56 protein-coding genes, 2 tRNA genes and 1 other RNA gene (2 of these 59 only partly in view) are annotated in these 56008 nt (G+C 56.8%); 48 read left to right on the top strand and 11 right to left on the bottom strand.

Annotation, left to right across the window (positions count from 1 at the left end):
• The 8 genes from EA797_RS06290 to EA797_RS06255 form a co-directional block, all read left to right on the top strand.
• Positions 1 to 636, top strand: partial view of a protein-glutamate methylesterase/protein-glutamine glutaminase gene (locus tag EA797_RS06290; protein ID WP_122164269.1) — the 3' portion only. It extends 477 nt beyond the left edge of the window; 636 of the gene's 1113 nt are visible here — the last part of the coding sequence; its start codon lies beyond the left edge, outside the window; the stop codon is at positions 634 to 636.
• The gene (locus EA797_RS06285) at positions 636 to 1376 is read left to right on the top strand and encodes a flagellar motor protein (RefSeq protein ID WP_122164268.1); all 741 of its coding nucleotides are present in this window, start codon (positions 636 to 638) and stop codon (positions 1374 to 1376) included. Before EA797_RS06290 ends, EA797_RS06285 begins: the two co-directional genes overlap by 1 nt.
• Positions 1377 to 1516: 140 nt before the next feature.
• Entirely contained in the window at positions 1517 to 2344 is an 828-nt protein-coding gene (gene motD, locus EA797_RS06280; RefSeq protein ID WP_122164267.1) for a flagellar motor protein MotD, read from the top strand.
• Positions 2345 to 2433: 89 nt separating this feature from the next.
• The gene (locus tag EA797_RS06275) at positions 2434 to 3222 is read left to right on the top strand and encodes a ParA family protein (RefSeq protein WP_122164266.1); all 789 of its coding nucleotides are present in this window, start codon (positions 2434 to 2436) and stop codon (positions 3220 to 3222) included.
• A gap of 85 nt (positions 3223 to 3307) precedes the next feature.
• Entirely contained in the window at positions 3308 to 4168 is an 861-nt protein-coding gene (locus EA797_RS06270; RefSeq protein WP_122164265.1) for a CheW domain-containing protein, read from the top strand.
• Positions 4169 to 4253: 85 nt separating this feature from the next.
• Positions 4254 to 4733 carry a chemotaxis protein CheW gene (locus EA797_RS06265; RefSeq protein WP_122164264.1) on the top strand — a complete coding sequence of 160 codons (480 nt, stop codon included), beginning with the start codon at positions 4254 to 4256 and terminating at the stop codon, positions 4731 to 4733.
• A 3-nt stretch (positions 4734 to 4736) separates the two neighbouring features.
• Entirely contained in the window at positions 4737 to 5150 is a 414-nt protein-coding gene (locus EA797_RS06260) for a DUF2802 domain-containing protein (RefSeq protein ID WP_122164263.1), read from the top strand.
• Positions 5151 to 5297: 147 nt separating this feature from the next.
• A complete protein-coding gene (locus tag EA797_RS06255) occupies positions 5298 to 5738 on the top strand; it encodes a rhodanese-like domain-containing protein (protein ID WP_122164262.1) in 441 nt (146 codons plus the stop codon).
• Here EA797_RS06255 and EA797_RS06250 read toward each other — a convergent pair.
• Both EA797_RS06250 and fliK read right to left on the bottom strand, forming a co-directional pair.
• Complete coding sequence (locus EA797_RS06250; RefSeq protein ID WP_122164261.1) at positions 5719 to 6048, bottom strand: EscU/YscU/HrcU family type III secretion system export apparatus switch protein; 330 nt, start codon at positions 6046 to 6048, stop codon at positions 5719 to 5721. The two genes, EA797_RS06255 and EA797_RS06250, sit on opposite strands and share 20 nt — an antisense overlap.
• Positions 6045 to 7568 (bottom strand): flagellar hook-length control protein FliK, encoded by a 1524-nt coding sequence (gene fliK / locus EA797_RS06245; protein WP_122164260.1) that lies wholly within the window; start codon positions 7566 to 7568, stop codon positions 6045 to 6047. Before fliK ends, EA797_RS06250 begins: the two co-directional genes overlap by 4 nt.
• Positions 7569 to 7698: 130 nt before the next feature.
• On the opposite strand from fliK, the gene ccmA reads away from it, so the two are divergent.
• The 15 genes from ccmA (at position 7699) to EA797_RS06170 (ending at position 20787) form a co-directional block, all read left to right on the top strand.
• Positions 7699 to 8334: a cytochrome c biogenesis heme-transporting ATPase CcmA gene (gene ccmA / locus EA797_RS06240; protein WP_122164259.1), complete on the top strand. Its 636-nt coding sequence runs from the start codon at positions 7699 to 7701 to the stop codon at positions 8332 to 8334.
• The gene (gene ccmB, locus EA797_RS06235) at positions 8331 to 9002 is read left to right on the top strand and encodes a heme exporter protein CcmB (RefSeq protein WP_122164258.1); all 672 of its coding nucleotides are present in this window, start codon (positions 8331 to 8333) and stop codon (positions 9000 to 9002) included. Before ccmA ends, ccmB begins: the two co-directional genes overlap by 4 nt.
• A gap of 154 nt (positions 9003 to 9156) precedes the next feature.
• Positions 9157 to 9912: a heme ABC transporter permease gene (locus tag EA797_RS06230; protein ID WP_122164257.1), complete on the top strand. Its 756-nt coding sequence runs from the start codon at positions 9157 to 9159 to the stop codon at positions 9910 to 9912.
• Positions 9909 to 10085, top strand: a complete 177-nt coding sequence (gene ccmD / locus EA797_RS06225; RefSeq protein WP_122164256.1) for a heme exporter protein CcmD — start codon at positions 9909 to 9911, stop codon at positions 10083 to 10085. Before EA797_RS06230 ends, ccmD begins: the two co-directional genes overlap by 4 nt.
• Positions 10082 to 10549, top strand: coding sequence for a cytochrome c maturation protein CcmE (ccmE, locus tag EA797_RS06220; RefSeq protein WP_122164255.1), 468 nt, complete (start codon positions 10082 to 10084; stop codon positions 10547 to 10549). Before ccmD ends, ccmE begins: the two co-directional genes overlap by 4 nt.
• Positions 10546 to 12519, top strand: a complete 1974-nt coding sequence (locus EA797_RS06215) for a heme lyase CcmF/NrfE family subunit (protein WP_122164254.1) — start codon at positions 10546 to 10548, stop codon at positions 12517 to 12519. The genes ccmE and EA797_RS06215 overlap by 4 nt, the downstream gene beginning before the upstream one ends.
• 1 nt (position 12520) lies before the next feature.
• On the top strand, positions 12521 to 13051 hold the full coding sequence (locus tag EA797_RS06210) for a DsbE family thiol:disulfide interchange protein (RefSeq protein WP_122164253.1): 531 nt from the start codon (positions 12521 to 12523) through the stop codon (positions 13049 to 13051).
• Positions 13048 to 13521 (top strand): cytochrome c-type biogenesis protein, encoded by a 474-nt coding sequence (locus EA797_RS06205; protein WP_122164252.1) that lies wholly within the window; start codon positions 13048 to 13050, stop codon positions 13519 to 13521. Before EA797_RS06210 ends, EA797_RS06205 begins: the two co-directional genes overlap by 4 nt.
• Complete coding sequence (gene ccmI, locus EA797_RS06200; protein ID WP_122164251.1) at positions 13518 to 14747, top strand: c-type cytochrome biogenesis protein CcmI; 1230 nt, start codon at positions 13518 to 13520, stop codon at positions 14745 to 14747. The genes EA797_RS06205 and ccmI overlap by 4 nt, the downstream gene beginning before the upstream one ends.
• 15 nt (positions 14748 to 14762) lie before the next feature.
• Complete coding sequence (locus EA797_RS21970) at positions 14763 to 15188, top strand: hypothetical protein (protein ID WP_122164250.1); 426 nt, start codon at positions 14763 to 14765, stop codon at positions 15186 to 15188.
• Between the two features lie 124 nt (positions 15189 to 15312).
• Positions 15313 to 15609 (top strand): flagellar protein FliT, encoded by a 297-nt coding sequence (gene fliT / locus EA797_RS06190; protein WP_122164249.1) that lies wholly within the window; start codon positions 15313 to 15315, stop codon positions 15607 to 15609.
• Between the two features lie 267 nt (positions 15610 to 15876).
• Positions 15877 to 17349, top strand: a complete 1473-nt coding sequence (locus EA797_RS06185; RefSeq protein ID WP_122164248.1) for a sigma-54 dependent transcriptional regulator — start codon at positions 15877 to 15879, stop codon at positions 17347 to 17349.
• Positions 17350 to 17519: 170 nt separating this feature from the next.
• Positions 17520 to 18668 carry a sensor histidine kinase gene (locus EA797_RS06180; RefSeq protein WP_279635032.1) on the top strand — a complete coding sequence of 383 codons (1149 nt, stop codon included), beginning with the start codon at positions 17520 to 17522 and terminating at the stop codon, positions 18666 to 18668.
• A gap of 3 nt (positions 18669 to 18671) precedes the next feature.
• The gene (locus tag EA797_RS06175) at positions 18672 to 20042 is read left to right on the top strand and encodes a sigma-54-dependent transcriptional regulator (RefSeq protein WP_122164246.1); all 1371 of its coding nucleotides are present in this window, start codon (positions 18672 to 18674) and stop codon (positions 20040 to 20042) included.
• Between the two features lie 82 nt (positions 20043 to 20124).
• Positions 20125 to 20787 carry a thiopurine S-methyltransferase gene (locus EA797_RS06170; RefSeq protein WP_122164245.1) on the top strand — a complete coding sequence of 221 codons (663 nt, stop codon included), beginning with the start codon at positions 20125 to 20127 and terminating at the stop codon, positions 20785 to 20787.
• Positions 20788 to 20889: 102 nt separating this feature from the next.
• Here the strand turns inward: EA797_RS06170 and EA797_RS06165 are convergent, their stop codons facing one another.
• The 4 genes from EA797_RS06165 to EA797_RS06150 form a co-directional block, all read right to left on the bottom strand.
• On the bottom strand, positions 20890 to 21534 hold the full coding sequence (locus EA797_RS06165) for a DUF2959 domain-containing protein (protein ID WP_122164713.1): 645 nt from the start codon (positions 21532 to 21534) through the stop codon (positions 20890 to 20892).
• A 113-nt stretch (positions 21535 to 21647) separates the two neighbouring features.
• A complete protein-coding gene (htpX, locus tag EA797_RS06160) occupies positions 21648 to 22520 on the bottom strand; it encodes a protease HtpX (RefSeq protein WP_122164244.1) in 873 nt (290 codons plus the stop codon).
• 120 nt (positions 22521 to 22640) lie between these two features.
• Positions 22641 to 23075, bottom strand: a complete 435-nt coding sequence (locus EA797_RS06155) for a hypothetical protein (RefSeq protein WP_122164243.1) — start codon at positions 23073 to 23075, stop codon at positions 22641 to 22643.
• Positions 23076 to 23080: 5 nt separating this feature from the next.
• Positions 23081 to 24292: a pyridoxal phosphate-dependent aminotransferase gene (locus EA797_RS06150; protein WP_122164242.1), complete on the bottom strand. Its 1212-nt coding sequence runs from the start codon at positions 24290 to 24292 to the stop codon at positions 23081 to 23083.
• 192 nt (positions 24293 to 24484) lie between these two features.
• On the opposite strand from EA797_RS06150, the gene msrB reads away from it, so the two are divergent.
• From msrB to EA797_RS06135, 3 genes are read left to right on the top strand one after another with little or no spacing between them, the layout of a single operon-like run.
• Positions 24485 to 24886 carry a peptide-methionine (R)-S-oxide reductase MsrB gene (gene msrB / locus EA797_RS06145; RefSeq protein WP_122164241.1) on the top strand — a complete coding sequence of 134 codons (402 nt, stop codon included), beginning with the start codon at positions 24485 to 24487 and terminating at the stop codon, positions 24884 to 24886.
• A gap of 32 nt (positions 24887 to 24918) precedes the next feature.
• Entirely contained in the window at positions 24919 to 25401 is a 483-nt protein-coding gene (locus EA797_RS06140; RefSeq protein WP_122164240.1) for a glutathione peroxidase, read from the top strand.
• A 54-nt stretch (positions 25402 to 25455) separates the two neighbouring features.
• Positions 25456 to 26334, top strand: coding sequence for an ATP-binding protein (locus EA797_RS06135; protein WP_122164239.1), 879 nt, complete (start codon positions 25456 to 25458; stop codon positions 26332 to 26334).
• A 153-nt stretch (positions 26335 to 26487) separates the two neighbouring features.
• Here EA797_RS06135 and EA797_RS06130 read toward each other — a convergent pair whose 3' ends face one another.
• Entirely contained in the window at positions 26488 to 27171 is a 684-nt protein-coding gene (locus EA797_RS06130; protein ID WP_122164238.1) for a glutathione S-transferase family protein, read from the bottom strand.
• Between the two features lie 78 nt (positions 27172 to 27249).
• The gene (locus tag EA797_RS06125) at positions 27250 to 28017 is read right to left on the bottom strand and encodes a hypothetical protein (protein ID WP_122164237.1); all 768 of its coding nucleotides are present in this window, start codon (positions 28015 to 28017) and stop codon (positions 27250 to 27252) included.
• 213 nt (positions 28018 to 28230) lie between these two features.
• Between EA797_RS06125 and EA797_RS06120 the strand changes: the two genes are divergently transcribed.
• The 3 genes from EA797_RS06120 (at position 28231) to EA797_RS06110 (ending at position 29932) form a co-directional block, all read left to right on the top strand.
• Positions 28231 to 28306 (top strand) — tRNA-Glu (locus EA797_RS06120).
• Between the two features lie 16 nt (positions 28307 to 28322).
• A tRNA-Gly gene (locus EA797_RS06115) sits at positions 28323 to 28398 on the top strand.
• 586 nt (positions 28399 to 28984) lie between these two features.
• Positions 28985 to 29932, top strand: a complete 948-nt coding sequence (locus EA797_RS06110) for a ZIP family metal transporter (RefSeq protein WP_122164236.1) — start codon at positions 28985 to 28987, stop codon at positions 29930 to 29932.
• Positions 29933 to 30153: 221 nt separating this feature from the next.
• Here EA797_RS06110 and EA797_RS06105 read toward each other — a convergent pair whose 3' ends face one another.
• Entirely contained in the window at positions 30154 to 31140 is a 987-nt protein-coding gene (locus tag EA797_RS06105) for an NAD(P)/FAD-dependent oxidoreductase (protein ID WP_122164235.1), read from the bottom strand.
• 304 nt (positions 31141 to 31444) lie between these two features.
• On the opposite strand from EA797_RS06105, the gene ffs reads away from it, so the two are divergent.
• The 3 genes from ffs to efp all read left to right on the top strand — a co-directional run bounded on the left by ffs (position 31445) and on the right by efp (position 33493).
• Positions 31445 to 31541: signal recognition particle sRNA small type (gene ffs, locus EA797_RS06100), an RNA gene on the top strand.
• Positions 31542 to 31743: 202 nt separating this feature from the next.
• Entirely contained in the window at positions 31744 to 32883 is a 1140-nt protein-coding gene (gene earP / locus EA797_RS06095) for an elongation factor P maturation arginine rhamnosyltransferase EarP (RefSeq protein WP_122164234.1), read from the top strand.
• A gap of 43 nt (positions 32884 to 32926) precedes the next feature.
• On the top strand, positions 32927 to 33493 hold the full coding sequence (gene efp / locus EA797_RS06090; protein ID WP_122164233.1) for an elongation factor P: 567 nt from the start codon (positions 32927 to 32929) through the stop codon (positions 33491 to 33493).
• Between the two features lie 115 nt (positions 33494 to 33608).
• Here efp and EA797_RS06085 read toward each other — a convergent pair whose 3' ends face one another.
• Together EA797_RS06085 and EA797_RS06080 are read right to left on the bottom strand one after the other, a co-directional pair.
• Positions 33609 to 35057 (bottom strand): SLC13 family permease, encoded by a 1449-nt coding sequence (locus EA797_RS06085; protein WP_122164232.1) that lies wholly within the window; start codon positions 35055 to 35057, stop codon positions 33609 to 33611.
• A gap of 292 nt (positions 35058 to 35349) precedes the next feature.
• A complete protein-coding gene (locus tag EA797_RS06080; RefSeq protein WP_122164231.1) occupies positions 35350 to 36699 on the bottom strand; it encodes a class II 3-deoxy-7-phosphoheptulonate synthase in 1350 nt (449 codons plus the stop codon).
• A gap of 88 nt (positions 36700 to 36787) precedes the next feature.
• Between EA797_RS06080 and EA797_RS06075 the strand changes: the two genes are divergently transcribed.
• The 16 genes from EA797_RS06075 to EA797_RS06000 form a co-directional block, all read left to right on the top strand.
• Positions 36788 to 37564 (top strand): spermidine synthase, encoded by a 777-nt coding sequence (locus tag EA797_RS06075; RefSeq protein WP_167468769.1) that lies wholly within the window; start codon positions 36788 to 36790, stop codon positions 37562 to 37564.
• Positions 37565 to 37954: 390 nt separating this feature from the next.
• Entirely contained in the window at positions 37955 to 39619 is a 1665-nt protein-coding gene (locus EA797_RS06070; protein WP_122164229.1) for a DEAD/DEAH box helicase, read from the top strand.
• A 337-nt stretch (positions 39620 to 39956) separates the two neighbouring features.
• Positions 39957 to 40241 carry an integration host factor subunit beta gene (ihfB, locus tag EA797_RS06065; protein ID WP_045164450.1) on the top strand — a complete coding sequence of 95 codons (285 nt, stop codon included), beginning with the start codon at positions 39957 to 39959 and terminating at the stop codon, positions 40239 to 40241.
• Positions 40242 to 40583: 342 nt separating this feature from the next.
• Positions 40584 to 42029, top strand: a complete 1446-nt coding sequence (locus EA797_RS06060) for a mannose-1-phosphate guanylyltransferase/mannose-6-phosphate isomerase (RefSeq protein ID WP_256046567.1) — start codon at positions 40584 to 40586, stop codon at positions 42027 to 42029.
• Between the two features lie 67 nt (positions 42030 to 42096).
• Positions 42097 to 43455, top strand: a complete 1359-nt coding sequence (locus tag EA797_RS06055) for a phosphohexomutase domain-containing protein (RefSeq protein WP_122164228.1) — start codon at positions 42097 to 42099, stop codon at positions 43453 to 43455.
• Complete coding sequence (locus EA797_RS06050; RefSeq protein ID WP_122164227.1) at positions 43452 to 44246, top strand: ABC transporter permease; 795 nt, start codon at positions 43452 to 43454, stop codon at positions 44244 to 44246. Before EA797_RS06055 ends, EA797_RS06050 begins: the two co-directional genes overlap by 4 nt.
• The gene (locus EA797_RS06045; protein WP_122164226.1) at positions 44246 to 45481 is read left to right on the top strand and encodes an ABC transporter ATP-binding protein; all 1236 of its coding nucleotides are present in this window, start codon (positions 44246 to 44248) and stop codon (positions 45479 to 45481) included. Before EA797_RS06050 ends, EA797_RS06045 begins: the two co-directional genes overlap by 1 nt.
• Before the next feature lie 17 nt (positions 45482 to 45498).
• Positions 45499 to 46380 (top strand): FkbM family methyltransferase, encoded by an 882-nt coding sequence (locus EA797_RS06040; protein ID WP_122164225.1) that lies wholly within the window; start codon positions 45499 to 45501, stop codon positions 46378 to 46380.
• Complete coding sequence (locus tag EA797_RS06035) at positions 46377 to 48596, top strand: FkbM family methyltransferase (protein WP_122164224.1); 2220 nt, start codon at positions 46377 to 46379, stop codon at positions 48594 to 48596. The genes EA797_RS06040 and EA797_RS06035 overlap by 4 nt, the downstream gene beginning before the upstream one ends.
• A 51-nt stretch (positions 48597 to 48647) precedes the next feature.
• Complete coding sequence (locus EA797_RS06030; RefSeq protein WP_122164223.1) at positions 48648 to 49859, top strand: glycosyltransferase family 2 protein; 1212 nt, start codon at positions 48648 to 48650, stop codon at positions 49857 to 49859.
• Positions 49860 to 49863: 4 nt separating this feature from the next.
• Positions 49864 to 50940, top strand: coding sequence for a glycosyltransferase (locus tag EA797_RS06025; protein ID WP_147456809.1), 1077 nt, complete (start codon positions 49864 to 49866; stop codon positions 50938 to 50940).
• A gap of 73 nt (positions 50941 to 51013) precedes the next feature.
• Entirely contained in the window at positions 51014 to 51982 is a 969-nt protein-coding gene (locus EA797_RS06020) for a GDP-L-fucose synthase family protein (RefSeq protein WP_122164221.1), read from the top strand.
• Entirely contained in the window at positions 51979 to 53013 is a 1035-nt protein-coding gene (gmd, locus tag EA797_RS06015) for a GDP-mannose 4,6-dehydratase (RefSeq protein ID WP_122164220.1), read from the top strand. Before EA797_RS06020 ends, gmd begins: the two co-directional genes overlap by 4 nt.
• A complete protein-coding gene (locus EA797_RS06010; protein ID WP_122164219.1) occupies positions 53013 to 53909 on the top strand; it encodes a GDP-mannose 4,6-dehydratase in 897 nt (298 codons plus the stop codon). The genes gmd and EA797_RS06010 overlap by 1 nt, the downstream gene beginning before the upstream one ends.
• 3 nt (positions 53910 to 53912) lie before the next feature.
• Positions 53913 to 55058, top strand: coding sequence for a glycosyltransferase family 4 protein (locus EA797_RS06005; protein WP_122164218.1), 1146 nt, complete (start codon positions 53913 to 53915; stop codon positions 55056 to 55058).
• A protein-coding gene (locus tag EA797_RS06000; protein ID WP_122164217.1) for a glycosyltransferase crosses the window boundary here: on the top strand, positions 55055 to 56008 show its 5' portion. Its footprint extends 156 nt past the window's final position; 954 of the gene's 1110 nt are visible here — the first part of the coding sequence; it begins with the start codon at positions 55055 to 55057; its stop codon lies off the right edge, out of view. The genes EA797_RS06005 and EA797_RS06000 overlap by 4 nt, the downstream gene beginning before the upstream one ends.

The following is a 56008-nucleotide window of genomic DNA, read 5'->3' as shown; positions in this document are numbered from 1 at the left end:
GCGCCAGCGGTCACGCCTGCTGCTCGACCCGCCGCACCGGCGCACCCGGCGTCTACTGCGGTTCCTCGTCGGAAAGCGTACCGGCTGGTTGCCATCGGCACGTCAACCGGCGGCCCAGTTGCCCTTCAACGTGTATTGACGCAGCTGCCCGGCAATTTTCCGGCGCCGATCGTGCTGATTCAGCACATGCCGGCGGCATTTACCAAAGCATTTGCCGAGCGCCTCGATAAGTTGTGCAAGATCAGCGTCAAGGAGGCAGAGGACGGCGACATGCTACGCCCCGGCCTTGCGCTGCTGGCCCCTGGCGGTAAGCAGATGATGGTTGACGGGCGTGGCACCGTTCGCATCTTGCCAGGTGATGAACGACTCAACTATCGGCCATGCGTAGACGTCACCTTCGGCTCAGCTGCCAAGGCATTCGGCGACAAAGTACTCGCCGTCGTGTTGACCGGCATGGGCGCCGATGGGCGTGAAGGGGCGCGTATGCTCAAGCAGAGCGGCAGCCAGGTGTGGGCGCAGGACGAAGCCAGCTGCGTGATTTACGGCATGCCGATGGCCGTCGTAAAAGCGAACCTCAGCGACGCCGTGTACAGCCTTGATGATATCGGTCGGCACCTGAGTGAGGCTTGTAGCTGATGGATGTGCTCAGCCTTATCGGGCTGGTTCTAGCGTTCGTAGCCATCGTAGGAGGTAACTTTCTCGAGGGCGGGCATGTTTCCGCGTTACTGAATGGTCCGGCAGCGCTGATCGTCCTCGGCGGTACGCTCGGCGCCGTGCTTCTGCAGACGCCGATGGCCGTTTTCATGCGTGCGATGTCAATCGTGAGCTGGATTCTTTTCCCCCCACGCATCGATATGGCTCGCGGCATCAGCCTGGTCACGGGGTGGAGTGCAACGGCGCGCAAGGAGGGGTTGCTCGGGCTGGAGCCAATCGCCGAAACCGAACCTGATCCCTACGCGCGCAAAGGCCTGCAACTGCTTGTAGACGGTGCGGAGCCTGAGGTGATTCGCAGCATTCTCGAGGTAGACCTGTACACCCAGGAAACCCGTGATCTGCGTGCGGCAAAAGTGTTCGAGAGCATGGGTGGTTATTCGCCTACCGTCGGCATCATCGGTGCCGTGATGGGCCTTATACATGTGATGGGCAACCTGGCCGATCCCAGCCAGCTGGGAAGTGGCATTGCTGTTGCATTCGTTGCCACTATCTACGGGGTGGCCTTTGCCAACTTGCTGGTACTGCCGATGGGCAACAAGCTCAAAAGCGTTGTGCAGAAGCATACGGCCTACCGTGAAATGCTGCTCGAAGGCGTCCTCTCGATTGCCGAAGGTGAAAACCCTCGCTCGATCGAAATGAAGCTCCAGGGCTTCATCGATTAACTGACGGAAAGCCAACGGCACCATTGCCGCTGCGGTCCTGGGAACGAACATGGCAAAGGCTTCATTCACCACTAATGTCCGTCCAGGAACCGTCACTCTGGCTTGGCTGATTTGCGCGCTAAGCGCGTGGAGTGCCTGATATGGCTCGCCGTAGAGCTCACGAAGAGCCAGAGAATCACGAGCGGTGGCTGGTTTCCTACGCGGATTTCATCACCTTGCTGTTTGCTTTTTTCGTGGTGATGTATTCGATTTCATCGCTCAACGAAGGCAAATACAAGATTCTGTCCGACTCGCTGGTGGGCGTATTCAGCCAGGTTGACCGCGCCGTGAAGCCGATTCCAATCGGTGACGAGCGACCTCGGACGACGCAGCCAGACATGTCCGAGGTCGACGAGCCGCAGTCCTCCTCGGAGCTTATCGATCCGCTGCAAAGCATCATGCAGAGCATGCAGAACGCTTTTGCCGACCTTATCGACTCTAAGCAGATCACTGTAAGAGGCAATGAGCTTTGGGTCGAAATCGAACTCAACTCGAGCTTGCTCTTTCCCAGCGGCGATGCATTGCCTAACAACCATGCATTCGATCTGTTGGAGAAAGTCGCCGGAATTCTGGCACCGTTCGACAACCCGATCCATGTGGAAGGCTTTACCGACAACCTACCAATCAGGACCGACAAGTTTCCGACCAACTGGGAGCTGTCAGCGGCTCGCGCCGGAAGCGTGGTGCGCATGCTGGCAGCCGATGGGGTCGACCCGTCCCGTATGGCTGCTGTGGGCTATGGCGAGTTCCAGCCCATTGCCGATAACGCAACTGCTGAGGGAAGGGCACGCAATCGGCGGGTCATACTGGTCATCTCCCGCAACCTGGATGTGCGCCGTAGCGTCAGCGGCGTTGGTAGCGGAAATGCTCGGGCTGCAGACGGTACGATGCAATCTGGCACACAACGTGCTCTCCCTTCTATTCGTTAGACATCATTGGTGGTGTCGTCAATTCTCCGTCGTCGGCTCTGCCGGCACGGCCGTTGCCGGTCTGGATCAATCCGGATGGAAAGAGAGTTATGAGAGTCTGGGCTGTTGCCAATCAAAAAGGCGGGGTGGGTAAGACCACCACCTCCATTGCGCTTGCGGGTCTGCTGGCCGACGCTGGCAAACGTGTCGTTGCGCTTGATCTCGATCCCCATGGCTCGATGACGAGCTATTTCGGGCATGATCCAGATAACATCGAGCACAGCGTCTTCGACCTGTTCCAGCATCAGGGCGTGGTGCCAGAGGGTCTGCCGTGGCAATTGCTGTTGCCAACCAGCCATGAGCGCCTCTCCTTGTTGCCTTCCAGTACGATCCTGGCGACGCTGGAGCGCCAATCGCCTGGCCAGAACGGGCTGGGCCTGGTCGTTGCCAAGAGTCTCTCTCAGCTCTGGGAAGATTTCGATTACGCAATCATCGACAGCCCGCCATTGCTGGGCGTGTTGATGGTCAACGCACTGGCGGCCAGCCAGCAGTTGGTCATCCCTGTGCAAACCGAATTTCTGGCGATGAAGGGCCTGGAGCGGATGGTCAGCACTCTGACCATGATCAACCGCTCACGCAGGCAGGCGTTGCCTTACACCATCGTACCGACCATGTTCGACCGTCGTACGCAGGCGTCGATGAATACCCTCAAGGTATTGCGCAATGGCTACCAGGAGCATCTCTGGCAAGCGTTCATCCCCATCGACACGCGGCTGCGCGATGCCAGCCGCGCTGGTGTCACACCGTCTCAGCATGACCCGAACAGCCGGGGTGTGTTGGCTTACCGCGCCTTGCTGAAAACATTACTGGCTGCACAAGCCTCGCCGCAGGTGGCGTGATGACGACGTACGGACATCTTCCGGGTTCAAGTTCGCCGTTGTTGCTGCCGATAGCCTATCCAGTGGGTTTGCACGAGTTGGTTTCATGAGCCGTACCGTTCTTAAAGAAAGCCGATCACAGCAGACGTTGCAGTCGTATCTCGACGCGCTTTTGCAGGATGCCGTCATTGGCCTGGCCGAATCGGTCAGTCACGACGAGTTTCAGGCAGCTGTGTTCGAAGAGCAGCAGCGTGACATTCAGCGCGTAGTCCCGTTGCGTCAGGTTGTTTTGCCTGAGGCTGAGCCTCAGCCTGCGTTTGTGCCAGAGCCTGAGCCTGAGGTGATGGCCGCTCCCGTGCTGGTCGTGCAGGAGGCTTTGCTCGATTCACCACTTGAGTTGCCACCGCTACAGGCCCTTGAGTCGGTCGAGCCGGTTGCCGAGTTGGTATCGCCGGCGCATACACCTGGCGGTCCGCCGGCTCGCTCGAGCAGTCAGCCCGAATGGGGCGAGGAGCCGTTCGAGTGCCTGTTATTCGATGTGGCGGGTCTGACTTTGGCAGTGCCTTTGGTAAGCCTGGGTTCGATCTACCCGTTGGCGGGCCATGATCTGACGCCGTTGTTTGGCCAGCCTTCCTGGTTTCTCGGGATACTGCCGAGCCAAGCTGGCAATCTGAAAGTGCTTGATACCGCCCGTTGGGTCATGGCTGAACGGTATCGCGATGACTTCCGTGATGGTCTTCAATATGTGATATCGGTCCAGGGCTATGAATGGGGGTTGGCGGTTCATCAGGTAAGCCGCTCGATTCGTTTGGATCCGAAAGAAGTGAAATGGCGCTCGCAGCGCTCGCAGCGGCCTTGGTTGGCAGGTACGGTAATCGACCATATGTGCGCGCTGGTGGACGTGGCCGCGCTTGCTGAGCTGATAGCCAGCGGTGCAACGCGCCATCTTAAAGGCGTTCCGTCATAACGAATTGAACAATCACAGGGGCACGCAAGCGCTCCGAGTAAACGATAGAATCGACCGCCATCGCGGTATATGAAGAGGTGGGGCTATGAAGATGACTTCCGCACAGGGTTCCGATGATCCGGTCCTGCAGTGGGTAACCTTCCGTCTGGACAACGAAACCTATGGCATCAACGTGATGCAGGTCCAGGAAGTGTTGCGCTATACCGAGATTGCACCGGTGCCAGGTGCACCAAGCTATGTGCTGGGCATCATCAACCTGCGTGGCAACGTGGTCACGGTCATCGATACGCGTCAGCGTTTCGGCCTTGAAACCGCACCGGTATCCGATAACACCCGGATCGTGATTATCGAGGCTGATCGCCAGGTTGTCGGCATTCTGGTCGATAGCGTGGCCGAAGTGGTTTACCTTCGCCAATCCGAGATCGAGACAGCGCCTAACGTCGGTAACGACGAGTCGGCCAAGTTCATTCAGGGCGTCTGCAACAAGAACAACGAGCTGCTGATTCTTGTCGAACTGGACAAGATGATGAGCGAAGAAGAATGGGCGGAACTTGAGAGCATCTGAGTCATGATGGCGTCGCTGGTGGCTGCGGTCACCGTTCTTGCTCTGTGCTGCCTGGCACTGCTCGGTTGCTGCATCTGGCTGTTTCGGCGCCAGCGACAGCAGGCCGAGCTGCAAGCGCGTGAGAACGCCGCCCGCGACGAACGTATAAAGGTGTTGGCCGCTCGGTTGGACACCTACCTCAAGGGCAGCGTGCGCATGGGCAAAGAGCTGCACGAACTTTCGCGTGTCGTGTCACCGTTGCCTGACAAGTTCAGCAAGCTTGAACAGCGCGATCCGAACAATTTCGTTTTTTCTCAGGCTGCCAAGCTGGTCGGTATGGGCGCCAGCGTCGACGACCTGACCCAATCCTGTGGCCTGTCTCAATCGGAAGCTGAACTGATGCGCAAACTGCATCAGGTGCGCCGCAAACCTGACTAGTACTCCGGCTTCGTAGAGCTGAGCAGCTAGCTGCTAATCACTGCCCACTGGTCGGTGCAGGGAACAATACAATCATTAATCCCTCCAATCTGGACAAGGCTTCGCTATGTCCGGCGCTTGCCTGCGCCCGTGGGCAAGGAGGATGTGATGTTGCGCATTCTGATGCTATGTCTGTTAGTGAGTCCCGCCTGGCTTAATGCGGCCGAGGCGCCCGTTGAGGTTGATGGTGCGATGACTATCAGTGTCTATCAGGCCAAGCAGCTTCATGACCTCGGCGCGGTATTCGTCGATGTACGCCCCAGACGCGAATGGGCATGGGGGCATGTAGAAGGTGCGGTGAACCTGGACCTGGCACATGAATTCTCTGGCCTGTCACGTTCCGATTGGCCTAGAAGCGTGCCCCTGGTGGTCTATTGTGACAGCGAGGTATGCCCGGCCAGCGCTGAGGCGGTTCGGCTCGCGGTGGAATGGGGATATCAGCAGGTCTTCTATTTCCGCCAAGGCTATTTCGCCTGGATGCTGGCGGATTATCCGCAGCAGAAAGCCGGTCTCAGAGAGGTCGCCACGCTTAATGCTTGGGCCCATTGAGGCGCGGTAAGTCCTGCTGATCCGGTGCTTGGCAGTCAGAGAAGCCTGCCGGACACTTGCCCTTCAGATACCAGGCAAAGGCGATGATTTCGGCGATGGTGCGATAGAGCGCCTCGGGAATCGCGTCTCCCAGTTCCAGTCGTGCCAATAGCTTGACCAGCTCTGCGTTTTCGTAGATGGGCACATCGTGTTCCCGCGCAATGGCTAGGATCGCTTCGGCAAGATCATCGTCGCCCTTGGCTGAAAGCGTTGGGGTTGTGACGCCGTCGTAGGTTAGCGCGATGGCCTGCCGTGGGGTATTGGCACTCATGCAGTTTCATCCACGAAACGTTGGTCCAGGGAGGTTCTTGGCCCTTGTGGCGGAGTACCTTGGCGACAGGCCAACTCGCCAACAGTCAGCCCTGCCGTGATCAGTCGCTGGCGCAGGTGATCGAGCTCTGCCGCAATCAAGGCCGCGGTGCGGCTGTTCTCAGCCCATATCTGGCTGGAAAGGCTGCCCTGAAGGAGCTGAGCCTGCACTTGAAGCGGCCCAAGCGGCGCGACGTCGAATGCGAGTTCAACCTTCCACAAGGTTTCGGTTTTCTCCTTGCGATGCTGCTGGGCTTCATCCTCGCGCTGAAACTTGACCTGCAGCGGGACGATATCGCGCTGGTCACGCATTGGCACCTCTATCTGCCAAGTCGTCACTTGTGTACCGTCCGGGTTGGTCTGTGTCTGGGCGAGGCTCGATAGCTGGTGAGTCTGCAGTCGGGAAACTGCCGCTGCAGCGAGCTTCAGTATCAGCTCCAGATCAGCTTCATCATCGCTACTGGCGAGCAGTCGACCCGGCAAGGGGAAGCTCTGTGCCAGTTGCCGAATGTTCGGCTGCCCCAACGCACCAAGCGCATTACGGGCGAAGGCCGGTAGCGCTTGCCCCAGGGCTGCACCTGCCTGTCCAGCTGCCATCGGCCCGGCGCCAGGCACGCCCGGTAACTGGGCGATGAGGCGCAGAAGGGCGGCTTTCATGTCAGTCGGTAGATTGTCCGCTTCGCCGCTGAGTAAACCGCCCTCCAGGAACACTCCGCTGCGCGCCAATGTCTGGGCTAGCGCCTTTGCGTCACCCAGTTTCTGCATGTCCGGGATCAGCCCTAGTAATCGCTCGGCTGCGCCGCGCAGCTGTTCTGGTAGCGCATTGCTTGATCCGAGCGCACTGAACAATCCTTCCATCGAACCCTGACGGCCGTGTTGTGAGGTCAGCTGCTGGCCCAGCAAAAGCTGATCGAGCCGACCGCTGAGCGGCATGAACGCCAGCGACTGGTCACCCTGTACACGCGCCGTTATCAGGCTGCCCGGTGCAAGCGGCATGGTGGACTCGACATTAAGCTTTTGTCCGGCAAGTGGGGAATTGAGCAAGCTGATCACGACCTTGAACAGAGTCTTTCCGTCCTGCTGAATCTGCTGGCTGGCCGTTACTTTTCCCTGCACCACACTACCGATCGGAAGCTGCGCGAGATCGATACTGCTCTGCGGCTGACGATTGCCTGGTTGCAAGGCAGCCAGCAGGCGAGTGTCCGACACTGCCGTGATGAGCATTGCCGCGCCTGGCGGCGCAGCCCTGGGGCTGCTGGTTTCCACAGTGGCCTGCCTGCCGTTGGCCAGCGTAAGGCGCAGGGTCAGCTGAAAGCTCTGAAGTGCCTCTTTGATGCTGACGACCTCAGCCTCCGCGCTTTCTCCGGCGAGCAACAACCCCTGCATCGGCTGCAACAATTTCAACGCCAGATCAGCCGCGGCCGTCACTGGGCGTGACGGCCCGGAGGCGGGAATTGCCTGGGTGCTTTTGATCTCGGTCATCTAACTTAAATGCTCTTACAACCTTTCGACATTGCGGCCTTTGGCGCTGGGGCTCGGCATGTATAATTCCGGCCGCCCGGCGTACCACGATGTAACGGCCGGGCTTCTTTCATCTTGAGGTGTCCCTAGCGTGTCCAGTCCCTTTCTAGAAGCTGTGGCGCTTTCATGCGAGCGAGACTGGCGCCTTCTGTTCGAGAGGTTAGACCTGAAGATCGCCAAAGGGGAAATGTTGCAGATCGCCGGCCCCAACGGCAGTGGCAAGACCAGCTTGCTCCGTTTGCTCTCCGGCCTCATGCAACCGACCGCGGGAAAGGTGCTGCTCAACGGGTGCGATCTTGAGAGTCAGCGCAGCGAGCTGGCTCGCAGCCTTTTATGGATAGGTCATGCAGCCGGCATCAAGGGCTTGCTCACCGCTGAAGAGAATCTCACCTGGCTGTGTGCATTGCACCAGCCTGCCTCTCGCGATGAAATCTGGAAGGCGCTGGATTTCGTCGGGTTGCGCGGCTTCGAGGACGTTCCCTGTCATACGCTGTCAGCGGGCCAACAGCGTCGCGTCGGCCTGGCCCGGCTCTATCTGTCTCCACCCCCGCTCTGGATACTCGACGAGCCATTCACCGCGCTAGATAAAAGCGGCGTCGCGCAACTCGAACGGCATCTGGCCTCGCATTGTGAGCACGGTGGCATGGTGGTGCTGACGACCCATCATTCGCTCATGGACAAACCGGCGGGTTTTCGCGAGCTCGATCTCGGGCAGCGTGCCGCATGAGCAACGTCTTCACGCTACTGCTGGCCAGAGAATCTCGTTTGCTGTTCCGCCGCCCAGCTGAGCTGGCCAACCCCTTGGTGTTCTTCGCTATCGTCATCGCACTGTTTCCGCTTGCCGTGGGCCCCGAGTCGCAATTGCTACAGACCATTTCGCCAGGGCTCATCTGGGTGGCGGCTCTTTTGGCTGTATTGCTCTCGCTAGACGGCTTGTTCCGTAGCGATTTCGAAGACGGATCGCTCGAGCAGTGGGTCGTTTCGCCGCACCCCCTGGCGCTTCTGGTACTCGCCAAGGTGCTGGCACACTGGGCCTTCTCTGGGCTGGCGCTGGTTCTGCTGGCGCCACTGTTGGGGCTCATGCTGGGAATGCCGGTAAGCGCACTGCCGGTTCTATTGATGTCGCTGCTGCTGGGTACGCCGGTTCTTAGCCTGCTAGGCGCGGTCGGGGCAGCACTGACCGTCGGACTCAAACGTGGTGGCCTGTTATTGGCGCTGCTTATTCTCCCGCTCTACATTCCGGTACTCATTTTGGGCAGCGGGGCGCTACAGGCGGCGCTGCAGGGACTGCCTGCACTGGGTTATCTGCTATGGCTTTCCAGCCTTACCGCGTTAGCCGTTACCCTGACACCCTTCGCAATAGCGGCCGGCTTGAAGATAAGCGTTGGCGAATGACGGATTGCACGATGGATTTACCCGAACGCGGAGCACGCATCGTCATTGATGGATACGCGGCTCCTACAACGACGATTTTACTGATCCCGAACAAGCGTCATGGGTCCGGTTTCGAGGCAGTATCGGCTTGCGGGCTGAATGTGAGGCAAGTTCTATGAACTGGACATGGTTCCACAAGTTGGGTTCGCCCAAGTGGTTTTACGAGATCAGCAGTCGCTGGATGCCCTGGCTGGGCTGGGCAGCGTTTTTGCTGATCAGCGTCGGAGTGGTCTGGGGGCTGGCATTCGCGCCGCAGGATTATCAGCAGGGAAACAGCTTTCGGATCATCTATATACATGTGCCGGCGGCATTTCTCGCTCAGTCGATTTACGTGATGCTGGCAGTAGCGGGGATCGTCGGGCTGGTCTGGAAAATGAAGCTGGCCGACGTCGCGTTGCAGCAGGCAGCACCCATTGGCGCCTGGATGACCTTCATTGCGCTGCTCACCGGCGCCGTGTGGGGCAAACCTACGTGGGGCGCCTGGTGGGTGTGGGACGCGCGTCTGACGTCCATGCTCATCCTGCTGTTCCTGTACTTCGGCATCATTGCCCTGGGCCAGGCCATTTCCAACCGCGACAGTGCTGCCAAAGCCTGCGCTGTGCTTTCGATCGTGGGCGTCGTCAATATTCCGATCATCAAGTATTCGGTGGAGTGGTGGAACACCTTGCATCAGCCTGCCACGTTCACTGTGACTCAAAAACCGGCAATGCCAATGGAAATGTGGTTGCCACTGTTGGTCATGGTGTTGGGCTTTTACTGCTTCTTCACGCTGGTGCTGTTGATGCGGATGCGCCTGGAGGTATTGCGTCGTGAATCGCGGAGCAGTTGGGTCAAGGCGGAAGTGAAAGCACTGGTGAGCAAAGCATCATGAATTTCTCGTCGTTCTCCGAATTTATCGCCATGGGTAACCATGGGCTGTACGTCTGGACGTCATACGGCATCAGCCTGACGGTTCTGGTTCTGAACGTGGCGCTGCCCTTGATGGCGCGTCGACGTTATCTGCAAGACGAGGCGCGTCGTATGCGCCGGGAGGATATGAAGTGAATCCTGTGCGCAAGAAGCGTCTTTTCATCATTCTGGCCATTCTGGCTGGTGTCGGCATTGCCGTTACCCTGGCTTTGTCCGCGCTTCAAGAGAACATCAACCTCTTCTACACGCCTACTCAGATCGCGGCGGGAGAGGCCCCCGAAGGTACGCGAATCCGTGCAGGTGGCCTTGTCGAGAACGGATCGGTGTCGCGCAGCAAGGACTCGTTGACCGTGTCCTTTCGGGTGACCGATAACAACGAGACCGTCACCATTCAATATCAGGGCATTCTTCCCGACCTGTTCCGCGAAGGGCAGGGGATCGTTGCGTTGGGCCGCGTCAACGCCGAAGGCGTTATGGTTGCGGACGAGGTGCTGGCTAAGCACGACGAAAACTACATGCCGCCTGAAGTAACTCAGGCGCTGGAAAAGAGCGGGATGATGAAGCACTACGAAGGCGACAAGCAGGAGTATGCGAAATGATCCCTGAGCTGGGCCATCTGGCCATGATTCTGGCGCTGTGTCTGGCGGTCGTGCAGGGCACGCTTCCTCTCATCGGTGCCTGGAGGGGCGACAGTCAGTGGATGGGGCTCGCGCAGCCGGCCGCCTGGGGACAGTTCTCCTTCCTGGCGTTCTCTTTCGCCTGCCTCACCTATGCCTTCATGGTGGACGACTTCTCGGTCGCCTACGTCGCGCAAAATTCCAACAGTGCATTGCCTTGGTACTACAAGTTCAGCGCAGTATGGGGCGCGCATGAGGGTTCATTGTTGCTCTGGGCTTTCATCCTGGCTGGGTGGACGTTTGCCGTTGCGATCTTCTCGCGTCAGCTGCCGGAGGAAATGCTTGCCCGCGTTCTGGGTGTGATGGGCCTGATCAGCATCGGATTCCTGCTCTTTTTGATCGTCACGTCCAATCCGTTCGAGCGACTGCTGCCCCAGGCACCCATGGACGGCAGGGACCTCAATCCATTGCTTCAGGACTTTGGCCTGATCGTCCATCCACCAATGCTTTACATGGGATATGTCGGGTTCTCGGTCGCTTTCGCCTTTGCTATTGCTGCGCTGCTTGGCGGCCGCCTCGATGCCGCCTGGGCGCGCTGGTCTCGCCCGTGGACGCTGGTCGCTTGGGCCTTCCTGGGAACCGGTATCGCCCTTGGCTCCTGGTGGGCCTATTACGAATTGGGCTGGGGCGGCTGGTGGTTCTGGGACCCGGTTGAGAACGCATCCTTCATGCCCTGGCTGGTCGGCACAGCCCTCATTCATTCGCTGGCTGTAACCGAGAAGCGGGGCGTATTCAAGAGCTGGACCGTGCTCCTGGCAATTGCTGCCTTCTCGCTCAGCCTGCTGGGCACCTTCCTGGTTCGCTCCGGGGTGCTCACCTCTGTTCACGCGTTCGCCACCGATCCGGAGCGCGGCGTGTTTATCCTGGCGTTCTTGTTGCTGGTTGTGGGCGGGTCGCTAACCCTGTTCGCACTGCGTGCGCCGGTGGTGAAAAGTCAGATCAGTTTCGGCCTCTGGTCGCGCGAAACCCTGTTGCTGGTGAACAACCTGCTTCTGGTCGTCGCCACCTCCATGATTCTGCTGGGTACGCTCTACCCGTTGCTGCTCGATGCCTTGTCCAACACCAAGCTTTCCGTAGGCCCGCCGTACTTCAATGCCATGTTTCTGCCGCTGGTCGGCGCGTTGATGCTGGCGGTTGGCGTGGGCGTTCTGGTTCGCTGGAAAGACACCCCGACAAAGTGGCTGCTTGGCATGCTTACTCCGGTGCTCATTTGCAGTGCCGTGCTTGGCGGGTTGGGCTCGATGATGTTTGGCGATTTTCACTGGGGTGTGTTGGCTGTATGCCTGCTGGCTGCCTGGGTGGTCTCCGCCAGCGTGCGCGACCTACTCGACAAGACCCGCCATAAGGGGTTGTTGAAAGGTATGCGAAGCCTCGCGCCAAGCTATTGGGGAATGCAGCTCGCCCATCTGGGGCTGGTGGTGTGCGCCCTGGGCGTGGTGCTGACGAGCCAGCAGAGCGACGAACGTGATCTGCGTCTGGCACCGGGAGAGTCTCTGGAGCTGGGTGGGTACAGGTTCATTTTCGATGGCGCAAAGCATTTCGATGGCCCTAATTTCACGTCTGACAAGGGCACCATTCGCGTCTTCGACGGCGACAAGCAGGTCGCGACATTGCACCCTGAGAAACGCCTCTACACCGTGCAGCAGATGCCCATGACCGAAGCGGGAATCGACGCAGGTTTTACTCGCGACCTGTATGTGGCCTTGGGTGAGCCCCTCGAGGATGGCGCCTGGGCCGTGCGGGTGCATATCAAACCTTTCGTACGTTGGATTTGGCTGGGCGCTCTGATGATGTCGCTGGGCGGTGTCCTGTCTGTCAGCGACAAGCGCTACCGCGTCAAAGTCAGAAACCGCGTTCGCGAAACGCTCGGCCTGGCACAGCAAGGAGCTTGAGATGAAAAGACTGTTGATGCTGTTGCCCTTGACGATCTTTCTGGTGGTCGCGGTGTTTCTTTACCGTGGTCTGTTCCTGGACCCTACCGAGTTGCCATCCGCGTTGATCGGCAAACCGCTGCCGTCTTTCTCGCTGCCGTCGGTAGAGGACCCGCAGCGACAGATCAGCGCTGAAGAAATCAAAGGCAAGCCGGCGCTGGTCAATGTGTGGGCGACCTGGTGTGTGGCCTGCAAGGTCGAACATCCGGTGCTCAACAAACTCGCATCGCAAGGCGTGGTTATCCATGGCGTCAACTACAAGGACGATAACGCCGCTGCTCAGAAGTGGCTCAAGGACTTCCACGATCCCTATCAGCTGAACATTCGTGATGAGCAAGGCTCCCTCGGCCTGGACCTTGGCGTATACGGCGCGCCGGAAACCTTCATCGTCGACAAGCAGGGCATCATCCGTCACAAGTATGTCGGGGTGATCGATGAGCGCGTATGGCGCGAGCAACTGGCGGCGCTGTATCAGGAACTGGTGGACGAATGAAAAGGCTGATTCAAGGCATGCTGCTGATGCTGTGCCTGGCCGGTACTGCGCACGCAGCGATCGACGCGTATGAGTTCCGGGACGAGGCTGAACGGCAGCGTTATCGCACGCTTGTCGAGGAACTCCGCTGCCCCAAATGTCAGAACCAGAATATCGCCGATTCGAATGCTCCCATTGCCATGGATCTGCGGCGCGAGATCTTCCGCATGTTGGAAGAAGGTAAGAGCAACGAGCAGATCGTCGATTACCTCGTGGACCGCTATGGCGACTTCGTACGCTACAAGCCGCCCGTCAACGCGAAGACGCTGCTGCTGTGGTACGGACCGGTTGCATTGCTGGTGCTCGGCTTCGCGGTGCTGGCGGTGATCCTCCGGCGTCGTCGTCGAGGTGCCGAGGCGCAGGCATCTAATTCTCTCTCCGAAGCCGAGCGCGCGCGCCTGGCTACGCTGCTGGATAAAAAAGACCCATGATTGATTTCTGGATAGGTGCGAGCCTGCTGTTACTGGTCGCCCTGGCGTTCCTGCTGGTTCCCGTTTTGCGCGGCCATCGCGCGCAGGCAGAAGAGGATCGGACATCGCTGAACGTTGCGCTCTACGAAGAGCGACTTGCTGAGCTGGCTGCGCAACAGGCAGCCGGAACGCTGACTCCGCAGCAATTCGAGGCTGGGCGCGCTGACGCCGCTCGAGAGCTGCTTGACGACACGGAGGGCGGCGAGACGCATCGCATCAGCAATCTAGGGCGTGCAATTCCGTTGATCGCTGCCATCCTGGTGCCGCTGCTCGGGTACGGGCTTTATATGCACTGGGGCGCGAGTGACAAGTTGGAGCTGGCGAGGGAGTTCACCGAGCAGCCGGGATCGATGGCGGAGATGATCGGCCGATTGGAGCGCGCGGTAAAAGCCCAGCCAGAGTCCACAGAGGCCTGGTACTTCCTTGCCAGGACCTACATGAATCAGGAACGTCCGGCCGATGCGGCCGGCGCATATGAGCAGGTCGTCAAGCTGGCGGGCCGCCAACCCGATATTCTGGGTCAATGGGCACAGGCGCTTTATTTTGCCGAGGACCGTCAATGGTCTGCTCAGATGCAGTCGCTTACCGACGAAGCATTGAAAGGTGATCCGCACGAGGTCACCAGTCTTGGCTTGCTGGGGATCGCCGCGTATGAGGATGAGCGTTTCGAGGAAGCGATCGGGTACTGGGAGCGGTTGGTCGCAACACTGCCGGCTGAGGATCCGTCACGCGAAGCGATTCAAGGCGGTATTGCCAGGGCTCGCGAACAGATGGGTGAGCCCAGCGTCGCCGTCCAGAGTGATAGCGGCGATGCGGCTGTAGATGCCGCTGTTGTTGCGCCAGGCATGTCCGTTGATGTGCGCTTGGATGCCAAGTTGGCAGGTGAAGTACAGCCAACTGATGCTGTATTCGTCTTCGCCCGCGCTGTATCCGGCCCTCCAATGCCTTTGGCAGTCAAGCGTCTGACTGTTGCTGACCTGCCGGCTACGGTCAATTTGAGCGATGCCGATGCAATGACTCCGCAGCTTCGCTTGTCCAACTTCGAGCAGGTCAGATTGTTCGCGCGTATTTCTCGGAGCGGGGATGCCACACGCGGTGAATGGCAGGGTCGCAGCGAGCCAGTTGCGCCAAGTGATGAGGACACGATCAAGCTGACCATTGATCAACCTGAAACGCCCAAACCCTAAGGGCCGAGGTCGCCGATGTCGGAACTGGTAAGTATAAAAGTCACTCGTTTGGTCAAAGGGAGCGGTGTCGCCGCGCTCGCACTATTGCTGGGCGCCTGCGCCGGCAACCCCTATGAGACGTCAGAGCCGACCCGCCAGCCACCGCCGCCTGTGTCCAAGCCTCGCGAGCCCGTCGCCAGTCCTCCGCCAGTGCGCACACCCCCAGCACCGCGCCCACCCGCAACTCAGAAGAGCCACCCGCGTTATGCTCCACCGCCCCATGCCGCTGCGCATTGGGACAATCGGCTGGGCGTATATGTAGTTGAGGGCAAGGACATGTTCTATCGCGAGAGGCTCTATTATCGCTGGGATGGTGACTGGTACTGTGCTGGCAGGCCGGAGGGTCCTTGGGAGCCAGTCGCGCCTCCCAGCGTTCCAACTGGTTTGCGCGATCTGCATTGATACGTAAACTTTTCTTCTGGCAAGTTAAAGGCATTCAAAAGGATGCCGATAAGACTCAGGCACAGGCCATGATCCGTTGTGGTTGCGCATGTCGGTCAAGTAATCAGTCATCCGGAGCGGATTCATGAGTGCAGCAGTCAAACGTCTTGAGGAAACCGGCAACGCATTGCGCGACGCAATGGCTCAGCAGGACTGGACGGCCATCAGCGTTCTGGATGTTCAGTGCCGTCAAGTCGTCGAAGCGGCAATGGTTGAAGCTCGAGAAGATGACTCGACAATTCGCCAGCGGCTCCAAGACCTTGTTACCCTTTACCAAGAACTGGTTGCCGCATGCCAAGCTGAAAAGCGGCGCGTGGCCGACGAGCTGATTCAGCTGAATCAATCGCAACAAGGCGCCAACATCTACAAGTTGTTCGGTTGAATCAAAGGCTCATTTTGATAGCGGTCGAACTCGCATGAGATCCTCTCTCTAGTTTGCATACGCTTCGCACTACACCCGCTACGCTTTCCTCTTCTCTATTGCTGCATGTCAACTTCGGAACACATAGCCTGACGTTCTGTCGTTGAATCACGTCATAAATTTGACTCCAGCCTTTTTTTTTTATTAACTACCGTTATCTGCCAAAAGACGCAGGCGTCTGGAAGGGCGCGCGCAGGCTTTCTTTCAGCCTTCAGAGCACAAAACAAGATGTGGCGTGAAACCAAGATTTTGTTAATCGACGACGACCATGATCGCCGCCGGGACCTGACGGTGATTCTCAACTTTCTCAGTGAAGATCATCTCTCTTGCGCCAGCAATGAATGGCAGGGCGCGGTCGAGTCGTTGGAATCAAGTCGCAGCGTGCTCGGGGTGCTGCTGGGGGATGTGGCCGCGAAAGGCGGGGCAGTTGAACTGCTCAAGCAAGTCAGCAAGTGGGATGAGAATCTCCCTCTGATGCTGATCGGCGAGCCGGTTCCGCCTGATTGGCCAGATGAAATCCGGCGGCGTGTCCTGACCAGTCTGGAGATGCCACCCAGCTATAACAAGCTGCTCGACTCGCTTCACCGTGCCCAGATCTACCGTGAGATGAACGACCAGGCGAAGGCGCGCGGTAGGCAACGCGAACCTAATCTCTTCCGCAGCCTCGTAGGCACCAGCCGTGCCGTTCAACACGTACGGCAGATGATGCAGCAGGTTGCGGATACCGAGGCGAGCGTGTTAATCCTCGGTGAATCTGGGACCGGCAAAGAAGTAGTTGCGCGTAACCTCCATTACCATTCAAAGCGCCGCGCCGGGCCTTTCGTTCCGGTCAATTGCGGAGCCATTCCCGCGGAGCTTCTGGAGAGTGAGCTCTTCGGGCATGAGAAGGGTGCGTTCACCGGCGCCATTACATCGCGCGCCGGCCGCTTCGAGCTGGCTGATGGCGGCACGCTGTTTCTCGACGAGATAGGCGACATGCCGCTGCCGATGCAGGTAAAACTGCTGCGCGTGCTGCAAGAGCGCACGTTCGAACGAGTCGGCAGCAACCGAACGCAGAATGCCGACGTACGCATCATTGCCGCAACGCATAAAGATCTCGAAAAGATGATCGTCGATGGCAGCTTCCGCGAGGATCTTTACTACCGCCTCAATGTATTTCCTATCGAAATGGCACCGCTGCGCGAGCGCATCGAGGACATCCCGCTGTTGATGAACGAACTCATCTCGCGGATGGAGCATGAGAAGCGAGGGTCGATTCGTTTCAACTCGGCCGCCATCATGTCGCTCTGCCGCCACGATTGGCCGGGTAATGTACGAGAGTTGGCCAATCTAGTTGAGCGCATGGCCATCATGCATCCTTACGGGGTGATCGGCGTGATGGAGTTACCCAAGAAGTTTCGCCACGTGGATGACGACGACGAGCAATACGCGATTGGTGTCCATGACGAGATGGAGGAGCGAGCTGCCATCAACGCGCCCATCATTGCCGCCGACGCGCACACCATGCTCCCTGCAGAAGGTCTCGATCTCAAAGATTACCTGGGTAACCTGGAGCAGGGCCTGATCCAGCAAGCGCTTGACGATGCCGGTGGCGTCGTTGCACGCGCGGCGGAGCGGTTGCGGGTGCGCCGTACTACGTTAGTGGAGAAGATGCGCAAGTACGGCATGAATCGTCGCGAGGATGACGACCTCGACGAGTAGTGCTTTCAGGCCCCGCCGTTCATCAGCGGCGGGGCCTGTTCCCTTCTAGCTCTCCCGCTGGGCATGATCCTTGCTGCTGCACATGTCACCGACCATCTTTTTGACGGATACGCGTGCTTGTGACTTCAGCGACCTGCCCATCAGACCCAATACCTCTTCCCGTCAGGGCTGTGACCGGCCGCGAGCTTGAACAGTCGCTGGCGCTGTTCGACCAGATTTCCGGGCGACTGGGCGAATCCCAATACCTACTGCAGTCTCGAGTGGCTGAGCTTGAGGGGCAGCTGGCGGAAGCCGCCGCACAGCGACTACGGGAGTTCGATGAAAAGGAACGACTGGCGAGCCGGCTGCAGAGTCTGCTCGACCTGTTGCCTGGTGGCGTGATCGTCATAGATGGCCACGGCCTGGTCCGTGAGGCGAATCCGGTCGCTCACGAACTGCTAGGCGACCCGCTTGAAGGTGCGCTCTGGCGCGAGGTCATCGCGCGAAGCTTTGCTCCACGCCGAGACGACGGTCACGAGATCTCTCTCAAGGATGGACGGCGCGTGTCGATCGCGACCCGCTCAATGAATGGCGAGCCTGGACAGCTCGTGCTCTTGACCGACCTGACCGAGACGCGAAGGTTGCAGGATCAGTTGGCTCGCCACGAACGCTTGTCCGCGCTGGGGCGCATGGTGGCTTCTCTGGCGCATCAGATCCGTACTCCGCTGTCCACGGCGATGCTCTATGCAAGCCATTTGGAGCAAGGCGGACTTTCAGCTGATCACCAGCAGAAGTTTGCGGGCCGGTTGAAGAACAGGTTGAACGAGCTGGAGCATCAGGTGCGTGACATGCTGGTCTTCGCTCGTGGGGATCTGCCGCTTGAGCACCGCCTTATGCCCGCAGAATTAATGACTGCGTTGCGTGCTGCAGCTGAGGCGCATCTGGAGCGGGTGTCGGTGCGGTGGCAATGTGATGCCCGCGTCGGCGCGCTATTGTGCAACCGGGACACGCTGGTCGGCGCATTGCTCAACCTTATAGAAAACGCGCTACAGGCTGCTGGCGAAGCCCCCCGATTGAAGGTGCATATCTACGCTCGTGCCGCTTCATTGCGTGTCTGCATCAGCGATAACGGAGCAGGGATGGATGCCATGACCTTGGCGCGGATCAAAGAACCGTTCTTCACAACCAAACCTACCGGGACGGGCCTTGGATTGAGTGTCGTCAAATCTGTAGCGAACGCGCATTCCGGCTCATTCGAATTGCGCTCACGGCCGGGTAGAGGGACCTGCGCAACCGTGCTGTTGCCGCTGCTTCCGGCACCGTCGGTAATTTCGGAGTAGATCATGACGGTGAAGGTGCTTCTGGTTGAGGATGATCGGGCTCTGCGCGAGGCCCTGGGCGATACCCTTGAGCTCGGCGGCTATCCATTCCGTGCTGTCGATTGTGCCGAGGCGGCGTTGCGTGCGCTGGACGAGGAGAATTTCGGGCTGCTGGTCAGCGATGTAAACATGCCGGGTATGGACGGCCATGCGCTACAGGGGCTGGTCCGGCAAAGGTACCCGCAGGTACCGGTACTGCTTATGACCGCGTTCGGAGCGGTCGAGCGCGCTGTCGATGCCATGCGCCAAGGTGCCGTGGACTATCTGGTCAAGCCGTTCGAGCCAAGCGTTCTGCTTGGGCTGGTTGCTCGGCATGCGTGTGGTCATATCCACGCTGCGGACATGCCTGGTCCGGTAGCGGTCGAGCCTGCGAGTCGACAGCTGCTTGCGCTGGCGACTCGGGTTGCTCAAAGCGACTCGACCGTTCTGGTCTCGGGCGAGTCTGGCACCGGAAAGGAAGTGCTGGCGCGTTTCATCCACCAGCAGTCGCCACGTGCTGCGAAACCCTTCATTGCGATCAACTGTGCGGCGATACCGGACAACATGCTCGAGGCTACCCTGTTCGGTCACGAGAAGGGCGCGTTCACGGGCGCCATCGCCACCCAGCCCGGCAAGTTCGAGTTGGCGGAGGGTGGCACGCTGCTGCTCGACGAAATTTCCGAAATGCCATTGGCGTTGCAAGCCAAGCTACTGCGAGTGCTGCAGGAGCGTGAGGTTGAGCGCGTCGGTGGTCGTAAGCCGATACCGCTGGATATTCGTGTCATTGCCACAACCAATCGGGATCTTGCAGGAGAGGTTCGCAATGGCCGCTTTCGCGAAGACCTGTTCTATCGTCTTTCCGTTTTTCCGCTCGCCTGGCCTGCGTTACGCGACCGTCCTGCGGACATAGTGCCGCTTGCTGAGCGACTTTTAGCCAATCATGCATTGAAGATGCGGCAGCCGAGCGCGAAGCTGACGGCCGCGGCTCGGCAGTGTTTGATTAGTCATGACTGGCCTGGCAACGTTCGCGAGTTGGACAATGCCATTCAGCGCGCCCTCATCCTTCAGCAGGGTGGGCTGATTCATCCAGAGGATCTCTGCCTGGCTGCTGCGACGGGTTTCGCCTCGCTTTCGACGAATACTGTGGCCGATACCACGCAACTGCCGCCTTCACCGGCATCCGATGCCGCTGGTGTTCTGGGTGAAGATCTGCGGCGGCGTGAGTTCGAGCTCATTCTGGAGACGTTGCGCGCCGAGCGCGGGCGTCGGAAAGAGACTGCCGACCGTCTGGGAATCAGTGCGCGAACGCTACGCTACAAGCTGGCCCTGATGCGCGACGCCGGTATGGATCTCTAGACGGGGATTGGTCCGAGGGCTGCCAAGCCAAAATGGTGGCTCTGATAAGCTCTCATCCAACGTAACTCATGAGGATTCGCATGTGGATGAAGCATTCTGGCAGCGTCGTTGGACGCGCAACGAAATTGGCTTTCATCTCAACGAGGTCAATCCTTATCTGCTCCGTCACTGGTCTTGCCTATGCCTGGCCCCCGGCGCACGAGTGCTCGTTCCGTTATGCGGGAAGAGCATCGACATGGCCTGGCTTGCCGATCAGGGCTTCGCGGTGCTTGGCGTGGAACTGAGCGAGCGGGCTGTAGAGGATTTCTTCGCTGAGCAAGGGCTGGTCGCGGAGGTGAGTGACCGTGGCCCTTTCACGATCTATCGTTCCGGTTCGCTTGAAGTTCTCTGCGGGGACTTTTTCGAGCTGAGCGGAGCTGACGTAGTTGACTGCCAGGCAATATACGATCGCGCAGCACTGATCGCCCTACCTGAAGAAATGCGGCAGCGATATGTCGAGCACTTGCTGCATATTCTCCCATCGCACTGTGCGGGGATGCTGGTCACGCTGGATTACCCCCAGGACCAGATGGCCGGTCCGCCGTTCTCCGTGGGTGAGGACGAGGTTCGCCGCTCATTGAGCTCGCGTTGGAAGGTCGAAATCTTGGAGCAAGCGAACGTGCTCGATGAGCGCAATTGGAAGTTTCTTCAGCGTGGCCTGACGCGTCTGGAAGAGTGCTGCTACAAGCTCGGGAGCCTCGATTAAAACGAGGCCTAGCGAGACATGATCCATGTACGCTCCGCGCCGCTTTGCGGCGCCCTGGGAGCAGCGAGCCAGGCAAACCCGGCCCGCTTCATGTTCGATAGCTTACTGGCTGCGCTGTAGCTGGCGAATGAAGACATCTGCTTCGTCTATTGCTCGCTGCATCTCTGCCAACAGCTGATCGACATTGCCTTCGAGCGTACGGTATTCGCCCTGCAGCGCGCCTATGGCGCGAGCATTGAGGTTGTGTTTGAGGAATAACACTTGGTCGCGCAAAACATCGAGTACCGGATCGATGCGCTTCTCAGCCGCCTTCATACGCTGCAGCAATAGCCGATAGTCTTTCTGGGTGCGTTCCAGGTCTTTCGCACTGGCGGCTTTCAGGCTCGCGTTACTGTATTCGCCGAGCTCCTTCTTCCATTCCTTGAACAAGGCATTGGCCACATCCTCGACCGCAGCGATCCTGTTGCGCACGTCGCGAGCACTTTGCTCACTGGCCTCGAACTCAGTGTTCAAGGCTTCGTAGCGCTCTTCAAGCTTCCCGCCTTTGACTTCAACAACGCTGCGGTAGCGCTCCAAGGCGTCCTTGAATTGCTCTTTGGCTTGCTGTTGTGAGTCGCGGGCATCCTCGACCCGGTTCACGAGAATATCGCGCTTGTGCAGCCCGACCTTTTCCATCGCGGAATAGTAGGCGCTCTGACAACCCGTCAATGTGAGCAGGGCAAGACTTAACAGCAGGACATGTCGCATGGTGAATCCCTTGATCGATGAATGCGCTTGCTTCGACAGGCACACAGCCACTATGTGCAAACTCCAGGCGAAAAAAAGGGCAGCCAGTGCTGCCCTTCGTGGAAGCCGATCGTTTAGCCGCGCTGACGCAGTGCTTCGATACGGTCTTCGAGCGACGGGTGAGTCATCAGCAGGCCGGCGAAGCCGTTGCGCAGGGCGCCATTGATGCTGAACGCCTTGAGGCTGTCCGGCATGTCGACCGGCACGCCCTGTTCAGCACGCAGGCGCTGAAGGGCACCAATCATTGCGCTGGTTCCTGCCAGCTGAGCGCCAGCTTCGTCGGCGCGATACTCGCGTTTGCGCGAGAACCACATGACGATGATGCTGGCGAGTATGCCCAGGACCAGCTCCGCAAATATCGTAGCAACGAAATATCCGATGCCGTGGCCGTCTTCATTTTTCAGAATCGCACGATCGACGAAGCTGCCGAAAATACGCGCAAAGAACATGACGAAGGTATTCACGACGCCCTGGATCAATGCCAGGGTAACCATATCGCCATTTGCAACGTGGCCGATTTCGTGTGCCAGTACGGCCTTCACCTCATCTGGCGAAAAACGCTCCAGCAGACCCTGGCTGACGGCAACAAGGGCGTCATTCTTGTTCCAGCCTGTCGCAAACGCATTCGCCTCATAGGCAGGGAATATCCCTACTTCTGGCATCTTGATACCCGCATCGCGGGACAGCTGCTCGACTGTCTGCAACAGCCACTGTTCATGACGAGTACGGGGCTGGCTGATGATTTCGGTGCGGGTGCTCATTTTCGCCATCCACTTGGAGATGAATAGCGAAATCAAGGCGCCAGCGAAACCAAAGACGGCACAGAACGCGAGCAGACTGCCGTAATTCTGGCCGGTGTAGCGATCCACGCCCAGGAGTTTCAGGGTGACACTGGCGACGACCAATACAGCCAGGTTGGTGGCCAGGAACAAGAAAATGCGCATCATGTTGCGGCGGACTCCAAGGGGAACAGTAAAGAACGATAGGCTATATAAGGTGCGCGCCAGTCCTATTCAACCAAGCGACTATTTCAAGCTATGTCGCTTATTGCGCCGTTGCGGTTTCGATCAGTCAGCGCGGCTGATGAATAGCTGACGAGTCAGCTGCGCAAGCTGCTCGCTGTGGCCGTCGCGCAATGCCAGGCGAATCTGGTGAGCCATGCTCGAGTGCACTCGTCGAACGCTTGCGGGAAGTTCGCTGTTATTGGTATCGGCTTCGGGAAGTGTGCGGGTCAAGCGCACGAATGCCTTTTCGGTCAGGGCGACCTGATCAAGAGCAAGCTGCTGAATGGTGCTTTCATAACGAAGGTAACCTTCCTCGGCCAGCCACAGCAGGGCGCCCAGGCAGCTCTGGTGGCGCTTGCTGGGCAGCCCGAACTCGTCAGGCTCCTCATGGCCGATCAGATCTTCGACGTATACCGTGACCTTGCGTGGAAAGGCCTGATAGAGCATCAGCAGGCCGGCCGCAGCGTCGCGGTAGAAGTCGTCGATCTGCAGATCCATCTGGGCTACTGGCTGTAGGTCTTGAGGAAGCTGCCTATGCGGCCGATTGCTTGTTCGAGATCATCGACACGGGGCAGGGTAACTACCCGGAAATGGTCGGGCCATGGCCAATTGAACGCAGTGCCCTGGACGATCAGCAGCTTTTCCGAGAGCAGCAGATCGAGCACGAACTTCTCGTCATTGTGGATCGGACAGATCTTTGGATCGATCCGCGGGAAGGCATACAGGGCCCCCATCGGCTTGACGCAACTGACCCCCGGGATGTCGTTGAGCAGTTCCCAGGTACGGTTGCGCTGCTCCAGCAGACGTCCAGGTGGCAGCACCAGATCATTGATGCTCTGGTATCCACCGAGGGCTGTCTGAATCGCATGCTGCGACGGCACGTTCGCACACAGACGCATGTTGGCCAGAATGTCGATCCCTTCGATGTAGCTCTGGGCCTTGTGCTTGGGGCCGGAAATCGCTACCCAGCCCGAGCGGAAGCCGGCCACGCGATAGGATTTCGAAAGCCCGTTGAATGTCAGGCACAGTACGTCCGGCGCCAGCGATGCAGTGCAAATGTGCACCGCATCGTCATACAGAATCTTGTCGTAAATCTCGTCAGAGAACAGAACCAGCTTGTGCTGACGCGCCAGCTCGACCATGCCTTCCAGGATTTCACGGGGGTAGACCGCGCCAGTTGGATTGTTCGGATTGATCAGCACCAACGCTTTGGTGTTGGGCGTTATCTTGGCCTTGATATCAGCCAGATCCGGCCACCAGTTGGCCTGCTCGTCACAGAGGTAATGCACCGGCTTGCCGCCAGCCAGGCTCACCGCAGCCGTCCATAGCGGGTAGTCGGGCGCAGGGATCAGCACCTCGTCGCCGTTGTTCAGCAACGCCTGCATGGACATCACAATCAACTCGGACACGCCATTGCCGAGGTAGATGTCTTCGATGGTGATGCCTTCTACCTGCTTCTGCTGGTAGTACTGCATGATGGCCTTTCGCGCGCTGAACAGGCCTTTCGAATCGCTGTAGCCTTGCGCGGTAGGGAGATTGCGGATCACGTCCTGGAGGATTTCCTCTGGCGCTTCGAAACCGAACGGCGCTGGATTGCCGATGTTCAGCTTGAGGATGCGATGACCTTCCTCTTCCAGGCGTTTGGCGTGCTTGAGCACTGGCCCGCGGATGTCATAGCAGACATTGGCGAGCTTGTTCGATTTGCTGACCTGCATGATCCTGAGTGTCCCGAAGTGAAGACGTGCCGTGCTCTGTAGTGGCTGGCGACGTTCTGGCATGAACCCGGGCGCCTTGGCAGTGTGAAACCCCGCTGCCAGACTAGGCGTCTAAGAGCAACGCATCATACGTGCGGCCCGACCACCCGAAAAGGTACAGATCCGCCTTTTTTGAGATCACGAGGTGTACCGATGGACAAGCTAGAAAAACCGCTCGAAGCCTGGCGCGAAGAGCTTTCTGACGAGCAATTTCAGGTCTGCAGGCTCGGTGCTACCGAGAGGCCCTTCACCGGTAAGTACAACGATACGAAAACACCGGGCATTTATCACTGCGCCTGCTGTGATACGCCTCTGTTCGATTCGGATGCCAAGTTCGACTCCGGCTGTGGCTGGCCGAGTTACTTCCAGCCGGTGAGCGACTCGGCCATCACCAGCATCGATGACTTCAGTCATGGCATGCACCGCATCGAGGTGAAATGCGCTCATTGCGATGCACATCTCGGACACGTATTTCCAGACGGCCCGGCTCCGACCGGTCTGCGTTATTGCATCAATTCAGCCTCTCTCAACCATAAGCCGCACGACGCCGTCTGAGGCGCCCGGCTACGCATCAACGAGGCAACGCCATGCGCGATCCGGTACTGGACATTCCGTGCGTCACCATCGATGGGCAGCAGAAAACCTTGGCTGACTTTGACGGCAAGGTTCTGCTTGTCGTGAATACCGCGAGCAAGTGCGGCTTCACACCGCAATACAAAGGGCTTGAGGCGCTGTGGCAGCGGTACCGTGATCAAGGACTGGTCGTTCTCGGTTTCCCTTGCGACCAGTTCGGCCACCAGGAGCCTGGCGATGAAGCCCAGATCGCGGCGTTCTGCGAGCGCAATTTCGGTGTCAGTTTTCCGCTGTTCGCCAAGATCGACGTCAATGGAGGTGAGGCCCATCCCTTGTTCGTGGAGCTGAAAAAGCGTGCACCTGGCCTGCTCGGCAGCAAGTCGATCAAATGGAATTTCACCAAGTTTCTGATTGCCGATGAGGGACGCACCGTCGAACGCTTTTCCTCGCGCACCTCGCCCGACTCTCTGGCGACCCAAATCGAAGCTCATCTGTAGCGCCTTGAAATCACCGCGGAGACGTTGTCCGCAGGATCACCCGGGAGTCAATTAATGGATGGCGATTTAAGAGCCTTTCTGCAGCGCGCAGAAGAACTGATGGCGCGCCTGGAGCCGCTGCTACCTGCGCTTCGCGCTCCTGTGGATTGGTCTACCAGCTTGGCTGCTCGCTGGCACCGTGAAGGGCAGGGCGGTTACCTGCAAGCGCTGAGCGTATCACTCGACCTGAGCCTGGACGACCTGATTGGCATTGATCGCCAGCGGGACCTGCTGTCGAAAAATACCCGCCAATTCGTTTCCGGACTGCCGGCGAACCACGTCTTGCTGTGGGGAGCGCGCGGCACCGGAAAGTCGTCGTTGATCCGGGCGCTGCTGGCCGAACATGCTCGGGCGGGTCTGAGGCTGATTGAAATCGAGCGCGATCATCTGGCCGATCTGCCGAAGGTGGTTGATCAGCTCTCAGGCCAGTCGCAGTGTTTCGTGGTCTTCTGCGACGATCTCTCGTTCGAGGCGGGCGAAGGCGATTATCGGGTGCTGAAAAGCGTGCTTGACGGCTCGCTGGAGAGGGCGCCGGAAAATGTCCTGCTCTACGCGACCTCCAATCGCCGGCACCTGGTTCCAGAGCGTCAGAGCGATAACGACAACTGGCAGATGATCGATGGCGAGCTTCACCCCAACGAGGCGGTAGAGGACAAGATTGCGCTGTCGGATCGTTTCGGTCTATGGCTTTCGTTTTATCCCTTCAGCCAGGAGCATTATCTCAGTGTGGTTCGGCACTGGATCGGCTCACTGGCGGATAAAGCGGGGCTTACCTGGAACTGGGACGAGTCGCTGGAGAAAGACGCGATTCGCTGGGCAACCGCGCGGGGCAACCGCAATGGCCGCTGCGCCTATCAGTTTGCTAGGCAATGGGTGGGCATACATCTGCTTTGATCTGCGGCGCAGGTGCGCGTTTTAGCTAGCTCGCCGGAGCCCCGCAGCATTCGGGCTGCAGGGCGTGGCTTAGGGCGCGCTTGGTGCTACCGGTCGCCAGAGCCTGCTGCTTTCTACCCTGGGCGGAGATTTCCGCCTGCGCTGATGATCGCCTCAGCTGCTGAGCGCAGGCTGCTTACCCATCTCGATGAGTTTTGCCGTCGTCCGCTGCTCTCCCGGAAGCAGGCTTTGCACGGAGGCGAGCTCTTTGACCCGTGCGTAATGGGCCGATAACGCCGGCCAGCGGTTTGCGTCGATGGCTTCGCGACCGTGTTCCATATTGATCAATTGGCTAGTGATGGCGAGATCGGCCATGGAAAGCTGCTCGCCAAGGAAATAGGGTTTCTGCCCCAGCTGACCTTCCAGATAGTCGAGATGCGGTGGCAGCTTCTGATTGAGTGCCGTTTGTACGCTCTCTTCATTGCAGGGTTGGCCGGAGCTTGGTTTCAGCACGCGGTTGCGAAAAACCCCGAACGTTGTGAGCGGTGCGAGTTCGTAGTCGGCGTACTTTTCCAGCCAGCGTACGTGGGCTCGGTCGGTGGGGTTGTTGCCATATAGGCAAGCAGTGTGCGCATAGGTCTCTTCGAGGTACTGGCAGATGACACTGGAGTCAGCGAGAGTGAGCTCTCCGTCCTTCAGCGCCGGGATCCGGCCCAGCGGATTCAACTGCAGATACCACTCCGGTGGCGTAAACGGCATTACCACCTCCAGTGCGTAGTCCAGGCCCTTCTCCAGCAGGCATAGACGTACTTTACGAACGAAGGGCGATAGCGGGGCGCCGTATAGGGTTATGGGCATATAAATCCTCCACGTCAGGCAGCGGCTACAGACGGATACCCAGTGAGTTAGGGTGTAGTGCCGTAGATCCGTCCGTGCCTAGTAGATGTTGTTTTTCTTCCAGTCGTCGTCGCTTTCGAAGCTTTTCAAACCTTCAGCCAGCTCGCTGTTTTCGTCAAGATTCGGCTTCTGTTGCGTCTGCTCAAGTTTATTGGCATGGGCATAGCTGGCTTCGAGTTTGGCCAGCTGAGGCTGATAGTCGGCCGGATTCGGTTGCTTGCGAACATGCTGGATGCCGCGTTCGAAGGCAAGGCGTGCCTTGTGCGCACTCCCTTGTTGCAAAGCCAATTGGCCGACGTTGGAAAAGTACTCGATGTGCAGCATCACCATCATTCCCTGGATCTGCTTGACCCAGCGTTTGGCGCTTGGCGCATCCAGCTGGCCCTGCTTGTTCGCCCAGATGATCAGGGTGTGCAAGTCTTCCATAAGCAGGCGGACTTCCTTGGCCTGTGCTTCGGTCAGAACTTTGACTGGCGCATTTTCGACCGGGATGTCGTCGCCTTTGGCAATCGCGCTGTTCAAGGCTGCTATCCGAGCCTCGAGTGCGGCGTTCTTCTTGTCCAGCGCCAGCAGGCGCTCCCCCAGATTCAGCTCAAGCCGCGAGAGCAGCAGCTTGAGTGCTGGAGTCATCATCTGGCCTGGAAAACTGTCCGATAGAATAGCGCAGCGGCGCATCCGGTCGTTCAGCTCTGCCCGCTGACGAGCCTTCTCAAGATTGTTCTTCTCTACTATTTGGTTGATGACACCGATGGCGATCAATACGCACAAGCCGGCTATGACTAATCCAGTGATAAGAACTGGGGACACGGGCGCACCTCTCTAACCAGGCGATTTTCTGTCGAGTGTAGAGCGTTAGATGGCAAGCTGATAGCTCAACGCCGCGTGCCAATCTACCTATAAAAAATATTTAACGTGACGCTTGACGACCCTTGGCTGGCTCCATAGAATGCGCGCCACTTGCAGAGTGAAGCACATCGCGAACACTGCAAGCCGGGAGAAAAGATGTAGTTTCCGGGCAGCGTCCCCTTCGTCTAGTGGCCTAGGACACCGCCCTTTCACGGCGGTAACAGGGGTTCGAGTCCCCTAGGGGACGCCATTTTTGTTGCAGTATCGCGGGAATAGCTCAGTTGGTAGAGCACGACCTTGCCAAGGTCGGGGTCGCGAGTTCGAGTCTCGTTTCCCGCTCCAAATTTTCTTCATGCCTTGATAAAAGGTATCGAAGAGTAAAAAAGCGACCTCAGGGTCGCTTTTTTTTATTCCTGTTGAAAAGTCTCACAATCGTTACGGTGCGGCGGCACTAAGGGCATCCCGCGTCCAGGTTGGCGAGCCTGCAAGTAAAGTGGTTCAGGCTTTGGCTGCATCATTTCTTTTTGGCAGAACAACCGGCCCCCCTTATTTCCTCCCCGTGGTTTTCTCAGCCGGCCCCCTTGGCGCTCTAGGTGAGTCGCGGTTATGTCGGGTCTCGCCACTCTGGTCGGGCAGAGCGGTGTCTGCTGCTGCCGACCTTTGCCTTCATCCGTATGACCAAGCTCGCCGCGCAGGCAGGCGGCGATCTGTCCGTCTCAGCATTTGCATTTGCATTGGCGATGGGCGGCCAATTCACGACGTCTCTGACATCGCGCGCTCGCTACGTTGAATCATCGACCACTTGTTGGACTCGAAGGTCAGTACACCACGTCGCTGTACTCCGACTATCGCTGCCATAGACGCTGATTGGATCATTACCCGAGAGGCGCTACGTACAATGGCTACTGCACTCAGGATCTAGGTGATCATGGCGTCAACCGTTCAAAATCCTTCCGCTCAAAGTACTGCTGCCACGTTACGTTCCGTTTGGCTGGCGCAGGCTCAGGCCAGCCCGTGGATTACTTTCAGTCTCGCTGCGACGGGTGTTGCGGTGGTGCTATTGATCATCGCCGGTTGCATCTCGGCGTTTCAGAGCAACGAAGCAGACAATGTCCGCTATGCGCTGCTGGGCGGGGGGGCAGGATTTGTGGCGACGGCCTTTGGTGCGCTACTGGCGATAGGGCTGCGGGATATTTCCACCCGTACGCAGGACAGCATGCTCGGCTTCGCCGCCGGCATGATGTTGGCCGCTAGTGCGTTTTCCCTGATCCTCCCAGGGCTGGAGGCTGGGCTTGAACTTTTTGGCAGCGAGCCTTTGGCTGCGCTGACGGTAGTCGTTGGTCTTGGGCTCGGCGTACTGCTGATGCTCGGCCTGGATTATTTCACCCCCCACGAACATGAAAGCACTGGCCCTCGAGGTCCTGAATTCGAGCGTCTGAATCGCGTATGGCTGTTCGTGCTCGCTATCGCGCTACACAACCTGCCTGAAGGTATGGCGATCGGTGTGAGTTTCGCCAATGGTGATCTTAGCGTTGGGGTGCCGTTAACCACCGCTATCTCGATTCAGGACATTCCCGAGGGCTTGGCTGTTGCGTTGGCGCTGCGCACGACCGGCCTTTCTGCTCGCGCATCCGTGCTCGTGGCGGCTGCATCAGGTCTGATGGAGCCGCTAGGCGCACTGGTTGGCATCGGTATGTCCAGCGGCTTCGCTATTGCCTACCCGGTCAGTCTTGGTCTGGCTGCTGGAGCGATGATCTTCGTGGTATCCCATGAGGTGATCCCCGAAACCCATCGCAATGGTCACCAGACGCCGGCGACACTGGGGTTGATGGTGGGCTTTGCCGTGATGATGTTTCTTGATACGGCGCTGGGTTAGCCTGCTGTACAAACACGACAACGAATTCCACCCGTTCCTTTGGCCGTTCTTCACCCACCGGTAATTCACTGAGCTAGGTAATGCGGCTCACGCAAATAAGCGTGCGAAGAAAGCCGAATAGGCTTGCTAGAAGTTTTCTTCGGCGCCGACGCAAGCGCACAGCCGTTTAGGAATGCGGCTGGCCCAGCCGACCCTGGATCAGTCGCTCTCTTTGTGATTGTTCAAAGGTTCTCCAGAAGTCTACGCGCTGCTTCCTGGCCGCTTAGCCAGGCTCCCTCCACGCGGCCGGACAAGCACCAGTCTCCGCAAGCGTAAAGGCCCAGGCGCGCGTCAGTCAGGGCGTTCCACTCATGAGCCTGTGACGGGCGAGCATACAGCCAGCGATGAGCCAGGGTGAATTCGGGTGCGGGTACCACGCAGTCGATCAGCTCTGCGAAGGCGCCGTGCAGGAGTTCGATCACCGCATCTTTAGGCAGGTCCAGATGGTGGCGACTCCATTCGCTGGTGCCATGCAGAACCCAGGTATCCAGTTGGCCGTCGCGGCCCGGTTTGCTGCGGTTGCGGGCGACCCAGTCCAATGCATCGTCCTGGACGAAACAGCCTTCAAGCGTGGTGCTCAGCGGCATGGCAAAGCCGAGCGCCACTGACCATGTCGGCTCCATCGCTACGCTTGCGGCCGCTGAGGCGAGTTTAGGGGCGCTCGATAGCAGCGCAGCGGCCTGCGGTGCCGGAACGGCGACAATTACGTGGCTGAATGGGCCGTGGCTGGTGCCTGTGGCATCGACCAGCGTCCATTGATGCTCGCCCCGGAATACTTCAGTGATCCGGCAGCTGAATGTAACGGGAAGTTCGCCCAGGAGGCCTCGGGTGATCGCGCTCATCGTCGGCTGACCTACCCAGCGAAGCTGCTCGTCTGCAGAGGATTTCAGCTGGCCGCCCCGAGACTGGAATAGGGTAGGCGACCATTGATCAACCCATCCCTCGGCTTGCCATTGCCGCACGGTTTCTGAAAAGCGCCGATCACGCGTCGTAAAGTACTGCGCCCCCAGGTCAAGGGAGCCCACGTCACTGCGTTTGCTGGCCATACGGCCGCCGCTGCCGCGGCTCTTGTCGAACAGGTGTAAGGGCAGCCCGGCATCGTGAAGCGCGCGGGCTGCGGATAGTCCTGCGATTCCGGTTCCGATGATGGCGATTGGAGCCTGGCTCATGATGACCTCGCGTGCTGTTTGCCATCAGCTGCGCAACCGGTTCGTTACGCAGCATCATTTCATGACAAGTGTTCGATACTGCTTGAGCCTCTCCATCCTCGGACAGACGACTGTCTTTGGCTAGAGGGTTTGAATGCAATGCGTCAGACGGCTGCCCGTATATGGAGACGCCTGACAGGCGGTAAGGCAAGCGCGGAGTTGATGGGACCTGCTTTTACGAGGGTTGCAGGCAATTGTTGTAAGTTGCTGATAAGCCGGTACAATGGCGCCGCTCGCCGCCAGGCGGGTTTGTTATGGTGGGCCCTGCCGGTCCCCCCGCAACGATCAGCCGTGAACCCGGTCAGGCCCGGAAGGGAGCAGCCGCAGCGGTGACATTGTGTGCCGGGGTGTGGCTGGTAGGGTTCACCTCCATAACGACAGCATTTTCCTTCCTCTATCTTTATTTTCTTCGCACTGATTCCTTCGAGGTCTCGGGCGGATTTTGCTGTCCATCGATAATGCGCAACCCTTGTTTGTCGCTGGCGACCGTGCAGCCGCCAAGAGTGCGCATGCCAGTGTTCTAAGGGCAGCTACGGCCTGAAGTGCACTTGTTGGAGAAGTTCTTTGTCGGTAAAAGCGAGCTGGGACATCTTTTGCGTCGTCGTCGATAACTATGGCGATATCGGGGTTACCTGGCGCCTGGCGCGGCAGCTGGTTGCCGAGCATGGCCAACAGGTGCGGCTGTGGGTCGATGATCTGGATACCTTTGCTCGACTTTGCCCTGGCACCAGCGCAACGACTGATCGGCAATGGCACGAGGGGGTCGAGGTCCGACATTGGCAGGTTGACTGGCCGAGTGCTGAGCCGGCAGATGTCGTGATCGAAGCTTTCGCCTGCCAGCTGCCAAATGATTACATCAAGGCAATGGCCGACAGTGGGCGCCGCATCCTCTGGCTCAACCTGGAATACCTCAGTGCTGAAGACTGGGTGGTGGGGTGTCATGCCCTGCCGTCGATGCAGCCTGATGGCTTGCAGAAATACTTTTTCTTTCCAGGCTTCGAGCAGGGTACCGGTGGGCTGATCCGCGAGGGTGATCTGTTGGCGCGACGGGAAGCTTTCCAGGCCGACCTGGCTATGCGCGCGGAGTTTTTACAGTTGTTCGGCCTGGAGGTACAGCCAGCAACGCGGCTGATTTCATTGTTTGCTTACGAGAACCGAGCGGTAACCGGATGGCTCGATGCGCTGGCAAATGATACGCGACCCACTCAGCTGCTCGTGCCAGAAGGGCGGGTGCTAGGTGATGTAGCGAGTTGGCTGGGCCTGGCGCAGCTGAAGGCAGGCGACCAGCACGCGCGCGGCTCGTTGCAGATTGCCGTTCTGCCATTCATGACTCAAAACCAGTACGACATGCTGCTGTGGTGCTGCGATTTCAATGCGGTACGTGGAGAAGAGTCGTTCATTCGCGCGCAATGGGCGGGGCGCCCACTGGTCTGGCACATCTATCCGCAGGAAGAAGATGCCCATTGGGACAAGCTTAACGCCTTCCTCGAGCTTTATATCCGCGACCTTTCCCCCCAGGCTGAGGCTGCATTGCGTGAATTCTGGCGCGCCTGGAATGACGGAGTCGGCAGCGGCTCTGCATGGATCACGTTGCAGCAGCATGAACCTGAACTCAGGGCGCATGCTGGTCGCTGGACGCACAAGCAGGTTGCCAATGGCGATCTGGCCGGAAAGCTGGTGTTTTTTTACACAGATTGGCTATGATACGCGGCCTGTTTTTTGTCTCTAATTCCATTCGGATATTCGTATGAAAACCGCACAAGAGTTCCGTGCCGGCCAAGTGGCCGTTATCAACGGCGCACCCTGGATCATCCAGAAAGCCGAGTTCAACAAGTCCGGTCGTAACAGTGCCGTGGTCAAGATGAAGCTCAAGAACCTGCTCAATGGTTCTGCTACCGAAACCGTGTACAAGGCTGATGACAAGCTGGAGCCGGTGATCCTCGAGCGCAAGGAAGTTACCTATTCCTACTTCGCTGACCCGCTGTATGTCTTCATGGACGAAGAATTCAACCAGTACGAAATCGAAAAAAGCGACCTCGAAGGTGTAATGACCTTTATCGAAGACGGCATGACTGACGTCTGCGAAGCTACTTTTTACAACGACAAGGTCATTTCGGTAGAACTTCCGAACACCATCGTTCGTGAAATCGTGTACACCGAGCCTTCCGTGCGCGGCGATACCTCCGGCAAGGTCATGAAGACTGCCCGTCTGAAGAACGGCGCCGAGCTGCAAGTTTCCGCCTTCTGCGAAATCGGCGACTCGATCGAGATCGATACCCGCACCGGCGAGTACAAGTCTCGTATCAAAGCCTGATACGTTGCTTAAAAGCCCAGCCTTGCGCTGGGTTATCGAACCGAACCCCGCTTATGCGGGGTTTTGTTTTTCTGGCGTTCTTGTTCGCCGTCAGGTGCGATGCATTAGAACAACCTCAAGCGCTCCAGATCCATCCAACCAGTAGATAGCAGAGCAGGGTAACCAACACGACGCCGAACAGGTTAAGGACGAAGCCTGCTTTGATCATCGCCTGTATGGGCATCTGACCTGTGCCGAATACGATGGCGTTGGGTGGTGTAGCCACGGGCATCATGAAGGCGCAGCTCGCGGCAACGGCGGCTGGAATCGCGAGCATCTCAGGGGACATTCCCTGTGCAACCGCCAGCGCACCCAGTAGGGGTAGGAAGGCTGCGGCGGTCGCCGTGTTGGAGGTGATTTCCGTTAGAAAGATGATGACCAGCACCACGATGCCGATCATCAAAACCAACGGCAATGCATCGAAAGCCCCAAGGCTTCCCGCGATCCATTCTGCAAGCCCTGATGCGCCGATCACGCCGGCCAGCGACAGACCGCCGCCGAATAGCAGCAGTACGCCCCAGGGCGCTTTGTTTGCCTGCTCCCAATCCATCAGAAACACACGTTCGCGCAGATTTACCGGAATGAGGAAAAGCGCCAATGCCGCCGCAATCGCGATACTGGTGTCGTTCACGCCGTCCAGGTATTCGGCGAGGAACGGCTGCAGAATCCAGGCGGCTGCGGCAAGGGAAAACACCGCGGCGACCATTTTTTCCGCCCTGGACATCGGTCCCAGCTTGGCCATCTCCTGCTCTAGCAGGCCACGGCTGTCTCCACCGGTGAGCTTGAAACCGCCGCGTGTCAGCGACCACCAGATAAAGATCAGCATGCCAATACTCAGAGGCAGTCCGAGCAACATCCACTGGCCGAACCCGATCTGAACGTCGTAATTCTCGCGCATGAAAGCTGCCAACAATGCATTCGGTGGCGTGCCGATCAGCGTGGCCACGCCGCCAACGCTGGCCGCATAGGCTATCCCCAAGAGCAATGCGATGGCGAAACGGCTGCCTTCCTTCTCGTCGCTGCCAGCCACCAGCAAGCCAATGACGGACAGCCCGATAGGCAGCATCATGATGCTGGTCGCGGTGTTGCTGACCCACATGCTGATAAAGGCAGTCGCAATCATGAAGCCTGCAATCTGCCGGCTGGGTTGATTGCCTACGGCCAGCAAGGTTGCCAGGGCAATACGTCGATGCAGGTTCCAGCGTTGCATCGCCAGGCCAAGTACGAATCCCCCGAAGAACAGGAAGATGGTGGGATTGGCATAGGGCGCCGTCGCCTTGGCCAGCGTATCGATACCCAGCAGTGGAATCAGCAAAATTGGTAATAGCGAAGTAGCCGGGATCGGTATCGCTTCGGTCGACCACCATGTTGCCATGAGCCCGGCCAAGCCGACCGTCAACCAGGCTTCGTTCGACAATCCGCTTGGGGGCTCGGTAAGCAGGCAGACAAATAGCAGCAAGGGGCCGAGCGCCAGGCCTATCCAGGCAGCTAACGCGGCGCCTTTGCTTTGAGATGTTTCAGTCATGACAGGTAAATCCTCAACGCCCGGCAATGGTTGTCCGAGCTGCGCCTGCGACGCGCTCGGCTCTATTACGCGGACCCGAGGCGGTGATGATCGTTCGACATAGGAAGTGAACGGCCTATCGGGTAACCCTTGCGCATTGATACATAGACGGGCTTCATGAGCCTGGTAGGGTGGGCTTTAGCTCAGCAATCTCACTACGAGGCGCGGTGTTGACCTTGGGTATAGAGGTGAAACCAGGTCCAGTAGGCAGAGGTTCAACCGAAACTGGACCAGAGCGCGATGCAGAGCATCATCAGCTCGGCCTGACCTGCTTCAGTGTTTCGGCGATCATGAACGCCATTTCCAGCGACTGATCGGCGTTGAGCCGGGGGTCACAATGGGTGTGATAGCGATCGGAAAGCCCGTCTTCGGTAATAGGGCGCGATCCGCCGATGCACTCGGTGACGTTCTGTCCTGTCATTTCGATGTGGATCCCCCCGGGGTAGCTCCCTTCGGCGCGATGTACATCGAAGAACTGGCGCACTTCGGCGAGCACCCTCGCGAAATCGCGCGTCTTGTAGCCGCTCGAGGCCTTCATGGTGTTGCCGTGCATCGGGTCGGAGCTCCACAGCACCCGGCGCCCCTCGGCTTGCACGGTTCGGATCAGACGAGGCAGGCCTTCCTGGACCTTGTCGGCGCCCATCCGCACAATGAGGTTCAAGCGACCCGAGTCGTTCTCCGGATTGAGGATGTCGATCAATCGGATCAGGTCTTCGCTGTCCATGCTAGGGCCGACCTTGACACCGATCGGATTGCCCACGCCGCGCAGGAATTCCACGTGTGCGCCATCCAGTTGCCGGGTGCGGTCACCGATCCACAGCATGTGCGCAGAGCAGTCATACCAGCCGCCGCTGAGGCTGTCCTGGCGGACGAACGCCTGCTCGTAGTTCAGCAGCAGCGCCTCGTGGGCCGTGAAGAAATTGGTTTCACGCAGTTGCGGTGCATTGTCCATCCCGCAGGCGCGCATGAACCTCAATGCTTGGTCGATTCGCGCACCCAGCTGGTGGTACTTCTCGGCCATCTGCGAATTGGCGATGAAGTCGAGATTCCATTGGTGCACTTGATGTAGATCGGCAAAACCGCCCTGGGCGAACGCGCGTAGCAGGTTCAAGCTGGATGTGGATTGATGATAGGCCTGCAGCAGACGCTCCGGATCCGGAACACGGCTTTTCTCATCGAAGCCGATGCCGTTGACGATGTCGCCGCGGTAGGCGGGAAGGGTGACACCGTCGATGGTTTCGCTGCCCGAGGAGCGGGGCTTGGCGAACTGACCCGCCATACGTCCGACCTTGATGACCGGGCAGCCGGCGGCGAAAGTCATTACTACCGCCATCTGCAACAGCACCTTGAAGGTGTCGCGGATCTTCGGTGCGGAGAATTCCGCGAAGCTCTCAGCGCAGTCGCCGCCCTGTAATAGAAACGCCCGGCCCTGTGTGACCTCGGCGAACTGCCGACGCAGCTCTCGCGCTTCTCCTGCGAACACCAGGGGGGGCAGGCTCGCCAGTGTGCCCTCGACACGCTTGAGATGATCAGCGTCGGGGTATTCCGGCTGCTGCTGGATTGGCTTGTCTCTCCAGCTCGTAGGGCTCCAGGCGTGGCTCATCGGTGTCTGTTCCATTCGTGAAAAGTGCGCAGATTTTACCTGATGCGCTCGGTCACCGTTGATAACCCTTGCTAATCGGGCTGTTAAGATGCGCCATTGGCTAGGAGTAAGCGAAGTGGACAAGCAGGAAGTGTTGTTGGCCGAAGTGAATGACGCGTTTGGCCTGATTCGCGTGCTTGAGGTAGGTGATTATCGGTTTCTGGAGTTTGGCGCGGCAGTGGAACAAAGCTGCGTTTTCACTCGTGACCCCAGCTGGCTGGAATACGATTACACACGCGCCATGCTGATGGGCGGCTTGATGCATGAAGCGCCGGACACCGCTTTATTCCTGGGGCTTGGCGCCGGAACCCTAACCCAGGCTTGCCTTGAGTTCCTCCCTCTGGAAGACGTTGAAGCCATCGAGCTGCGCCCCGACGTTCCCGAGCTGGCAATGCGTTATCTGGGCCTGCAAAACGATTCACGGCTCTACATCCGCGTAGGCGATGCGGTGGAATTGCTCGACTCGGCTGAGACGGCCGATCTGATCTATGTAGATCTCTATACGGACCTCGGCCCGGCCGCTGCTCACCTGGCGTGGCGCTTCCTCGAGCGCTGCCAGCAGAAGTTGAACCCTGACGGCTGGTTGATCGTTAATCAGTGGGGCACCGATGAAGACAAGCCTCTGGGCGCCGCATTGCTTCGTGGCCTGTTTCACAGGCATTATTGGGAGTGCCCGGTAAAGGAGGGCAACATTGTCCTTTTCGTGCCCGCTGACCTTGAACAGACGCTCGACGAAGAAGGGCTACGTGAACGCGCCACAGCGATTGCCCCTCGTCTGGGCTATTCACTGGATTCGTTAATCAATGCGATACGCCCGGCGAGCTGAGCGACATGTAGCTTCCATCTTGCCGGTTTCGACTGCGATTGATACGTCAGGGCGTATTTGCATGGGCGAGCCTGCTAGGGAGCCAGCGCTAAGGCCCAGCTCTGTCGGAACACCCATCTCCCGAAACCTAACTTAGAAGACAAATTACACGCACAGCTTCACATATTTCCGGTATAGTACGCGCCGGCTGAAACTCAGCTTGCGTTAGGTACTGCAACACACGAAGCGCTGCTTCGGCTGCTGTCCGCTTCTCGCGGCTGTCCTTGACGATTCATCATTCATTACGTTTTCGCAAACCCCGCCGACCAGGCTGCCAGGGTGACCTTCGGGTTTTGCATGGCATGCGCAGCTTCGGAACATGGGTCTTTGCGGAGCATCAGGAAAAGACCCATGACCCAGGAAATCGGCAGCTTTGCTGCACTCGGTATTCATCCCTCCGTACTCGCCGCTGTTACGGCAGTGGGCTACGAAGAGCCTTCGGCCATTCAGAGCCAGGCTATCCCGGTAATTCTCGGCGGCCACGACATGATCGGCCAGGCCCAGACCGGTACCGGCAAGACCGCAGCCTTCGCGCTGCCCATCCTGTCGAAGATCGACCCCACGCGTAAGGAAGTGCAGGCCCTTATCCTCGCGCCGACTCGCGAGCTGGCTTTGCAGGTCGCCACCGCCTTCGAAACCTACTCCAAGCAGATGCCCGGCCTGACCGTCGTCGCCGTCTACGGTGGCGCTCCGATGGGCCCGCAGCTCAAGGCCATCCGCCAGGGCGCGCAGGTCATCGTCGCCACGCCCGGCCGTCTGGTCGATCACCTGAGCCGCAACAGCGCACTACTCGGCACCATTCAGTACCTCGTACTCGACGAAGCTGACGAAATGCTGAAGCTGGGCTTCATGGACGACCTCGAAGTCATCTTCGAAGCCATGCCGGAAAGCCGCCAGACCGTACTGTTCTCCGCGACCCTGCCGCATTCCATTCGCGCCATCGCCGAGAAGCACCTGCGCGAGCCGCAGCACATCAAGGTCGCCACCAAGACCCAGACCGTCGCTCGGATCGAGCAGGCGCACCTGATGGTTCATGCTGACCAGAAGATCGCCGCCGTCCTGCGCCTGCTGGAAGTCGAAGACTTCGACGCGCTGATCGCGTTTGTGCGCACCAAGCAGGCTACCCTGGATTTGGCCGCCGCACTGGAAGCCAAAGGCTACAAGGCCGCTGCGCTGAACGGCGACATCGCCCAGAACCAGCGTGAGCGCGTCATCGAATCGCTCAAAGATGGTCGCCTGGATATCGTGGTCGCCACCGACGTTGCCGCTCGCGGCCTCGACGTATCGCGTATCACCCACGTATTCAACGTCGACATGCCTTACGACCCGGAATCCTACGTACACCGTATCGGCCGTACCGGCCGTGCCGGTCGTGAAGGCCGCGCGCTGTTGCTGGTCACTCCTCGGGAGCGCCGCATGCTGCAGGTCATCGAGCGTGTGACCAACCAGAAGGTTGCCGAAGCCCGTCTGCCGAACGGCCAGCAAGTGCTTGAGGCGCGCATCAAGAAGCTGACCAACAGCCTGTCGCCGCTGGTGGCGGATGCCGAAGCCAGTCATGGCGAGCTGCTCGACAAGCTGGTAGCCGACATCGGTTGTAGCCCACGCGCATTGGCCGCTGCGCTTCTTCGCAAAGCCACGAACGGTCAAGCGCTGACCCTTGCAGAAGTCGAGAAAGAGCAGCCGCTGGTTCCGACCAGTGCGCCGCGGAGTGAGCGCTCCGATCGTCCAGAGCGTAGCGGTGACCGCGAGCGTCGTGCTCCGATCCCGCTCGCCGAAGGCCGCGCTCGCTGCCGCAGCCCGCTGGGTGCGCGTGACGGCATTGCCGCTCGCAATCTGCTCGGTGCCATCCTCAACGAAGGCGGCCTGGCCCGCGAAGCCATCGGCCGCATCCAGGTGCGCGACAGCTTCAGCCTGGTCGAACTGCCGGAAGAGGGCCTTGAGCGACTGCTAGGCAAGCTGAAGGACACTCGTGTAGGTGGTAAGCAGCTCAAGCTGCGTCGCTATCGCGAAGATTGATGCTTAGTGGTTGATCAGAAGGGTGGGCTTTTAGCCCACCTTTTTTTTGTCTGCAATTCGGCTCTGCTGGCCGAGCACATCGAGCTGGCAACACGAATCAGAGGAATGTTCGTGACTGGCTTATCGCCCTATCAATCACCCGGCTTGCCACTCTATGCGGGCAACAGTTCCCACGCGCCGGCTGGCAGCACGTTACCGAGCCATGTCACCCCTTAGCTTGCAAAAGTTTTGATCCTTAAAACCTGACCCAAACGTCCAGGCTGTTCAAACTCTGAACAACATGCTACAAACGAGCGCAACCCAAATGATCTAGCCGCTTGAAAACGAAGGGAAAACCATGACCAAGTCGGAGTTGATCGAGCGTATCGTCACCCAGCAAGGCCTGCTTTCGTCCAAGGATGTTGAACTGGCAATCAAGACCATGCTTGAGCAAATGGCCCAGGCATTGGCCACTGGAGACCGCATCGAGATCCGCGGTTTCGGCAGCTTTTCCCTCCACTACCGCGCGCCACGCGTCGGTCGTAATCCCAAGACCGGCCAGTCCGTCCCGCTCGATGGCAAGTTTGTCCCGCATTTCAAGCCGGGGAAAGAGTTGCGGGATCGGGTGAACGAAGAAGAATAGGCGTAACGGTATCCAGGGTTTGCGGATAACCAATTGTTTCAAGAGCAGCATATTCATGTGATCAGTTGTGATTCCCTCGCTTGGTGTGGGGGCTAGTCCGTGGCAGAATGCCGCCGATTTCGTGATGGGGGTCACGCTGCTATGGTTAAAGGAACTAGCCGACAACTTCCAAGAGTCCTTTTGCTGAATAGCCGCTTGCACCGAAACGCTGAGCTTGTCGCTCCGAGCTTAAGGGAACCATGAGCCTCCGGAAGTCACCAACCATGAGCGTTTAGCCTAGTTCGGGCATACCTGCCCGCTCCTATATAGCCAGCAGCTAATGATGTGAAGAAGGATTAGAAGTTGACCCAGTTGATTCCAGTAATCATGTCCGGCGGTGTTGGTAGCCGACTTTGGCCCGTCTCGCGCGAAACCCACCCTAAACCTTTCATGACGCTGCCGGACGGGCAGAACCTGATTCAGAAGACCTTTGTCCGCGCCGCTGCGTTGGATAACGTCGTGGAAGTCATGACCGTCACCAATCGGGAGCTTTTCTTCAAAACTGAAGATGAGTACCGCCTGGTCGGCGGCGCAGCGAGCACGTTGAGCTTTATCCTCGAGCCTTTTGGTCGCAATACAGCTGCGGCGGTAGCCATGGCTGCGGTGCAGCTCCACGAAATCTACGGCCCCCAGGCTCAAATGCTGGTACTCGCAGCGGACCACTTAATTGCCAAGCAAGACGAGTTCGCTCGCGCTGTTCAGCAGGCTCAGACCCTCGCAGGTGAAGGCTACCTGGTGACCTTCGGAATTCGCCCCGAGTATCCTGAAACCGGGTTTGGTTACATCGAAGCGGACGGTGATTCGCCTGTTCTCGGTGGGTTGAAGGTGAGCCGCTTTGTAGAGAAGCCGGATGCCACCACTGCTGAGCGCTATGTTGATGCGGGTAACTATTTCTGGAATTCAGGTATGTTTTGTTTCCAGGTCGGTGCGGTTCTGGATCAGTTGCAAGCCCATGCACCCGACGTCCTGCAGCATGTGCGCGATGCCTTCGCACTCTCGCATCTGAGTGAAGGCGAAAAGCACCGATGCCTTAGGCTACATGCCGAAGGCTTCGCCGGCGTCCCCGACATTTCCATCGACTATGCATTGATGGAGCGATCAAACAAGGTCGTGACCGTCCCCTGCGACATCGGATGGAGCGATATCGGTTCCTGGAACGCGCTTAGCCAGCTGACCGATGAAGACGCGGATGGCAACCGCTGCGTGGGCGAGGTGATGGCCCATCGATCAGCTAACAACTACGTGCAAAGCACCGAGCGGCTGACTGCCCTGGTTGGTGTGAATGACTTGATCGTCGTCGACACGCCTGATGCCATTCTGGTTGCTCACAAAGACAGTGCTCAAGATGTCAAGCACATCGTCAGCCGGCTGAAGAAGAGCGGGCACAGCGCTCATCACATCCATCAAACCGTTCACCGCCCGTGGGGCGCCTACACAACGCTGGAAGAGGGCGAGCGTTTCAAGATCAAGCGCATCGTGGTCAAGCCCAAAGCCTCGCTGTCGTTGCAGATGCACCATCATCGCTCTGAGCACTGGATCGTGGTGAGCGGCATGGCGCGCGTCGTCAACGATCAGCGCGAGCTGATGCTAAATACCAACGAATCTACCTTTATATCTGCTGGCCATAAGCATCGCCTGGAAAACCCAGGCGTGATCGACCTCGTCCTGATCGAGGTGCAAAGCGGTGACTATCTTGGCGAAGACGACATTGTTCGTTTCGAGGATATCTACGGCCGGGCTGAATCCTGATACGTCGCTGCAATTGATATTTCGTAGGCCTGTCTCGAGCGGGCTTTCATCTGTTTAGAGTTTTCAAATGCATTCATTAACTTGTTTCAAGGCCTACGATATTCGCGGCCAAGTACCTGCGCAGCTGAACGCCGATATTGCCTACGGCATCGGACGAGCACTGGTTGCAGAGCTTCAGGGCAGCAGCTTTGTAGTGGGTCGCGACATGCGACTTGAAAGCCCGATGTTGGTCGATGCGTTGATTCGCGGCATTACTGACGCAGGCGCTGATGTCATCGACATCGGCATGTGCGGTACCGAGGAAGTGTATTTCGCGACCAGCCATTTTCAGGTAGCTGGCGGCGTAATGGTGACGGCCAGCCATAACCCGAAGGGCTACAACGGCATGAAGCTGGTGCGCGAGCAATCGCGGCCCATCAGCGGTGAGACAGGGCTTAGCGCCATTCGAGAACGCATCGAACGAAATGACTTTGGTTCGATTAGCCCGCAACCCGGCAAGGTAGAAGCTAACGTCGACAAGAGTGCTTACATCCAGCACCTGCTGCAATACGTAAAAACAGCGGATCTCAAGCCGTTAAAGATTCTCGCCGATCCGGGCAACGGCGCGGCTGGCCCAGTAATCCAGGCACTACAACCTCACCTACCGTTCGAGTGGGTGATGATTAATAGCGAGCCGGACGGCAGCTTCCCTAACGGCGTGCCCAATCCGCTGCTGCAGGAAAATCGCGAACTGACTCGTCAGGCACTGCTGGGCCACAAATGCGACTTGGCTGTGGCGTGGGACGGCGACTTTGATCGCTGCTTCTTCTTCGATGCTAATGGGCGCTTTATCGAGGGCTACTATCTGGTTGGCCTGCTGGCGGAAATGCTGCTCAAACAGCACCCAAGCAGCAATATCATCCATGACCCGCGCTTGACCTGGAATACCATTGACCAGGTTCAGCAGGCAGGCGGCATAGCAGTTCAAAGCAAGACCGGCCATGCGTTCATCAAAGAGCGCATGCGTGCCGAGGACGCCGTTTATGGCGGTGAAATGAGCGCGCATCATTACTTCCGTGATTTCTTTTACTGCGACAGCGGCATGATTCCCTGGTTATTGGTTACGGCATTGATGTCCGAGACAGGCAAGACACTGGCAGAGCTGGTCGACGAGCGCATGGCTGCATTTCCATGCAGTGGTGAGATCAATTACAAGGTCGAAAATGTTGCCGTCACGCTCCAGCTTGTGCGCGAGCACTTCCAATCACAGGCCCTACGGCTGGACGAAACGGATGGTATCAGCCTGGAGTTCGACAGCTGGCGCTTCAACCTGCGCGGCTCAAACACTGAGCCACTGCTGCGCTTGAATGTGGAAACCCGCAGTGATGAAGCGGAGCTCCAACGCCATGTCGCCGAGATACAAAAATTGATCGAGGCGGTTGTATGAGTGCGGTAGCAAGAGCGTTATGGAATTACCGCGGTTTTATCTTGGGTAGCGTCAAGCGCGAATATCAATCCAAATACCGCAACTCGCTGTTAGGCGCGGCCTGGACAGTACTCAACCCACTGGCCATGATCATTGTTTATACGGTGATCTTCTCCCAGATCATGCGCGCTAAGCTGCCCGGCATCGAAAGCAGCTTCGGTTACAGCATCTATCTATGTGCGGGCATCCTCACTTGGGGGCTGTTCGCGGAAATTGTCGGTCGCGGTCAGAACGTATTCCTTGAGCATGCCAATCTGCTGAAGAAGCTCAGCTTTCCGCGCCTGTGTCTGCCGGTCACGGTCGTTGCAACCGCCTTGTTGAACTTCGCCATCATCTTTGCGCTGTTCACCGTATTCCTCATCATAAGCGGCAATTTCCCCGGCCTGCCGTTTATCGCCTTAGTCCCGGTGCTAGCCATCCAGGTGCTGTTCGCAATCGGCCTCGGAATGGTGCTCGGCGTGCTGAACGTTTTCTTCAGGGATGTGGGTCAGTTGTTTGGTGTGGTGCTGCAATTCTGGTTCTGGCTTACGCCAATCGTTTACCCGATAACCATTCTGCCGGAAGGCGTGCGCCCACTCATGGCTTATAACCCCATGGTTGGATTGATGGCCGCCTACCAAACGATCCTGGTTAGCGGAACTTGGCCTGATTGGGGCTCGCTCTGGCCGGTTACGCTGCTCGCAATATTGCTTTGCTTTTGGGGGATGCGCCTGTTCCGCAAGCACTCTGGCGAATTGGTGGATGAACTTTGATGGGCACAATTACTGTTAGCAACCTGGGCAAGGCCTACAAGCAGTACCCCACGCGGTGGAGTCGCCTCGCCGAATGGCTGATTCCTGGGCATAAGGCGCGCCATAGCCTCAAATGGGTATTGCAGGACATAAACTTTACGGTCTCCCCAGGAGAGGCGGTCGGCATCATTGGTATCAATGGCGCTGGTAAAAGCACCCTGCTGAAGATGATCACCGGCACAACTCAGCCAACGACCGGCAGTGTGAACATCACTGGGCGTGTCGCGGCACTGCTGGAACTGGGCATGGGTTTTCATCCGGACTTTACGGGCCGCCAGAACGCATTCATGGCGGGCCAACTGCTTGGCTACAGCGTGGAAGAAATCGCTAGGCTGATGCCCGAGATCGAAGCCTTTGCCGAAATAGGTGAATATATTGATCAACCAGTACGGGTGTACTCCAGTGGTATGCAGATGCGCCTTGCCTTCAGTGTGGCCACCGCACACCGTCCAGATGTGCTGATCGTAGACGAGGCATTATCCGTAGGTGACGCATATTTTCAGCATAAAAGCTTTGATCGCATTCGCGAATTTCGCAAACAAGGCACGACCCTCCTCATCGTTTCTCACGATAAAGGAGCCATCCAGTCCATCTGCGACCGTGCCATCCTGCTTAACGCCGGTAGGCTCGCAATGCAAGGTGAGCCAGAGGCTGTGATGGACTACTACAATGCCATGCTGGCTGATCATCAAAATCAGACGGTCCGTCAATCTGCGTCCGTTGGCGGGAAAGCGCGTTTGGATTCGGGGACTCTCGAAGCCGAGATAGTTGAGGTTGTAATGCTGAATAAAGCCGGGCAGCCAATTGAGGTTGTTGCTGTAGGCGAGAATGTCTGGGCAAAAATAGATGTACGAGTAAATTCCGAAATTGATGGTCTTGTGCTTGGTTTCGGTATAAAGGATCGTATGGGGCAAATGGTCTTTGGAACAAACACCTTTCATACTAAGCAAAAGATTGAGCACGTTGGCGCGGGGTGTCTTTTCCGGTTCAATGTCTACTTTTCTGCCAATCTTGGCGTTGGGTCGTTCTCAGTTCATTGTTCCTTAGTGTGTAATGATAATCATATAGAAAAAAATTATCATTGGATTGATCGCGCTCTGGTATTTGAGGTTATCAATATTGATAAGCCACTATTTGTTGGGTGTGCATGGAACGAATTGGTTTTTGATATACAAAAAATTCACGACCGGCAATAGCTAATAGGTCATAAAAAATGTTTTCTTTCAAAAAATCGTCAGATACAGCTGTTGTTTCAGCTGGCCAAAGCTCTGCTGCGGCTGAGCCAATTGTCGTGGTTGACGTAGGATGTAGGTGGGGATTCGCCGAGCGTTTTTTGTGCGAAAAATGCCAGTCCACCTTCAAGATTTTCGGGTTCGACCCGGACGCGGCAGAGTGTGCCAGGCTTCAAGCTTCTTATAGTCATCTACCGCATGGCTATGTCACCTGTGTGCCAATTGGGTTGGCTGGAAGTCCAGGGCAGCGCAATCTTTATGTTACGAAAGAGCCAGCCTGCAGTTCACTCCATCCACCAATACAGTATCTGGCTGAAAAATATCCTGCTTTGGATTGTATTGGGCTTCAGGAAATACACACCGTCGATGTTACTACGCTTGATTTGTGGGCGTACAAGAATAATCTGCAAGCTATTGACTATATCAAGATTGATACCCAAGGCTCTGAGTTAGAGATATTGAAGGGCGGGGATAGTCTTATTAAAACTATTCGATGTATCGATATAGAAGTTGAATTCAATCCAATCTACGAAGGGCAAACGCTCTTCGGGGAAACAGATACATATCTCCGCTCCAAAGGGTTCGTGCTGTGGCGGCTCTCGAATCTTGTACATTACTCGCTGGGCGGACAGCAACTTTTAATGCCTGATAAGAATTCCGTGTGTTTCGACACCAACGTCCGGCTTGAGTCGGAAGCTTACGGTGGGCAGTTGTTTTGGGCTGACGCTAGGTACATTCATAAGGATGTAATCGCACCGCGATTGCAGGACTCGACTAGGCGCCAACGTGATCTACTCCTTTTCGAAGCGCTTAATATGCGCGACGTGGTTGAACATATGAATCGAGTTGTATCTATCATATGAGCTTTATATCTTACGCTCAAAACTTTGAAGACGTTATGCTTTGGCGCGCGTTAAAGTACGTCGAAAATGGCTTTTATATTGATGTTGGGGCAAATGATCCCTCTATCGACTCAGTCACTAAGGCATTTTATGAGCGCGGATGGCATGGTATCAATATTGAGCCGCTGCCGTCACATCATGCAGATTTGTTAGCAGAGAGGCCGCGAGACATAAATTTGCAGTGCGCAGCTGGCGCGTTCAGCGGCGAGATCGAGATTTGGGATTGTGACATTCGTGGTTGGGCAACAGCATCAGTGAATGTGGCTGCACAGCACATCGCTAATGGACAGACAGGTATTTACCATAAAGTCCCGGTTTATCGGCTTTCTGAAATCTGCGATTTGTACGTGACCGGTGAAATCCATTTCTTGAAGATAGATGTTGAGGGCTTCGAGAGGTCGGTCATCGAGGGGGCAGATTTTTTTCGTTTTCGTCCGTGGATATTAGTCATTGAGGCAACGCTCCCTAATTCAATTGAGGAGATTCACTACGAGTGGGAGATTGATGTCCTGTCTGCGGATTATCTTCTGGCTTATGCTGATGGATTGAATCGCTTCTATGTTGCAAATGAACATACCGAATTGTTGAGCTCTCTGCGCTATCCTCCGAATGTTTTTGATAAGTTTATGCGTTTTGAGCAGTTAACTTCTGAAATAAAAGCTCAGCAGGCCGACGCAGATGCTCGACAAGCTGAGAGCAAAGCTCAGCAAGCCGAGGCTAATGCTCGACAAGCTGAGGCTACTGCTCGACAAGCTGAGGCTGCTGCTCAACAAGCTGAGAGCAAGTTTAAACTAGCCGAAGCCCGGTGTAAGCATGCCGAGGCCAAGCTCAATGCTATTTATCTTAGCCGGTCTTGGAGAGCTACTCACTGGGTTCGCTGGCTCAGCTATCAGGCTTCAGCTTTATCTGAGCAGGGTGTAACGGCGCGTTTCAAGTCGATAGGGAAAAGATTGCGAAACGTGTGCTTGCTTGCTCACTTGAGACGGTCCAGCATCAATGCTCAATTAGCGAGATCCAGTGCCAGCATTCATCTTGCGCTAGATATGTATGTGCTTGGGCAGGGGGTAAAAACGGGTGTTTATCGTGTCTGTGACGAACTCTTTCAGCGTCTTGCCAATCGTAGCGAATTTGACGCCCGTTACTTAATACGTTCCAGCACCCGCGCTGGCAGTCTAAAGTACCTTGATGAACATGATATGCGTGGACCTCAGCTCCCCGAGGACGTGCAAAATCCTTCAAATGCAGTCGACATTCTTCTGTCTCCGTTTGGGGTCGCGCCGCAAAGCTGGCGAAACGACAGAGATGTGCGACATGCACACATTATCTATGACCTGATCGCTGTCCGTAGGCCGGAATATTTCACTGCTGAGGCCAGTTCAGAGGTTCATCAAATAATTGAGAGCCTCACAACTGAGACTTTAATATTCGCGATTTCTGAATATACCAAGCAGGATCTTCTTAATTACCGAAAAGACCTTTCTCCCGAGCAAATAACTGTAATCCCATTGGCGGCCGGCGAACAATTTTCCCCCTGTGCCGACTCGGTTAAAATAGACGCCGTCAGAACACGCTATTCCATTCCAATGGGGGCTCCATATATTTTGAGCTTGGCGACTTTGGAGATCAGGAAGAATCTGAATCGTGTCGTAGAGTCGTATGTTCTGTATATGAATGAGAATCCCAGCAGTGAACTATATCTGGTGCTTGCTGGGATGTCCGGCTGGAAACTCGACTCTCTCAACCAGTCGATATTGAGCTCCGGTCGCTGGCGCCACAGAATTATCTTGACGGGCTTCGTTGAGGACCGCGACCTTTCGGCTCTTTACAGTGGCGCGCTATGCTTTATCTATTTGTCTCAATTTGAGGGCTTTGGCTTGCCGCCGTTAGAGGCAATGGCTTGCGGAACGCCCGTGATCTGTTCGAACAACTCCTCGCTTCCAGAGGTGGTCGGCAGTGCTGGAGTGCTAATTGATGCTGACGACGTTGCTTCGGCAGTCGCCTCGCTCACCGCAATTGTTACGCAACCGGGGTTACGTCTGAGGCTATCTGAGCAGGGTTTAGAGCGTGCGAAGCTGTTCACTTGGGAGAAATGCGAGCTAGTTGTCTTAGAAGCTTTGCGGGATTTTTCCTTGCGAAAGCCTTCTACATCTTTCCAAGATGGCTTGGTTTTAGAATAAGTTCCGTACTCCCGATGTATATATATTTTTTCTAGCTCTTTGGAAGTCCAGATGTCACTTTCTACCGAAAATGCTTCATTAGATTATGAGGCTCACGCCACATACTTGGGGTATCGCAATGGTGATCAGGGGCCTCGCTTCCCTGTACGCGAGCGGAATAAAATAGACATGGCAGCTTGGCCCAGCTGGAGCTTTAGAATAAAAAGCCCTGAAAGTGCCTCTAGGATCGAAGGAGGTTTACGAGTTGATGGGCAACTGAAATCAGGTTGCGAAAAGCAGCCTTTAGTTAGCTACGTCACTGTTGTGAGAAATAACGAGCGCACGCTTGAACGCACAATAAAAAGCGTGCAAAGCCAAGACTATGATAATGTTGAGCATATAATTCTCGACGGTGCCTCGACGGACGGGACGCTCGGAATAATCCAACGCTACGCTGATGTGATCGACTACTTCATCTCCGAGCCCGACGCAGGGCTTTATGATGCTCTTAATAAAGCTATTCCTTTGGCTCGAGGGCAGCTTATCTGCGTCCTGAACTCTGATGATTGGTTAGAGTGCGACGCTGCACGGATTGCGGTTAGTCATCTGAGAGATACGGACAGTGCGGTTCTAATTCTAACAGCAGCCCGGGTTGCGGATAATGAGGGGGCCATTCATGAATGGCCCCCTGCATTTGTGCATCCTGGTTCCTATTTTACCTGTGCTAATGATTGTCATAATGCGATATACGCAAGTAGAAGAAGCTATGAGCTTTCAGGTCCCTATGACCATACCTACAAGATTGCGGCAGACTTCAAATGGATAATGAGTTGTCTGGATGCAGGCTCTACATTTATCTACACGGCAGAGTCGACTGTAAATTATTCCCTTGGCGGGACCTCAGGAGATTTTCTTGGGCACAGCCGTGAATGTATGAAAGTAGTTCATGAGCGCTTCCCTTATCTCACTGAACAAGAGGTTAGAGGGCTCTACCATTGCTATTTTATTTTTAGCAATCCGCAGCACAAAATTGATCAAGATATTCCCGAAAGCTACACGGGGTTTCTTAGAAAAATTATGGCGGATCATGCTAATCGTATAGATTTTTGCTCTAGTCTCGGTTGGGCTGCTATCACAAAGTTGGATCACCCAAGCGACAGGTCGTCACCTATTCTGAGTCGAGGCTTCGTCGGCCTGAAGTATGCTATCGCCGCGAAGCTAAGAAGGTATCCCTTTATTTATAATATCGCTCGAAACGTTTATAGAAACTTCATCAAGGTGTAGCTTCGTGGCACGAATTGCATACATTGACCATTCCTTCCACAAGAAAACGCTATCTACAAGTTTTCTTCCTGAAATGCTTCATCGCCACGGCCATGTCGTCGAGTATTTTTGGGATGAATCGTGGGCGGGGGGGGCGGCAGTTTCTTGGGAGGGCGTTGAAAATCATGACGTGGTGATCATGTTTCAGGCATATAGCCCAATCTTGGAGCGTTACTATCGAACGCTACACCCTAATGTCATATTCATTCCTATGTTAGATCAGTTTGGCGTCTGGCAAGGGCCGTTATTTAATCTTGCAAGATTTTGGGAGCCATTTCAAGGCAGTAAGGTCATCAGCTTCTCCAATGCAGTTCACGCCATTTCTGTTGGGGCTGGAATTGCTAGTCATCATTGCCGCTACTATCAGCCCGTTGCGGAAAGAGATCTTTCTGACATGCAAGGCCTGCACGGTTTTTTTTGGCTTCGCAGAGAGGACCAAATACCGTGGAAGACAATCCGTTCACTAATAGCAGGATCTAATTTCGACAGTTTCCACATTCACTTAGCGTCCGACCCTGGAAGTCCGGAACCTGTACTGCCTTCGGAGGAGGATATTAAGCGGTACAGAATCACCACTTCGACGTGGTTTCAGGACAAGGTCGAGCTTTACGGGGTACTCGAAAAAGCGAATGTTTTCTTTGCTTCACGTATGGAGGAAGGAATAGGCCAGTCCTTTTTAGAAGCGCTAGCACGGGGTCAATGCGTTGTAGCTCCAAATAACGGAACTATGAACGAATACATACTGCACGGCATGAATGGGCTTCTCTACGAAAGTACAGATCCGCAGCCGCTGAACTTCTATAACGTCCAGGCTCTAGGCAGCGCGGGTAGGCAATCCGTGTCTCTTGGTCAGCGCGCTTGGCAAGAAGGTGAAGAGCGTCTTGTTAGATATATAGTGACACCTAGCGAACATTTATATGTAGGAAAGTACGTTCATCAGAGCGTATCGCCTACGTTCTGCTCTCGTATTGAATCGCACCTACGCTATGTCGCTCGCAGAAACTCAATAGCTAGAAGAGCTTTCAGTTTCTTAAGGCGCTGAAGAAAAACGCCGAGAGCTGATCTGTAGCGAATAGATCAATAATCATTTTTCTACCATATTTGGCAAGGTAAGCATGAGAAGGAAAGTTTTTGTTGCCGGTCATCGTGGTTTGGTCGGAACTGCAACGACTCGTGCGCTTGAATGCGCTTCTGAGAACTACGTTGTACTAACTAGAACACATCAGCAGCTTGATCTTGAGGATCGCGACGCTACATTCGAATTCTTTCAGAAAGAGAAGCCTGATTTCGTTGTAGTATGTGCGGCGAAGGTTGGCGGTATTCTTGCCAACTCCCAGCTACCGGTCGACTTCCTTCATCAGAACTTGCGAATACAACTAAATGTGTTCGACGCAGCCTATGGTTCGGGTGTCAAACGCATGATATTTCTTGGCTCTTCTTGCATATACCCGAGAGATTGTCCGCAACCCATTAAAGAGGAATATCTATTAACTGGCCCGCTGGAAGCCACCAATCGAGCTTACGCATTGGCCAAAATCGCTGGCGTTGAATCGTGCCGGTCATTCAACAAACAGTACGGCACTCAATATCTTTCTCTCATGCCGACGAATATGTACGGTCCAGGAGACAATTATCATCCAGAACATTCTCATGTTTTGCCAGCATTGATCCGCCGCCTCCATGCTGCGAAAGTTGCTGAACAGCCATCGGTTGAGGTATGGGGGTCGGGCACTCCCCGCCGCGAGTTTATGTTTTCTCTGGATTTAGGCTTCGCCATCAGGTTCCTTCTCGGCTTATCGGACAATGTCTTCTCGACGCTGACTGCCGCACACGTAGCACCACTGCTGAATGTCGGTGTGGGAGAGGACATCACAATCCGGGAGTTGGCTGAGATGATCCGTTTTACAATCGGCTATGAGGGGGAGCTCCTGTTCGACGTTAGCAAGCCAGACGGCACGCCACGTAAACTCTTAGATGTCAGCCGGCTGCATAACCTTGGCTGGAAGGCCCAAACAACGCTAAACGTGGGCTTGCATGCAGCCTATGAAGACTATCTGAAGACCCTCGATAAGGAGAAAAAATGACCATTGCAGTAGTTACCGGTATTACCGGGCAAGATGGTGCATATTTGACGGAACTGCTATTAGAAAAGGGCTATACCGTCTACGGCACTTATCGCCGGACTAGTTCGGTCAATTTCTGGCGTATCGAAGAGTTGGGCATTGATCGGCACCCAAATTTGCATTTGGTTGAGTACGATCTGACGGACCTATCGGCGAGCATTCGTTTGTTGCAAACGACGGAAGCGACAGAAGTCTACAACCTGGCGGCTCAGAGTTTCGTTGGCGTATCCTTCGAGCAGCCGCTTACCACCTTGGACATTACTGGCGCTGGCGCGGTTAACCTTCTGGAAGCCATTCGGATCGTTAATCCCAAGATTCGTTTTTACCAAGCCTCGACCTCTGAGATGTTTGGTGAAGTGCAGGCCATTCCTCAAATTGAAACGACGCCCTTTTATCCGCGTAGCCCTTACGGCGTCGCCAAGTTGTACGCTCACTGGATGACCATCAACTACCGCGAGTCATACGGGATTTTTGGTACTAGCGGCATTTTGTTCAACCATGAGTCGCCGCTGCGCGGTAGGGAATTCGTGACGCGCAAGATCACCGACAGCGTGGCCAAGATCAAGCTCGGCAAGTTGGAAGTGCTGGAACTTGGCAATATGGACGCAAAGCGTGATTGGGGCTTCGCCAAGGAATACGTGGAAGGCATGTGGCGCATGCTGCAGGTTGACGAGCCGGATACCTTTGTATTGGCCACCAACCGAACCGAAACGGTTCGTGACTTCGTATCGATGGCCTTCAAAGCCTCGGGTGTAAATCTGGAGTGGTCAGGTAAGGCTGAAGGAGAAAAGGCAGTTGATGCGGCGACAGGCAAACTTGTCGTCACAGTCAACCCTAAGTTCTACCGACCAGCCGAAGTGGATCTGCTGATCGGCAACCCGTCGAAAGCAAAGGAAAAACTGGGCTGGGAGCCTAAGACCACGTTGGAACAGCTGTGCCACATGATGGTTGAGGCGGACCTCCGTCGTAATGAAGCTGGATTCTCATTCTGATGAGTAACGCACCTAAACGTGCGCTGATCACTGGCATTCGTGGGTTCACCGGCCGTTACATGGCCAATGAATTGATGTCGCACGGTTACCAAGTGGTTGGTTTGGGAAGCCAGCCCTCAGATCAGCCTGACTACCATAAGGTGGATCTGACCGACCCTGCCGCTACGCGGAAGGCAATAGCTGAGATCCGGCCTGACGTGGTGCTGCATCTGGCTGCGTTGGCGTTTGTTGGCCATGGTGATACGAACGGGTTTTATCGCGTGCATTTGATCGGCACGCGCAACTTGCTCGAAGCTTTGGCTTCAGCTGAGCGAAAGCCAGAATGCGTATTGCTGGCGGGCAGCGCCTACGTGTACGGTAATAGCGCAGGCGGCGTCCTCCATGAGGGCACTCTGCCGGTCCCTGCTAACGACTACGCGGTTAGTAAGCTGGCCATGGAGTACATGGCCTCTTTGTGGCAGGAGCGTTTGCCACTGGTTATCGCGCGCCCTTTTAACTACAGCGGGGTAGGGCAGGCAGAAAATTTTCTATTGCCCAAAGTTGTGTCGCACTTCCGCCGGAAGGCGACCAAAATCGAACTGGGCAACCTGGATGTCTGGCGTGATTTCAGCGATGTGCGGGCCGTGGTTCAGGCTTATCGTCGCTTAATTGAAGTTAAGCCTCTGGGGCAGACGGTCAACGTCTGTTCCGGGCAAGCTCATTCTTTGCGCGAGATACTTGAGATATGCCAAGCCGTAACGGGGCATTCGATGGACGTAATGGTAAACCCGGCGTTCGTGCGTGCCAATGAGGTCAAGACATTGTGCGGCGATGCCACACGTCTGCGGTCGTTGATTGGTAGCTGGGAAACGCCCTCGTTAGAAGATACCTTGCGCTGGATGCTGGCGGCTGCCTAATCAATGAACGTTATTCTCTCTGTAGACCCGGTTCGCTTTCCACTGACCGGTATTGGCCGTTACACATACGAGCTTGCCCGTGCGCTTGAAGCGGCTGAGGGGGTAGAAACGTTGCGCTACTTTTCCGGCGCAAGTTTCGTTGCTGGCTTGCCCAGCGCGAGCGACACCTCTGATGGTGGATATGGTTTAAGGCGCGCAGTGCAGAAGAGCGCTCTGGCCATCGAGGTGTACCGATTACTGATGCCGCTGCTCCGCACGCGTGCGTTGCGGGGCTGTTCGGATTCGCTTTATCACGGCACTAATTTTTTTATTCCGCCTTTCTCTGGCAAGAGCGTAGCGACCTTTCACGACCTCTCACCGTTCACCTGGGCGCACTGTCATCCCGCTCAGCGCATACGGTATCTACAGAAAGAGCTTGGTAAGACGCTGGAACGTGCCGATGCGTTGATTACCGACTCCGAATACACGCGTCAGGAGCTGGCGGCCTATTTTTCCTGGCCAATCGAGCGCATCCATACCGTGCCGTTGGCCAGCTCCGATGAGTTTCGGGTACGTGGGGCGGATGCGTTGCGTGATGCGCTGAACCGCCACGGGCTTGTGTACGGGGGTTATAGCTTGTTCGTCGGCACATTGGAGCCGCGCAAGAATATCGAGACGTTGCTCGACGCTTACAGCAGGTTGCCGGTTTCGTTGAAAAAGCGCTGGCCTCTTGTGCTCACGGGCTACCAGGGCTGGCGCAACGATGCCATACGCGAGCGGCTTGATCGTGCAGTGGATGAAGGTTGGGCTCGACACCTTGGTTTCGTGCCCGGCGAAGACCTGCCTTTGCTGTTTGCTGGGGCGCGCTTGTTTACCTTCCCTTCGTTGTACGAAGGGTTCGGTATGCCTGTGCTGGAGGCAATGAGTTCCGGGGTGCCGGTTGTTTGTTCCAACAGCTCGTCGCTACCGGAAGTCGCAGGTAGCGTCGCGCTGATGTGCGACCCGATGGATATCGATACGCTTACCGACCTAATCGCCCGGGGCTTGGAAGATGACTCCTGGCGGGCTACAGCAATAACCGAAGGTTTGAAGCATGCTGCCTCGTTTTCCTGGCAGCGCTGCGCCATGCAGACCATGAGCGTCTATGAACGGGTACTGAGCGCTGGATGATCAAGGTTCTTCATTTTTTTAAAACCTACTGCCCTGACACCATGGGTGGTATCGAGCAGGTGATCTTCCAGCTAGCGCAGGGAGGTGCGGCCTATGGGGTCGCGCCCGAAGTGCTCTACCTGAGCCCGAGAGGTGCAGCACGGGGGGAAACGGTCGGCCATCATGTTGCACACCGTTCGAAGCTTGATTTGCATTTGGCCTCTACAGGCTTGTCCTGGTCCGCGATAGGTGACTTTGCCGAGCTGGCCGAACAGGCCGACGTGGTTCATTACCATTTCCCGTGGCCATTCATGGATGTCGCGCATTTTGCTGCACGCGTTCGTAAGCCGTCGGTGGTCAGTTATCACTCTGACGTGGTCAAGCAGAGGCTTTTGCTGAAACTCTACGCACCGTTGATGCACCGCTTTCTTGGTAGCGTTGATCGCATCGTGGCCGCGTCACCAAACTATGTAGAAACCAGCCCGGTGCTGCAGCGGCATTGCGACCGTGTCAGCGTGATCCCGTACGGGCTGGACCGCAGTACCTATCCCATTCCCAGCGCTGAACGGCTTGATTACTGGCGTGGCCGTCTGGGTGAGAAATTTTTTCTGTTCGTCGGCGCGCTGCGCTATTACAAAGGCCTTAATTATTTGCTTGAGGCTGTCCGCGGGACTGACATGACCGTTGCGGTGGTTGGCACCGGGCTGGAAGAGCAAAAGCTTCAGGCGCAAGCTCAGGACTCGGGGTTCGGCAAACTGCACATGCTTGGGGGCCTTCCAGATGAGGATAAGGCCGCACTGCTGACTTTGTGCCACGCGTTCGTGTTTCCTTCGCATCTTCGGTCCGAGGCTTTCGGCATCTCGCTGCTGGAGGGAGCAATGTTCGGTAAGGCGCTTATATCCTGCGAGATCGGGACGGGTACTACATTCATCAACGTCGCAGATGAGACCGGTTTGGTCGTGCCGCCACGT

The sequence above is a fragment of the Stutzerimonas zhaodongensis genome (assembly GCF_003696365.1).
GTDB classification, from domain to species: domain Bacteria; phylum Pseudomonadota; class Gammaproteobacteria; order Pseudomonadales; family Pseudomonadaceae; genus Stutzerimonas; species Stutzerimonas zhaodongensis.
Note: the sequence above shows the minus strand (reverse complement) of the source record. Positions and strands in the feature narration are given on the sequence as shown.

Bases quoted from the DNA above. Each gene is read 5' to 3' on its own strand.
- EA797_RS06135 (WP_122164239.1), top strand. From the start codon at position 25,456: ATGGATGGCGATTTAAGAGCCTTTCTGCAGCGCGCAGAAGAACTGATG.
- EA797_RS06130 (WP_122164238.1), bottom strand. From the start codon at position 27,171: ATGCCCATAACCCTATACGGCGCCCCGCTATCGCCCTTCGTTCGTAAA.
- EA797_RS06075 (WP_167468769.1), top strand. From the start codon at position 36,788: ATGCGCCATTGGCTAGGAGTAAGCGAAGTGGACAAGCAGGAAGTGTTG.
- ccmD (WP_122164256.1), top strand. From the start codon at position 9,909: ATGAATTTCTCGTCGTTCTCCGAATTTATCGCCATGGGTAACCATGGG.
- EA797_RS06045 (WP_122164226.1), top strand. From the start codon at position 44,246: ATGGGCACAATTACTGTTAGCAACCTGGGCAAGGCCTACAAGCAGTAC.
- EA797_RS06165 (WP_122164713.1), bottom strand. From the start codon at position 21,534: ATGCGACATGTCCTGCTGTTAAGTCTTGCCCTGCTCACATTGACGGGT.
- EA797_RS06205 (WP_122164252.1), top strand. From the start codon at position 13,048: ATGAAAAGGCTGATTCAAGGCATGCTGCTGATGCTGTGCCTGGCCGGT.
- EA797_RS06230 (WP_122164257.1), top strand. From the start codon at position 9,157: ATGAACTGGACATGGTTCCACAAGTTGGGTTCGCCCAAGTGGTTTTAC.
- htpX (WP_122164244.1), bottom strand. From the start codon at position 22,520: ATGATGCGCATTTTCTTGTTCCTGGCCACCAACCTGGCTGTATTGGTC.
- EA797_RS06030 (WP_122164223.1), top strand. From the start codon at position 48,648: ATGTCACTTTCTACCGAAAATGCTTCATTAGATTATGAGGCTCACGCC.
- EA797_RS06110 (WP_122164236.1), top strand. From the start codon at position 28,985: ATGGCGTCAACCGTTCAAAATCCTTCCGCTCAAAGTACTGCTGCCACG.
- EA797_RS06140 (WP_122164240.1), top strand. From the start codon at position 24,919: ATGCGCGATCCGGTACTGGACATTCCGTGCGTCACCATCGATGGGCAG.
- EA797_RS06070 (WP_122164229.1), top strand. From the start codon at position 37,955: ATGACCCAGGAAATCGGCAGCTTTGCTGCACTCGGTATTCATCCCTCC.
- EA797_RS06175 (WP_122164246.1), top strand. From the start codon at position 18,672: ATGACGGTGAAGGTGCTTCTGGTTGAGGATGATCGGGCTCTGCGCGAG.
- EA797_RS06155 (WP_122164243.1), bottom strand. From the start codon at position 23,075: ATGGATCTGCAGATCGACGACTTCTACCGCGACGCTGCGGCCGGCCTG.
- EA797_RS06270 (WP_122164265.1), top strand. From the start codon at position 3,308: ATGAGCCGTACCGTTCTTAAAGAAAGCCGATCACAGCAGACGTTGCAG.
- EA797_RS06260 (WP_122164263.1), top strand. From the start codon at position 4,737: ATGATGGCGTCGCTGGTGGCTGCGGTCACCGTTCTTGCTCTGTGCTGC.
- EA797_RS06275 (WP_122164266.1), top strand. From the start codon at position 2,434: ATGAGAGTCTGGGCTGTTGCCAATCAAAAAGGCGGGGTGGGTAAGACC.
- EA797_RS06080 (WP_122164231.1), bottom strand. From the start codon at position 36,699: ATGAGCCACGCCTGGAGCCCTACGAGCTGGAGAGACAAGCCAATCCAG.
- EA797_RS06010 (WP_122164219.1), top strand. From the start codon at position 53,013: ATGAGTAACGCACCTAAACGTGCGCTGATCACTGGCATTCGTGGGTTC.
- EA797_RS06035 (WP_122164224.1), top strand. From the start codon at position 46,377: ATGAGCTTTATATCTTACGCTCAAAACTTTGAAGACGTTATGCTTTGG.
- EA797_RS06085 (WP_122164232.1), bottom strand. From the start codon at position 35,057: ATGACTGAAACATCTCAAAGCAAAGGCGCCGCGTTAGCTGCCTGGATA.
- EA797_RS06050 (WP_122164227.1), top strand. From the start codon at position 43,452: ATGAGTGCGGTAGCAAGAGCGTTATGGAATTACCGCGGTTTTATCTTG.
- EA797_RS06150 (WP_122164242.1), bottom strand. From the start codon at position 24,292: ATGCAGGTCAGCAAATCGAACAAGCTCGCCAATGTCTGCTATGACATC.
- ihfB (WP_045164450.1), top strand. From the start codon at position 39,957: ATGACCAAGTCGGAGTTGATCGAGCGTATCGTCACCCAGCAAGGCCTG.
- EA797_RS06005 (WP_122164218.1), top strand. From the start codon at position 53,913: ATGAACGTTATTCTCTCTGTAGACCCGGTTCGCTTTCCACTGACCGGT.
- ccmI (WP_122164251.1), top strand. From the start codon at position 13,518: ATGATTGATTTCTGGATAGGTGCGAGCCTGCTGTTACTGGTCGCCCTG.
- EA797_RS06250 (WP_122164261.1), bottom strand. From the start codon at position 6,048: ATGAGTGCCAATACCCCACGGCAGGCCATCGCGCTAACCTACGACGGC.
- fliK (WP_122164260.1), bottom strand. From the start codon at position 7,568: ATGACCGAGATCAAAAGCACCCAGGCAATTCCCGCCTCCGGGCCGTCA.
- EA797_RS06040 (WP_122164225.1), top strand. From the start codon at position 45,499: ATGTTTTCTTTCAAAAAATCGTCAGATACAGCTGTTGTTTCAGCTGGC.
- motD (WP_122164267.1), top strand. From the start codon at position 1,517: ATGGCTCGCCGTAGAGCTCACGAAGAGCCAGAGAATCACGAGCGGTGG.
- fliT (WP_122164249.1), top strand. From the start codon at position 15,313: ATGAGTGCAGCAGTCAAACGTCTTGAGGAAACCGGCAACGCATTGCGC.
- EA797_RS06020 (WP_122164221.1), top strand. From the start codon at position 51,014: ATGAGAAGGAAAGTTTTTGTTGCCGGTCATCGTGGTTTGGTCGGAACT.
- EA797_RS06210 (WP_122164253.1), top strand. From the start codon at position 12,521: ATGAAAAGACTGTTGATGCTGTTGCCCTTGACGATCTTTCTGGTGGTC.
- efp (WP_122164233.1), top strand. From the start codon at position 32,927: ATGAAAACCGCACAAGAGTTCCGTGCCGGCCAAGTGGCCGTTATCAAC.
- gmd (WP_122164220.1), top strand. From the start codon at position 51,979: ATGACCATTGCAGTAGTTACCGGTATTACCGGGCAAGATGGTGCATAT.
- EA797_RS06265 (WP_122164264.1), top strand. From the start codon at position 4,254: ATGAAGATGACTTCCGCACAGGGTTCCGATGATCCGGTCCTGCAGTGG.
- ccmB (WP_122164258.1), top strand. From the start codon at position 8,331: ATGAGCAACGTCTTCACGCTACTGCTGGCCAGAGAATCTCGTTTGCTG.
- EA797_RS06285 (WP_122164268.1), top strand. From the start codon at position 636: ATGGATGTGCTCAGCCTTATCGGGCTGGTTCTAGCGTTCGTAGCCATC.
- EA797_RS21970 (WP_122164250.1), top strand. From the start codon at position 14,763: ATGTCGGAACTGGTAAGTATAAAAGTCACTCGTTTGGTCAAAGGGAGC.
- EA797_RS06255 (WP_122164262.1), top strand. From the start codon at position 5,298: ATGTTGCGCATTCTGATGCTATGTCTGTTAGTGAGTCCCGCCTGGCTT.
- EA797_RS06215 (WP_122164254.1), top strand. From the start codon at position 10,546: ATGATCCCTGAGCTGGGCCATCTGGCCATGATTCTGGCGCTGTGTCTG.
- EA797_RS06055 (WP_122164228.1), top strand. From the start codon at position 42,097: ATGCATTCATTAACTTGTTTCAAGGCCTACGATATTCGCGGCCAAGTA.
- EA797_RS06185 (WP_122164248.1), top strand. From the start codon at position 15,877: ATGTGGCGTGAAACCAAGATTTTGTTAATCGACGACGACCATGATCGC.
- EA797_RS06105 (WP_122164235.1), bottom strand. From the start codon at position 31,140: ATGAGCCAGGCTCCAATCGCCATCATCGGAACCGGAATCGCAGGACTA.
- msrB (WP_122164241.1), top strand. From the start codon at position 24,485: ATGGACAAGCTAGAAAAACCGCTCGAAGCCTGGCGCGAAGAGCTTTCT.